Below are 46,634 nucleotides of genomic sequence, written 5' to 3'. Positions count from 1 at the left end.
GGCCGGGTCTGGTCCAACTTCTGGCACGGCGAATGGCACCCCTGGTTCACCATCGGCAACGCCACGTTCCCCGCGAACACCCCGATCGCAGCGCTGAGCCGCAACCCGAACATCATGGACCTGTTCGCGGTCGGGCACGACGGCGGTCTGTGGAGCACGTGGTGGGACGGGCAGTGGCACGACTGGTTCCGGATCGGCGACGCCACGCTGCCGTTGCGGACCCCGCTCGCGGCCCTCTCCCGCAACCCCGACCAGATGGACGTGTTCGGCGTCGCCGACGGTGGCATCCAGTCGACCTGGTGGCACGGCAGCTGGCAGCCCTGGTTCCGGATCCCGTTCTCTCTCATGGCGTTCAGCCGTTCCATCGAGAGCGGCGGCCTGGCGGCGCTCGGCGGCTGGGCGACCGTCGCGTTCCTCGACGACGGCTCGACCCGGTTCTACGGGCACGCCCGCAACAGCGGCATCGACTCGTACGGCGTCTCCTTGGGCATGCTGATCGGCCCCAGGGGCGGCGGCCCGGCGCTCGCCTTCCACCGGTACGCCGACGTCGGCTCGCACGAGGAGCACGACTGGGAGGAGTGGCTGCCGGTCAACCCGGCCGTCGCCGCCGCCCTCGGCAGCTATCTGGCCGGGTCGATGACGTCGCAGCTGGAGTACTCCAGCGGCCTCGCCGACGCCGTCCGAGACACCATCGCGTGGTCCACGACGATCGTCATCGGCTGGACCCCGGCCGGCCTGGCCATCGCCCCGATCATCATGCTCGGCGGCGGGCTGTACTCGTGGATCGACCAGGGCTCGATGCTGCCCGGCCTGATGGCGACCGGGTCGATGGTGTGGATGGCCGGGCCGACCGGGATGCTCGTCGCGTACCCCGTGCAGCAGTGGGTCGGCGACGCGACGACGTCCCGGGTGATGAGCAAGGAGGAGATCGCCTGGGCGAAGCACATCTTCGGCGACCGGCTGCCGACAGACCGGATCCGGATCACCAAGCTCATCGGCCACGACGACCGCGCCTTCTGCGGGCTGGTGCACAACAACACCATCACCATCAACATGGGCGAGGTCGGCTACGACGACCCGTTCTCGTTCCACGCGACCGGCCCCGGTGCGTCCCGCGAGTGGGGCGAGACGTTCGCCCACGAGCTCGTGCACGCCTGGCAACTGGAGCACTACTCGAACCCAACGGAGATCGCCCGGGTCCTCGCCGCGCAGTTGCAGGAGATCACGGGCGACCCATACGTGTACGGGGTCGGCGCGCCGTGGCACTCCTACAACCCGGAGGCCCAGGCCAACATCGTCAGCCACTGGTACCGCGACAACCTCAACCGCGGCGACGGCGGCTACGGCCTGACGTCCGACGCCGCCCTGGCCGACCTCCGTTTCCGGTATGTCCGCGACAACATCCGTACCGGCGCCACCTGACGTGTCTCAGCCGGCGGCGGTGACCGATCCCGCGGCGACCCCGCCGGCCGCACCACCCGAGAACCAGTCCCACCGAACCAACCTGACCCGCCCGGCGCGACTCGATCGCCGACGGGGGGACTCCGTCGCCCGCCCTCAACCGGCCGATGCCACCACCTGATGCTTGATCACGTTTCCGGATCTGCCGCGTTAGGCTCGCTTCGGAACGTGACGGCCGATCGGGTGTCCGACTCTTCGCAACTGCCGAATGCGCGCTATCGGCTTGCTCAGCAGCCCACCCTCGTGGGCATACCCTTGCTACGGGTCTGATCAGGTCCATTCCGCTTCGTGGCGACCAGAGCCGCGGTCGCCAAGCTGAGAGCGCCAGCAACTTGATGGCAATGAGGCTGCTCGGACTACTCGACGCCTTCACGCTTCGCCGCCAACAGCTGTCCGAAGCCGACTGGTGGACCCGGTACGGCGTGGGCCGCGATCCGCCACGAGATCCTCACCAAGTCCAGCCCGGCCGAGATCGCCAAAGCCACCGGACGCAAGACCGCCGACTGCCTGCTCGACCTCGTTGAGAAGCCATGGGAACAACCGTGACCAGCCCTGGTCTTGCCCTTGCCGTCAGCGCGCCAGATACCCGTGACCACCAGTACGTGCTACGCGCCCGCCAACTGCGCCCGGCAACACCAGCAGCGCGCGCCGATGCTGGACTTCACCACGATCCCCACCCGCTACCGGCAGGTGGCCAAGGAACTGTTCCCCGCTGCGGCCCGACGACGAGGACATGATCATCACGACGGGCCGTACATCGAGCTGAAGGAGAACCTCGGCGGGTTCTACATCATCGAGGCCCGCGACCTCGACGAGACGCTGGAGATCGCCAAGCGGTGCCCGACGGACACCGGCACCGAAGTACGGCCGATCCAAGAGTTCAACTGAGCCGACCGGCAGGAGCGTCATGACACCCGTCGAGGTCGCGGTCACGGAGGCGTACAGGCGGCACTGGGCGGGCGTCCTCGCCACCGTGGTGGGCCTCGAGGTGTGGCGGCCGTAGGCGGTCAGGTGCAGTTGGCAGAGATTGTCGACCCGGAGACCTACCCGGACGGGACCCAGACCAGCGCACAGTTGCGGACCGCGGCCGAATACGGGTCGCAGTCGGCCGCCGCGATGAAGGCGCGGGCCTGTTTTCGACCGTCCAGCGTGTTCAGTCGGCGGTGGTCACCTTCCACAGGTAGCCGTCCGGGTCGCTGAAGTAACCGAAGTACCCGCCCCACTGGGCGGCGGCCGCGGCCTTGACCACGGTGCCGCCGGCGGCCTCCGCCGCCCGCATGACCTCATCCACCGCGTCCCTCGAGTCGGTGATGTGGTGGAGCGAGACGCCGCGGAACCCGGACCCCTCCGCGCGGACGCCTGCGTCCTGCGCCGCTGCCTCCCACTCGTAGAGCGCCACCATGGACGACCCCTCACCCAGGCTGACCCGCACGAAACCGGGATAGTCCTGGTCGACCCCGCACCCGAGGCCGTCGACGTAGAACGCCTTCGCACGCTCCACGTCCTTGACACCAAGCATGATGACGTTCACCTGTAGCGACATGGCCGTCTCCCTGTCCGTACCGCCAGCCCCGTCACGCTACTTCGCTCGGTTACCCCGCCGCTTCTCGATTCCTGATCGGTTCCGAATCGAGTATCAGCCGGCCCAGGATGTTCATGCACGCCGTCCTCATCAACCCCTCACGGCTGCCGCAGTGCGTTCGTCTCAGGCGGCGAGCCGGTCAGCAGGCGTCGAGGTCGTTGCGCTGGCGGCGAGGCCGTAAACAGCCCGTGCTGGACCGCGCCCGATGGCGAGCGCTGCTCGCGATGCGCCGCTACCCGAGTGGAAGCCGGTGTTCTATCTGCTGGAGGCCGAAGGGTTCCAGTGCTGGCTGCTGAACGCGAAGCATGTCAAGAACGTCCCCGGCCGGCCGAAGACCGACAAGCTCGACGCGGTCTGGCTGGCCAAGGTGGTCGAGCGGGGTATGTGCCGGCCCAGCTTCGTGCCGCCCAAGCCGATCCGCCGGCTGCGGGACCTGACCCGTTACCGGCGCACTCTGGTCCGTGACCGCATTGTTTCAATGTCCGCAACAGGGAGTCAGCTAGCGCTATCTTTCGAAACAAGTCGTTGACATTGACGCCATGACGCGCTCTGATTTTCTTTCCAGTACAACGCGGTTGCGTCTTCCGAACCGTTCCCCGGGAAGTGGAAAGGATGAGCATGGCCTCCGTCCCCCGAGCGCTCCGGCGCGCGTTCCTGGTCCTCACCGCCCTCGCGGTCACGCTGCTCAGCTCCGCCGTCGCCGCCCGCCCGGCCCTGGCCGACCAGGCACCGTCCAACCCGAACACCGCCCCGTACGCCGCCGACTTGCTGGACTGGCTCTCCGAGCTGCCCCAGCGGATGCACACGAAGGTCGTCTCCGGCCAGTTCGTCAGCCCGAACTACGGCCGCCCCGAGTACGGCATGCCCACCGTCCAGGACGCGTGGGACTACCACGTCGAGGAGCTACACGACCTCACCGGCGAGTACGTCGGGCTGGTCGGCTTCGACCCGTCCAACCGGACCTACCAGGGCGGGACGGCGGCGGAGAACATGCCCGACTTCACCAACTTCCGCCAGCTCGCCAAGGGCTACAGCGACCAGGGCGGGATCATCCACCTGACCTGGCACGCTTCCAACCCGTTCAGCGGTGCGCACGCCTGGTCGACGATCCCATCCGGCCACACGCTCGCCGAGATCGCCACCACCGGCACCGCCGCCAACACCCAGTGGATGACCTGGCTGGACGCGATCGCCGACGGCTTGCAGTGGTTCGAGGACAACCAGGTGCCGGTCATCTGGCGGCCGTTCCACGAGCTCAACGGCGGCTGGTTCTGGTGGGGCGGCGGCAGCAACCCCGACTTCGTCACCGTGTGGCGGCACATGTACGACTACCTGACCGTCACCCGCGGGCTGGACAACCTGCTCTGGGCGTGGTCGCCCGACGTCGGCCCGGCGTTCGGCACCAAGGTGACCGCCCGCTACCCCGGCAACGGGTACGTCGACATCGTCGCGTTCGACCGGTACGGGGCCAGCTACACCAACCGCACCTACTACGACCACTTCCGCAGCGCCACGTACGGCAAGGTGCTCGGCTTCAGCGAGGTTGGGCTCGCCACCGGCACCGGCGGCAACAGCACGGCCGTGATCAACGAGATCAAGACGCACTTCCCGGACGCGGCGTTCTTTATGTTCTGGATGCGGATGAGCACAAACTTCAGCATCCGGGGCAACCCGGGGGCCGCCGACCTGATGAACGACTCGTGGACGCTCAACCTCGACGAGATCGGGGGGAGCGTGCCGCTACCGACCATTGTGGACGATGCCAGCGCCGCGTTCACGTACGGCGGCGCCTGGACGCACTCCGCCGACCCGCTCTACCACGCCGGCACCAAGTCGGTGTCGAACACGGCCGGCGCCTGGGCCGAGGCGACGTTCAGCGGCACGTCGTTCCGGCTGCACGCGCGCAAGCTCCCCTCCGGCGGCAAGTTCGACGTCTACGTCGACGGCGCGTTCGTCGCCTCGGCCGACACGTACGCGGTGGCGGACTACTCCCAGGCCGGAGTGTTCCAGCGCAGCGGTCTGGCCGCCGGCTCACACACCGTGCGGCTGGTGCTCAACGGGAAGAACGCGGCCTCGTCGGGCACCTGGGTCGGACTGGACTACCTGGCGTACCAGTAAGGGAAGCCGTTACGAGGCGGCGCCGGCGCGCGCCGCCTCGTACAGGCCTTTGAGGTAACCGATCGCGAAGAGGCGACCGAGGGTGGCGTACCCCGGGTGGTCATTGCTCTCGCCGTACATGGTCGGGGCGTGGTCGGTGCGGACCGGGCCGGAGAAGCCGATCTCCACGTAGGCGCGCATGGCGGCGTACATGTCGGTCTCTCCCTCGTCGTGGAACGTCTCCACGAAGTCCGTCGCCTCACCGCGGATGTCGCGGAAGTGCACGAACGCGATGCGGTCGGCGAAGCGGCGGATGGTGGCCGGGATGTCAGCGCCCATGGTGGCGAACGTGCCCTGGCAGAAGGTGAGCTGGTGGGCCGGGCTGTCGGAGATGGCCAGGGCGCGGGCGATGTTGTCGGGGCTGCGCATGATCCGGGCCACGCCGCGCAGGGACGGCACCGGCGGGTCGTCCGGGTGCAGCGCGAGGGTCACGCCGGCGCGTTCGGCGGCGGGCAGGATCGCGTCGAGGAAGTACCGGTAGTGCGCCCACATGTCGTCGTCGCTGATGCGGTGCGCCGCCGGGGCGGCCCGCTCGAACACGTCGAGGTTGAACCCGCTCACCGTCGCCCCGCCCCGGCCGGGCAGGTCGACGTGGGAGCGGGTCCAGCCGAAGACGGCCATGAAGTTGTAGCAGAGCACCGGGATGCCCAGCCGCCCCATCGCCTCGATCAGCGCGGTCAGTCGGGCCAGCTCGCGGTCGCGGTCGGGCAGCCCCTGCTTGACCGCCTCCATCGGCGGCACCGGCTCGATCACCGACAGGGTCAGCCCGTCCGCCGCGAGCTCGGCCCGCGCGCGTTCCAGGCCGGCGAGGTCGAGCACGCCGGCGTTGGTGTCGGCCTCAGGCAGCCGGTAGACGGCGTCGGTGACGCCGGCCTGGACGAACAGGCGACGCTCGGTCACCTGACCCGGGCGCAGGTACTCGGCGAACCGCATCAGAGCCGCCCATACCGCTGGTACACGGTGACCGGGTCCTCGCCGGAGGAGAACTCGCGCCGGGCGTCGTTCTCCTGCCGGATCAGGTCCTCGGTCTTCTCCAGGACGGTGACGACCAGCTCGCGCGGGACGATCACCACGCCGTCCAGGTCGCCGAAGACGAAGTCGCCCGGGCTGACCGGCACGATCGACGACAGTGCGCCGCGCAGCCCGACCGGGCCGCCCCACTCCAGGTAGCTCCACCGGCGAAACGCCTCGACCGGCGTCTGGTAACGGCAGAAGACCGGGAAGCCGGTGCGGATGAGGTACCCGGTGTCCCGGCAGCCGCCGTCGACCACCGCGCCGACGACCCCGCTGGCCCGGCCGACGACCGCGTTCATCTCGCCGTAGTGGGCGACCTGGGTGTCGAAGCTACAGTCCCGCACGTCAACCAGGGGTACGCCGGTGGCCCGCATGTCGTTGAACATGTGGATCCGCCGGGACCGCAGCTCCTCCTTGCCGACGTTGTCCGGCACCCCTTTGAGCGGGAACGCGGGGCCGGCGATCACCATGTCCTGGGCGACCGGCTTGAGGTCGGTCGCCAGGGCCTGGTGGGGCAGGCCGAACCCGTCGAGCACGTCGTAGACGGCGCCCGAGTACAGCTGGCGGTACCGCTCGATCAGCTCCTCGACGGGCAGCGGGTAGCGGTAGGGGTTAGCCATCGTGCGGTTCCTCCGTGTGCTTGTGCGTGACGGGTTCCAGGGGGAAATGGCAGGCGATCGTCCCGCTGGGCGGGAGCGGCAGCGGGTCCGGCGGTTCGGTCTCGCACCGCGGCTGGAGCCGTGGGCAGCGGGTGTGGAAGCGGCAGCCCGCCGGCGGCCTCGCCGGCGAGGGGATCTGGCCGGCGAGGATGATCCGCTCCCGGCTCCGCTCGACGTCGGGGTCGGCCACCGGTACGGCCGACAGCAGCGCCTCGGTGTACGGGTGGCGCGGGCTCGTGTACAGCTCCTCGACCCCGTTGTGCTCGACGATCCGGCCGAGGTACATGACCGCCACCGTGTCGGCGACCTGCCGGACGATCCCGAGGTCGTGGGAGACGAACAGGTACGCCAGCCCCGACTCCGCCTGTACCTCGCGGAGCAGGGCGACGATCTGCGCCTGTACGGAGACGTCGAGAGCGCTGACCGCCTCGTCGCAGACGACGAGGCGAGGATTCGGGGCGAGCGCGCGGGCGATCGCGATCCGCTGGCGTTGGCCGCCGGAGAACTCGTGCGGGTACCGGCGGGCGTCGCTCGCCCGCAGCCCGACGCGCTCCAGCACCTCGCTGACCCTGCGCCGGCGGGCCGCGGCGTCGCCGAGATGGAACGCGCGCAGCGGCTCCTCGATGCTGCGCCCGACCGACATGCGCGGGTCCAGGCTCGCGTACGGGTCCTGGAATACCACCTGCACGCTGCGGCGGAACTCGGCGATCCCGACGCCGGCGCCGACCGGGCGGCCGTCGAGCAGGACCGTGCCGCGGCTGTGGCGTTCCAACTGGAGCAGGGCGCGGGCGAGGCTGGACTTGCCGCAGCCGGACTCGCCGACCAGCGCGGTGGTACGGCCGGCGTCGAGGCGCAGCGACACGCCGTCGACCGCGCGGACCACCGAGCGCTCGCGCCGCCCCAGGCCGGCCCGGACCGGGTAGTGCACGGTCAGGTCCTCGCAGCGCAGCAGCTCGCTCATCGGGCCGCTACCTGGCGGTGGACGAGCCGGCGGGCCCGTACGTCGTCGATGTCGAGCAGGCAGGCGCGTAGGTGCCCGCGGTCCGGGGCGGTCAGCGCCGGCGACTCGGTACGGCAGCGGGCTTCGGCGAGCCGGCAGCGCGGCGCGAAGCGGCAGCCGGCGCCCCAGTCGCCGAGGCGCGGCGGCGCACCGGGGATCGGGGTCAGGGCGCCCCGGTCGGCGACGCTGCGCGGGCGGGAGTTGAGCAGCCCGTCGGTGTACGGCATCAGCGGGTCGTAGAACACGTCGCGGCTGGCGGCGGCCTCGACGATCCGGCCGGCGTACATCACCAGCACCCGGTCGGCCATCTGCGCCACCACGCCTAGGTCGTGGGTGACCAGCAGGAGCGCCAGCTCGTACTTGGCGCTCAGCTCGCGCAGCAGCTCCAGGATGCGGGCCTGGGTGGTGACGTCGAGGGCCGTGGTGGGTTCGTCAGCGATGAGCAGGCGGGGCCGGCAGGCCAGCGCCATCGCGATGAGCACCCGCTGTCGCATACCGCCGGAGAGCTGGTGCGGGTACTGGTCGAGCCGCCGCTCCGGCTCGGCGATCGCCACGTCGGTCAGCACTTCCAGCGCGCGGCGGCGGGCGTCGGCGCGGCTCACGTCCTGGTGCGCGCGGATCGCCTCGACGATCTGGTCGCCGATGCGGTGGGCGGGGTTGAGGCTCGTCGTCGGGTCCTGGAAGACCATCGCCACCGTGCCGCCCCGGGTCGCGCGCAGTTGCCGCGCCGGCATCCGCAGCGTGTCCACGCCGGCCACCCGGATGGCGCCGCGCGGATAGGCGAACGCCGGCTCCGGGTTGAGCCGCAGCACGGACATCGCGGTGACGCTCTTGCCGCTGCCCGACTCACCGACTAGGCACACCGTCTCCCCGGCGTCCACCCGGAGGCTGACGCCGTCGATCACGGGGACCGGGCCGTCCTCGGTGGTGACGGTGACGTGCAGGTCGTCGACTTCCAGCAGGGCCATCCGGACAAACTCCTCGGTTCGTTCAAGGGGCCGGGGCGCCGGCCGGAAGGAGGACCGGCCGGCGCCCGCGTACCAGGTCAGCTCGTGAGCCAGGCGCGGGTGAGGTTCCAGGCACCCGACTGGTCGCCGGTAACCCCGTGCAGCCGGGCGCTCGCCCCGGCCGGGTCGGTGTTCCAGTAGAAGAAGACGTAGTACGCCTTCTCCAGCAGGATCTGCTGGGCGCGGGCGAAGTCGGCCCGCCGCTTGGTCGGGTCGGCGCCGGCGTTGGCCGCGCCCACCGCGGCGAACAGGTCGGGATCGTTCACCCCTGCCCAGTTCTGCGCCGACTCCGCCAGGAAGCTGCCGTTGAACGCCAGCGACGGGTCGAGCCGCGGTACGCCGATCTGAAGCGTGGCGAGGTCGAAGTCGTGGGCGAGCACCGAGTTGATCCACTTCTCGCGCTCGTAGGTCTGGATGTTCACCGTCACGCCGACCTCCTTGAGCTGGGCCTGTACCAGCTGGGCGATCGTGTTGTCCGGCTCCCGGTTGATCACGCTGACGGTGACGGTGAGGTTGCTCCGGCCGGCGTCGGCCAGCAGCGAGCGGGCCTTCGCCGCGTCGGTCGCGGTCGGCTTGACCGCGTCGTCGTGGCAGATCTCGGTCTTGGTGCAGAGCGTCGCCGGGACGGTGCCCTGCCCGTTGGTGATCGCCGAGGAGATCGCATTCCGGTCGATCGCGTACGCGACGGCCTGGCGTACGCGCACGTCGTCGAAGGGCGGCCGGGTGGTGTTGAACGCCATCCACTTCTCCACGCCGCGCCCCTCGATGAGCTGGTACCCGTCGTCCGACGCGAGCGCCGCCGCCTGGCGGATCGGTACGGTGTCGATCAGCTGTACCCCGCCGGTCTTGAGGTCGGTCATCTTGACGTTCGCGTCCGGGATGACCCGGAACGTGATCGCGTCGAAGTACGGCAGCTGGCCGCCGTCGTCGGTCTTCTCCCAGTACGCGGGGTTGCGCTTGGCCTTGATGTCCGCGCCGTTGAGGAATCCGTCGAAGACGAACGGCCCAGTGCCGACCGGGTCGCGCTGAAGCGCGTCGGCGCCCTTGGCGGACGCGGTCGGGGAGACCATCATGCCCGCCTCGCCGGCGAGCCCGGCCAGGAAGGCGGCGGTGGGTTGCTTCAGCGTGACGGTGACCGTCTGGGGGTCGGTGGCGGTGACGGTGTCGATCGCCGCGAGGTCGACCGCGCGGGGCGAGTTGTTCGCCGGGTCGGTGACCCGCTCCAGGTTGAAGACGACCGCGTCCGCGTCGAATGGCGTGCCGTCGCTGAACGTCACCCCCTGCCGCAGCGTGAACGTGTACGTGCGGCCGTCGGGGGAGACGGTGTGCCGACTGGCCAGCACGTCGGCGACCTTGCCGCCCGGCTCGATCCGTACCAGCGTCTGGTAGAAGGCGTTGAAAACATTGCGGTCGAGGTCGGGCGCGTTTCCGAAGAGCGGGTCGAGGCTCTTCGGCGCGACCTGCAGCCCGACGGTGAGCGTGCCGCCGCGCACCGGCGCGCCGCCGCCGGCGTCCCCGCCGCTGTCCGATGTGGACGAGCAGGCGCCGGCAAGCATGACGAAGGCCGTCAGGCCGAGCGCGAGCGCGCGCCGGCCGCGGCGAAACGGACGGTTCATATCGTCTCCTATGGACGGACGGATGGAGCGGAGGACTCCGCGACAGGCGCGGCGCCGGGGCGTGCGGACGGGGAAAACAGCCGGCCCCACCTGAGCCGCCGCCGGACGACGGCACCGATGCGTACGTTGAGAGCGTCGTTGAGCCCGTCCCCCACGGCGTTGAGGCTGAACACCGCCAGGAAGATGGCCAGGCCGGGGAAGAAGCTGGGCCACCAGGCTTCGGTGATGTACTGCGAGCCGGTGGCGACCATCCCGCCCCAGGTCGGGGTCGGCGGCTGGGCGCCCAGGCCCAGGTACGACAGGGCGGACTCGGTGATGATGCCGACCGAGGCGCGCAGCGAGCCGTACACCAGCATGGTGCCGGCGATGCTGCGGGACACGTGGTTGACCAGGATGCTGAACGTCGAGCTGCCCGCCGCCCGGGCCGCCTCGATGAACTCCCGGTGCCGCAGCGCCAGCACCTCGCCGCGGGCCAGGCGGGCGAAACCGGGGATGTTGACCACGGCGATGGCGATCGCCGCGTTGCGGATGTTCGGCCCGAGGGCGGCCACGATGGCCAGCGCCAGCACCAAAATCGGGAACGCCAGCAGCGCGTCGGCGATCCGCATGACGAGCGCGTCGAACCAGCCGCCGAGGTATCCACTGAGGACACCGACAGCCGCGCCGACCAACAGGGCGACGGCCAGGGCGGCGCCGACGACGAGCAGCGAGACGCGGGCGCCGTACAGGGAGCGGCTGAGGATGTCGCGGCCGAGCTCGTCGGTGCCGAACAGGTGCGCACCGCTCGGCGGCTTGAGCACCTGGCCGACGTCGACCGCGTCCGGGCTGTACGGCGCGATCAGCGGGGCGAAGACGGCGACCACGACCAGCAGCGCGAGCACCACGGCCCCGGCGACCGCGAGCGGTGCGCTGCCGAACCGGCGCCCGATCAGCCGCAGATAGCTGTCCGCCCCGGTGGACCCGCGGCCGCTCACAGCGCCTCCAGGTTCGCTTGCTCGTGCGGCGCTGAAGGCGACGTCTTCCTCCGCCGGCCCGGAAATCCACCCCACGAAAACGCTCCGCTGCGCTCCACGTTTACGCGGGGGCCCCGGACCCCGACTTCGTCGGCGGGCCGGCTCCGTCCAGACGCCGCCGCGCCAACTCGCGCGCTCACAGCTGCACCCGCGGATCGAGGGCGGCGTAGAGCACGTCGGTCACCACGTTCACCGCCAGGACAGCGAGCACGATGACCAGGACGGCGCCCTGGATCACCGGGTAGTCCCGGGAGAAGATGCCGTTGACCAGCATTCGGCCCAGCCCCGGCAGGCCGAACACGGTCTCGGTGATGACGGCGCCGCCGAGCAGCGCGCCCGCCTGTAGGCCCACGACGGTGACGACCGGCATCAGGGCGTTGCGCAGGCCATGGCGCACCACCACCCGGCCGCGGCTCAGCCCCTTGGCTGTCGCGGTACGCATGTAATCCTCCGACATCACGTTGAGCAGCGCGGCTCGGGTCTGCCGCAGTACCAGGGCGAGCAGGCCGACCGCGACAGTGAGCGTGGGCAGCACCATGTGGGTCAGGTTGTCGACCGGGTCGGTCGTAAACGCCGTGTAGCCGCTGGCTGGGAACCAGGGCAGCCCCAGTGACAGGCCGAGAACCAGCAGCAAGCCGAGCCAGAACCAGGGCATCGAGACGCCGACCAGGGCGAGCCCGCTGACCGCGGTGTCGATCCAGCCGGCACGGCGGGTCGCGGTCAGCGCACCGGCCGGGAGCCCGATCAGCAGGGCGACGAGGATGGCGAGCAGGGCCAGCTCCGCGGTCACCGGCACCGCGATGGCCAGCATCTCCCGCACGCTCTGCCCGCTGGTCAGCGACGTGCCCAGGTCGCCGCGGAGGAGCCGGCCGCACCAGCTGACGTACCGGACGAAGACGTTGTCGTCGAGGCCGAGCTGCTCGCGGATCCGGTCGACCTGCTCCTGCGAGGCGCCCTCCCCCGCCACCGAACGGGCGGCGTCGCCGGGGAGCAGGCTCGTCACGGCGAACACGACGAAGCTCATGATCACGACGACCGGCACGGTCTGGAGGAGGCGGCGACCCACGAACCTCAGCACGGCGGCCACCCCGTGCCCTGCTGCCGATCCATCGTGTCCCCTCCCGCGAAGCGTGCTGTTGTGTTTAACGCAACGCTGTTGTGCAGGTTACAGAGAACATCGCAGGTGATCGGGCTGTCAAGCCCTTGTTGCGATCTTGTAACGCGGGGACGCCGAGCACGGCTCCGCCGCCCCTACGGGCGGGTGCCGCAGGGTCGTGTGTGACGCGCGGGTCAGGCCGCGCCGAGCTCCGCCGATATCGCCGCCGCCGCCTCGCGCACGAGATCGCCCGCCCAGCTCAGGTCGCCGTTCATCCGGTACGCCGGGCCGGAGACGCTCACCGCGCCGACCGGGCGGCCGCTGGCTTCGGTGATGGCCGCGCCGACGCGGCTCACCTCGTCTTGCCGGCTGACCGTGGCCCAGCCGCGCGCGACAGCGAACTCGACCGCCTCGGCGAGCCTGTCCAGGTCGTACACCAGGTGGTCGTGGCTGGCGTCGAGGCGGCTCTCGGCCAGGACCTGAGCGCGCGACGACTCGGGGAACGCCGCGAGGATGGCCCGCCCCATGGCGGTGACGTGCAGCGGCAGCACGTTGCCGACGGCCGAGCGCACCCGGACGGCCCGGTCGGGCTCCAGGTGGTCGATGTAGACCACGGTCGCACCGTCGAGCACCGCCAGGTGGACGGTCTCCCGGCTCCGCTCGCGGAGCCGCTCCAGGTGCGGACGCGCCGCGGAGCGCAGGTCGAGCCGGCCGATGAAGCCCTGCGAGAGGTTGAGCAGCTTGCCAGTGAGGACGTACCGCCGGTCGCCGGTGCGCTGCCGCACGTAGCCCCGGTCGCGGAGCGCGGCGACCAGCCGCCAGGCGGTGCCCTTGTCAAGGCCGCTGCCGCTGGCCAGCTCGGTGATGCTGACGCCGTCCGGCTCGCCGGCGATCAGCTCAAGCAGCGTCAGTCCGCGCGCAAGGGTCCGCACCGGGCTCGCGCCGGTCTCGGGCTCGACCTCGCTGTCGCGTACCGCCATGGATGACCGCCAATCGTCAGAGTGGATGTGCTAGTTGCACTCTACACAACCATCGCTTGTCCTGTGATACGCGATGGACTTATGCTGCGGCGGTCGGCTCCAGAATCGACGAAAGGCGCACCGGATGCCATACCCGTTCGCGGGCTCGCTGGCCGGCAAGGTCATTGTCGTCACCGGCGCGGCGAGCGGCATCGGCGCCGCGGTCGCCGCCGCCGGCGCCGAAAGCGGCGCCTGGGTAATCGGCGTGGACACCCGCGCCCACCCGCTCGTGAGCGTCGTCGGCGACATCACCGACCGCGACACCGTCGACCAGCTGACCAGCCACGTCGAGGGCGGTCCCGGCCGGGTCGACTGCTTCGTCAGCAACGCGGGCATCGACCCGCGGGCCGCCCTCGGCGACCTCGACCATGCACTGTGGAGCCGAGTCATGGACGTCAACGTCTGGGCCGGCGTCGAGATCCTACGGGCGCTGCTGCCGCACCTCGGCCCCGGAGCGTCCGTCGTCACCGTCTCCTCGATCCGGGCCCGGCTGGGCTTCACCGGCGACGCCGCGTACCACGCGTCCAAGGGGGCGATCGAGTCGCTCACCCGAGCCCTCGCCGTCGAACTCGCCCCGCGCGAGATACGCGTCAACGCCGTCGCGCCCGGCGCCATCCGCACCAGCATGAACGCGACCAGCCTCGACAAGCCCGAGATCGCCGGCCAACTCGCCGACCGCATCCCGCAGCGCCGCGTGGGGCGGCCAGAGGAGGTGGCCGCCGCGATCCTCTTCCTGGCAAGCGACGCTGCCAGCTACATCACCGGGACCGTCCTCCCCGTCGACGGTGGGTACCTCATCCAGGGGTGACCGGACCCACCTCGCGGTGATTGCGACCTGAAGACCAGATCAGGGTGCGGTGGCCGGTGGCCGGCCCCGCGGCCCCGCCGGTCGCCGGGCGCGTAGCCGCTGTCTGGCTCGCCGTGTGGGAAGCGCCCGGGCCGGGCCGCACCGGAATCGGCTCGCCGTGGCGGGGCGAGTCGTCGAAGCGGGCACCGGTTCGCCGTGGCGGGGCGCTGGTGCCGTCGGCGGGTCCAACGACCCGCGCAGCGCGCGAGCACGGACTCGCGGACCAGCACCCGGGTCGCCGCCGCGAGCGGTAGTAGCAACCACCAAGAGCGCACCCGCCGCTGCACCAGCATTGCGAACAGGCCCAGCGGCACGATCGCCCCGAGCAGGGGCAGCACCGCGAGATCCTGGGTCCTCGCGGAACCGTTGCTCGGGGTGCCAGTCAGTCACCCGGCCACCGTACCGCCGTCGACACGGCACTCCGCCCCACGAATCGATGACGGCTTTGGTTCTGCTCAACATGCATGTCCGGCACTGGGGTGCTGCTGTGAGGGCACGCAGGTGGATCGCTGTGTGGCAACGCTGGCGGCGCCCGGGGCGTCTTGGCCGCGGTGGTGTCCGGCAGGATGTCGTGGTGACCTCATCGCCTCCGGTTGCCGGTATCAAGCGTCCGAGTCCGGGTGCGGTGTTGGAGGCGGTGTTGGAGCGGATCACCTATGCGAATGAGGAGACCGGTTACACGATCGCCCGGGTCGCCACCGACCGTTCTGGCGCGGATCTGCTGACGGTGGTGGGGCCGCTGCTGGGGGCGCAGCCGGGTGAGAGCCTGCGGCTGACTGGCCGGTGGGGCTCGCATCCCCAGTACGGTCGCCAGTTCGAGGTGTTCTCGTATACGACGGTGTTGCCGGCCACCATCCAGGGCATCCAGCGGTACCTGGGTTCGGGGCTGATCAAGGGGATCGGGCCGAAGATGGCCGAGCGGATCGTGACGCATTTCGGCGTCGACACCCTGCGGGTCATCGAGCAGGAGCCGACCCGGCTGATCGAGGTACACGGACTGGGTAAGAAACGCACGCAGATGATCGCTGCCGCGTGGGAGGAACAGAAAGCGATCAAGGAGGTGATGGTCTTCCTGCAGGGCGTCGGGGTGTCCACCTCCCTGGCAGTGCGGATCTACAAGAAGTACGTCGACGCGTCGATATCGGTGGTGCGTAACGAGCCGTACCGGCTGGCGGCCGACGTGTGGGGCATCGGTTTCAAGACCGCCGACACCATCGCCCAGGCGGTCGGGATACCACACGACAGCCCGCAACGGGTCCAGGCCGGCATCCAGTACACCCTGTCCGAAGCGGCCGACAACGGACACTGCTACCTGCCCGAACCGAACCTGATCGCCGACGCCGCACAGATCCTGCAAGTGCCCACAGACCTGGTACGTACCTGCCTGGACGAGCTGGCCGCGGCCGAGGGCGTGGTCCGCGAGCCGGTCCCGAACCCCAGCAGCGAAGCCGGCACGATCCCGGCGGTCTACCTGGTGCCGTTCCACCGCGCCGAGACCGCCTTGGCCGGCAACCTGCTGCGGCTGCTCAACGCCAAGACCGACCGGATGGCGGCCTTCGACGGCGTGGACTGGGGCAAGGCCCTGGCTTGGCTGCGTACCCGCACCAGGACGGAGTTGGCCGACGAGCAGCAGCAGGCGGTGCGGCTGGCACTCACGTCCAAGGTCGCGGTGTTGACCGGTGGGCCCGGCTGCGGCAAGTCCTTCACCGTCAAGTCCATCATCACCCTCGCGGCAGCCAAGAAAGCGAAGATCGTGCTCGCGGCGCCCACCGGTCGGGCCGCCAAACGGTTGACCGAGTTGACCGGGCACCCCGCCGTCACCGTGCACCGCCTGCTGCAGCTACGCCCCGGCGGCGATGCGGCCTTCGACCGGGACAATCCGATCGACGCCGACCTGATCGTGATCGATGAATCCAGCATGCTCGACCTGATCCTGGCCAACAAGCTGGTCAAGGCGATCCCGCCTGGTGCGCACCTGCTGCTGGTCGGCGACGTGGACCAACTGCCGTCGGTCGGTGCCGGGGAGGTGCTACGCGACGTGCTCGCCGCCGCGACCATTCCCCGGGTACGGCTCACGCACATATTCCGGCAGGCTCAACAATCCGGCGTGGTCGTCAACGCCCACCGCATCAACGCCGGACAGCCACCGGTATTCGGCCAGCACCCGGACTTCTTCTTGTTCCCGGCCGACGAACCGCAGGCCGCCGCGGAATTGGTCGTGGATGTCGTCGCCCACCGGATACCGGGCCGGTTCGGCATCAAACCCCGCGACATCCAGGTCCTGACCCCGATGCACCGCGGCCCGGCCGGTGCCGGCAACCTCAACACCATGCTGCAGCAGGCCCTCGCCCCGTACCGGGACGGGGCACCGGAACGCCGCCACGGCGCCCGGGTATTCCGGGTCGGCGACAAAGTCATCCAAATCCGCAACAACTACGACAAGGGCGCCAACGGTGTGTTCAACGGCACCGTCGGAATCGTCACCGCTCTGTCCACCGTGGACCGGCAGCTGACCGTACGGACCGACGAAGACGAGGACCTCGACTACGACTTCGACGAACTCGACGAACTCCAACACGCATACGCCATCACCGTGCACCGCTCCCAGGGCAGCGAATACCCAGCCGTCGTCATCCCGATCACCATGAACTCCTACACAATGCTGCAACGCAACCTGATCTACACCGCCGTCACCCGAGCCAAACGCCTCGTCGTACTCGTCGGCAGCCGCAAAGCCCTAGCCATCGCAGTACGCACCGCCAGCGCTGGACGCCGCCACACAGCCCTCACCCACCGCCTCCACGATCGCGTTACCACCAGAGGTTCGTGACCCGGCGGCGATAGCGTTAGCCCGGGAAACATGTTGGTCAGGCGGGGCTTCAGATCGGCCATCCGGCGGTTTTGGAAACGCAGCTGCCAACGGACCTCTGGTGCTCCGAGTGGGCGACAGTAGGCCGCCGGGCCCGCGGACACGGTTTTCGGATGTCCGATCGTGGTTGTGGGGCGTCCGGATCACTCCCCGAACCGCCTGACCCTGGCCACGAAGGCCGGCTCGAATCACGAGCTGTTGCGGAAGCTTCTCGACGCCACGCCGTGTTCACCGACTCCCCGTACACCCTGGCCCAGGTCGAAGCCCACCACCGCGGCCACGCCGTCATCGAACAGGTCAACGCCGTACGCCTTCCGTCGCCGAAGAGCGACTCCCACCCACATGGATCTTGAGTCGGTACAGACCGCCGGGTCGCGTTGACGTCTGCCTCTTGGATCGTCCGAACAGGCCCCTCGAACCGTGCTCCGGTCACGCGGTATCCAGGCGGCGCCGGTACCGCTGCGGAGACTCGCCGACCACGCGTTTGAATGCCGTACTAAATGTGCTTTCGGATGCATAACCCAACTCGAACGCAAGAGTTGAGATCCGCACATCACTGTCGCGCAGTGAACGCCGCGCGAGCAACATGCGCCACTGGCTGAGGTAAGTCAGAGGGGGTGTGCCCGCCGTCTTGCGAAAACGCTCGGCGAATGACGTGCGCGACATGGCGGCAGCCCGGGCGAGGTCCTGTAGTCCCCATGGCTTCTCCGGGTGGTCGTGGATGAGATCGAGCGCAGGCCGCAGTTGTGCGTCTTTGAGGACGCTGAGCCATCCGGGAGGCAGGTCGGTACGGCTGACATAGGCACGCAGTACCTCCAGCAGCAGGAGCTGGCCGTGCTGCCGGATCGCGAACGCCGATCCCACCCGCCGTCCGGTGACTTCGTCGAGGAGACGGCGGAGAATGTCGTGCAGGGGCGCGGCATCGGCGGCGGCGCGTATGTGCGTCACGGGCTCCAAAGCGTTGAGCAACAGCGCCCGTCCGGCTGGGGCGATGTCGATACGCCCGCCGACGACGACGTCGTCGACCTGTCCATCGGCGGCGCGTAGCCGAGCCGAGGAGAAGTCCTCCTCGGGCAGGATCTCGCGCTGTGGGCTGTCACCAGTGCCTCCTTTGAGTTCTAGCCAGGACCTGCCATTCAGAACGGCTACGTCTCCTGGCCGGAGTAAGACGGGCGCGTCGACTCCGTCGGTGGTGAGCTGCGCCTGGCCGTACACCATGGCGATGAGCTTCAACGGGATGTGGACCTCGCCGCGGGTGAACCACCGGCCCCGTGCTGCGAACCCGCCGGACGCCACCCCGCAGACCTCAACGAGGTCGAGGACTTCGGACAGTCGATCAACGGACATGCTCGTACTCTGTCAAAAGAAACTAGGACGCACAACTATTCAGAGTCCGCCCCGCATGGCAGAACATGGAGGTATGACACAGAACATCGCGCACAGGCAACACCCGATCGGCTCAGGGTTCACCGCCTCGTCGACCGCGGACGAGGTCCTGGTCGGCCTCGACCTGTCCGGAACGAACATCGTCGTGACGGGGGGACACGCAGGGATCGGCTTCGAGACGACCCGCGCGCTCAGCCGTGCGGGTGCGTCGGTGACGGTCGGATCACGCGACCCCGAACGTGCTGCGGCAGCGCTGATCGGGATCGAGCGAGTAGAAATCGGCAGTCTCGACCTTCTTGACACCGCGTCGATCGATGCCTTCGCGGGCCGATACGCCGGATCCGGTCGGCCGTTGCACGTCCTGATCAACAATGCGGGCCTCCCGGCACCGCCGAATCTGGTCCGGGACGCCCGCGGCTACGAGGCGCAATTCGCGACGAATCATCTCGGACACTTCCAACTCACGCTCGCTCTGCTGCCTGCCCTGCGCGCCGCTCACGGCTCCCGCGTCGTCAACGTCACGTCGGGCGCGCACCGATTCTCTGACGTCCTGTGGGATGACCCGACTTTCCGAGCCACCGCCTACTCCCCTGGCCTCGCCTACGCACAATCCAAGACCGCCAACATCCTCTTCACCGTCGAACTCGATCGACGGTACGCGCCGGCCGGCATCCGCGCATACGCAGCCCATCCGGGCGTCGTAGTCGGCACCGGCTTGAACAGCGCCTCCGGCGAGGAAACACTCCGAGCCGAAGGACTGATCGACGAGAACGGCAAGCCCGTCATCGATCCCGAGCACGGGAAGAAGACACCGCAACAGGGAGCGAGCACCATCGTATTCGCCGCGACGAGCCCACTGCTCACCGAGATCGGAGGCGTGTATCTCAAAGACAACGACATCTCACCCCTGGACGATGAGCCCCGACCGATGTCCGCGCTTGAGCCTCCCTCCGAAGTCATCTCACACGCCATCGACCCACAGTCCGCACAACGCCTATGGGAACTGAGCGAAAGGCTGCTGAGCTCCCCTCTTGGATCAAACTAGTGTTTCGTGATTCTGTTGTCTTTACGTGAGCCGAATAGATTTCTAGGGCCTGGCGCAGGTGACTGATTGATTCGGCGGGCTTGTCGAGTGCGTGCAGGCATGACGCGATGCCGCGCAGAGCGTTCGCCTCTTCCAGGCTGTTCTGGGCTTCGTTGGCGGCGTGCAGGGCGGCATTGTGGTGCTCCAGCGCGGTAGGGGTTTGGCCCTGGTGCAGTAGCAGGACGCCGAGGGCGTTGTTGACCTCGGCGCTTCCGAGCCGGCTGCCGACGTCCTGGTAGATGTCGCGGGCTTCGGCCAAGGCGATAGCAGCGCCTTCCAGTTCGCCGGTCAGCTGCCTGGTTACGCCGAGCGCGGTGCAGCCCGGCCAACTGCGGCGCGCACACGGTCCACGTCGACGGGAACGTGCTGGAGACCTCCGCGCGGACGACGACGGCGGCGACGGATACATCTCGTAGATCGAGATCCTGCTCGGGACCTGGCCCGGGTGCTCTACGACGACACCCGGGATGGTGTCGAGTACATGTTCGGCGACCGGATCGCCGACCTCACCCAGGACACGGACGGCCAACTCCAGCGGCGGCGGTAACTCGTGGGACATCGGCGGCACATGGACGCTGGCGAGCACCAACCCAGCACCATTACTGGTCCGCGCAACGCGGACGGCTCGATCCCGTGTCCACCTTCCCGCGGCCCCGCCAACGGCGCCAACGCCGGTGCCCGCTCCTGACCCGACAGCTACCTGCCGGAGCGGCCGGCCGTTCCCACCAGAATCCAAGACGCCTCCCCCAGGCTTGGCCCGGGAGAAGGAGGTGATGACTGATGGCGAGAATCGTCGCACGGATCGGCTCCGCGGCGGCCGCGCTCGCGGCCGCCGCGATGGTGGCGGCGCTCGTGGCCGGGATCGAGGTCCGGGACCCGCCGCCGACCACGACGCCGGGCCTCGGGGTGCAGGAGTTTCCCGACCCGCCCCCAGAGAAGGACCGGGGATGACGGATGGGGGCGAGCCCGCGGGCTCGCCCCCATCTTCCCGCTCGTTCAGGCCGCCCGGGGCGGGTGCAGGTAGTGGTTTCCGCCCGGCACGGCGAAGTGGTGGAAGGACACGTTGACGCTGACCTCCCGCGCCTTCACCCAGTGCCACCAACCCGCCGGTATGAGCACCGCGTCGCCCGATTCGAGCACCGCCTCCAGCACCGTGGCGTCGGCGTAGAGGGGGTGCGACTCCAGATCGGGGTTGCCCGCGTCGACGTGGCTGTACGTGCCGCCCCGCGGATACACCAGGTGCCGCTGGTACGAAGGGACGAGCCGGATCAGCTTGCGCCCCACCACCTGGCACAGCAGGATGTTCATGTTGTCGTGGTGCAGCGGCGTCACCGTGCCGGCCGGCCCGAGCAGCAGGGTCAGGGTCTCGGGCAGCAGCCGCGGGTCGACGACGCCGGGGATCGCCCGCACGTCGGAGACCATGCCGCCCAGGCCGTTCTGCCAGTTCTCGTTGCGCGGCACCATGTAGTAGTCGTTGGTCTCGCCCCCCGACTCGACCATCGTCAGGTACTCGCCGAACGACATCCGGGCGCGGTGGGCGTCGTGCTGCCAGGCGTGCTCGGGGTTGGCGTCCCGCCCGGTCATCACCTCCACCTCGACCGCACCGAACCGCTGGCGCAGGTTCGCCGGGGTCCACTGCCGCGCGGGCCACTGGTCGGCCACACCGGCGAACACCGCCGGCCGGTTGGCGTAGTAGTACCCGAAGAACTCCTCCGGCCGTGCCCCGGTCACGCGGGGCAGCGTGTGCTGCCCGGCCTTGTCCCGCAGCTCGCTGTAGAGCTCGAGCAGCGACTCCGCCCATCCGTAGCGGCGGCCGATCCGCACCGCCGCCGCGACGTAGGGGTCGTCGAGCGCCCTAGCGACCTCGGCCTCGACGGCCTCCCCGGGCAGGCCAGCCTCGCGCAGCGCCTCGACGACCTGCTGCCGGGGTACGCCCAGCGCCAAGTTCTCCGCCGTCCAGGAGCGCCAGTGCGCGGGCACCTCGACCCGCGCACCGGCCTCGACAGTCGCCGTCAACGCTGAGCCGGCAACGGCAGCGGCCGCCGCGGGGACCGGGCGCTCAGGGTGATGCAGTCGACGTAGTTGTTCTTGACCTGGCTCTCCAACTCCAGGTTGTCCATCACGGTCGGTGCGGGCAGGGCGTGGCGAGAGCGTTCGACATTCGAGGTAGTCATGGGCTCACGCTGCCCCACCACACTTGGATTTCTCTGGGACGCTCACGCCTCCAGCAGGCGCATCAGCCCGTCCCGGGTCAGCTCCCGGCCACGCGCGCGCTGCGCCTCGAAGCGCTCCGGTGGCAGCGCGGCGCGTACCACCGCGGTGTTGGTCGGGCTGTCCACCGGGTCCATGCGCTCCGGAAAGTAACCGATCGGCTCGCCCCACGCCTCCACCAGCCCGAGCACCGCCGCCGTGCCATCGGCGCGGCCCGCGCGGGCCATCGCACCGGCGAGCGTGTGCAGCACGACAAGCAGGCTGGTCAGATCGTGCCGCGGGTCGGCGAGCCGCACCACGTCGAGCAGCTGCTCCATCGCCCGTTCGGGCTCACCGAGGTCGACACTGACCTTGCCGGCGATCCAGCCAGAGGAGATCTCCGCCCAGGCGTGACCCGACTCCCGAGCGAGCCGGCACGCCTCGTCAAGCTCGGCGCGGGCCCGCCGTGGATCACCGGAGGCCCGGCTCAGATGACCGCGTACCATCAGCGACTCCGCCCGCGCCCACGGCACCGGCCGGCTGGCGGCGAGCCGCACCGCCTCGTCCGCGAGCGGCAGGCCGGCGCCGAGGTCACCGGCGAGGCCGAGGAAGTAGGCCAGATAGGTAGTGCTGGTGGTGAGCGCCTCCGCGTCGCCTGCCTCGCGGGCGAACCGCCGCGACTCCCGCATCGCCGCGACCGCTTCGGCGTGCCGGCCGATCAGGTAGTTCAGCCCGCCGACGCCGAACAGTGCGCGGGACTTCGCCCGCCACAGCTCCGCCGAACGCCCTCCCCGGACGGCCGCGAGGCACCGCGACGTCCACCGCAGGCCCTCGCCGATCTGCCCGGTCCGGTACCAGAACCAGCTCAGCGCGCCACAGATGCTCGGCGAGGATCTTCCTGGCGCGGCGCAGCACCGCGAGCGCATCGGCGGCGCGGCCGGCCCGGTACAGCGCCATCGCCAGCAGCTCCCAGCCGCGTTCGCGCAGTGGGTGCTCGGTCACGAGCGCCTCGAGCTCGCCGATGACCATCTCCGCCCGCCCGAGATCGAGTAGGGCGGCGAGCCGAAGCTCGACCGCGGTCGAGCGCAGGGCGTCGAGCCGGGCCACCTCGGGCACCGCGAACGTCATCTCCGCGAGGTCCGCGTAGGCGGGGCCGCGCCACATGGCGAGCCCGTCGTCCAGCGCGGCGACGGCCTCGGCCGTGCGGCCCTGTTCCACGAGCCGCTGTGCCTGCGTCACCAGGAGGGTGAACCGCTCGGCGTCCACCTGGTCCGGTGCCACCCGCAGCGCGTACCCCTGGCCCTCCCGCACCAGAAGACCGCCGCTGAACCGGGGCGGCCGATCCGGTTCCAGTGCCCGCCGCAGCCCGGCGACATAGCCGTGCAGCGTCGTCCGGCTCGCGGGCCGCACGCCGTCGCTCCACACCAGCGCCTGCAACCGCTCCGCCGGAAGCACCCGGCCTCGCGCGACCAGCAGCGCGGCGAGCACCATCCGCTGCCGCCGCCCGCCAAGGTCGACCTGGTCACCGCCGCGCCGGGCGGCGAGCGGGCCCAGCACGGAAAGCCCAACGTGCGCCACGATGCATCCCCCAACCGATCCGGCCGGCTTCCCCCGGCGCGCACCGTCCCAGGTAGACGGTAGGTGGATCATGCGAGACCCGGACGGGCAACTACAGGACTGCGGCACTACCAGACGACGCGGGGTCCTTCGACGGTGAGGTTGAGGAGCCGTCGGGATGCGCGGATGCGTAGCCCGCGGTGGTCGTGGTCACGTCGGCTGCGGCGTCTGTTGGCCGGATGGCTGCTGCGACAGCCGTGGCCGCGCGCACGAAGGCGGCGACGGCTGGTGAGTGGCTGTCCTGCGGCCACGCGACGGCGAGGGTGGCTGGCTGGAGGTCGGTGACGCTCCGGTAGACGATGTCGGGCCGGGGGTGGCGTCGTGCGACCGAGGCGGGAGGGAACCAGATGATGCTGCCCAGCTCGATCAGGTTGAAGATCTGCGCCAGGTCCAGGCGTGGTCGCTGCTCGCCGTGCTGCGGGTGAGTGGTGGGGGCGGACTTGGGGCCGCCCTGGTCGGCGGCTGTTCCGTCGGGGAGCTTCTTGCCGGCGAGATCGGCTAGGCGTAGGCATGGGCGGGCGGCCAGCGGATCGGCCGCCGCTAGTGCGACCAGGCGGGGTTCGGTCAGCAGCGGTTCGACGTCTAGGTGATGGTCGTCGAAGGGAGCGTGCAGCAGCGCGATGTCGGCCTGGCCACCACGGAGGGCAGGTACCTGCTCGCCTCGTCCGCCCAGCACCAGTTCCACCGGCAGCGAGGCTTCCTCGCGTTGGTATGCGGCGAGTATCGGCGGTAGTAGTCCCGCGTCGTAGTCGGCTTTCATCGCCAGTCGGAGACCCGGTGCGGGCTGCCCGGCGTGCTGGGCCCGGCGGGCGGCCGCGGCGACGGCGTCGAGCGCGGTCTGCGCGTCGCGGAGCAGGACTTGCCCAGCGGGAGTGAGCGTGACCTGGCGGGTGGTGCGCTCCAGCAGCCGCACGCCCAGCTGGCGTTCCAGGTCCCGGATGGCCCGGGAAAGCGGTGGCTGCGCCATGCCCAGCCGCTGGGCCGCGCGTCCGAAGTGCAACTCCTCGGCGATGGCCACGAAGTACCGGAGTTGCCGGACCTCCAGATCGCTCATATCCCCAGGGTATCAATGGTGATCGGATCAGTCCTTCAGGTCCGCTGCCGCGCCCGGTTGACTGGCCAACATACGACCGGATCCTGCGGATCGGATTTACGTCCGGCACCAGGCGGTTCACGCGGGGCGCCGTCGACGTCGAACACCCTGAAGGAGACAACTGTGCCTGAGGAGCCACCGGTGTCAGTTCGGCGCCGGACCGTTCTCAAGACCGCAGCCGCAGCGGGGAGCGTCGCGGCGGTGGGGTCGGTGGCGCCGGCGCCCGCTGCGGCGCCAGCCGTGACGGTACCGGCCGGCGCGTCGGCGAAGGTCATCCTGTCGGTCAACGGTGCGCGGCACCAGGTCACGGTGGAGCCGCGGGTAACGCTGCTCGACGCGTTGCGTGACCGGATCGGACTGACCGGTACGAAGAAGGGCTGCGACCGCGGTGAGTGCGGTGCCTGCACGGTGCTGGTGGACGGCGAGCGGATCAAATCCTGCCTCACCCTGGCGGTCATGCGGCAAGGCAGCGAGATCACAACGGTTGAGGGGTTGGCGCGGGACGGCGAGCTGCATCCTGTGCAGGAGGCGTTCATCCGCCATGACGCGTTCCAATGCGGCGCGTGTACTCCCGGCCAGATCATGTCCGCGGTGGCTTGCATCGCGGAGGGGCATGCCGGGTCGGACGAGGAGATCCGGGAGTGGATGAGCGGGAACATCTGCCGCTGCGCGGCGTACCAGAACATCGTGGCGGCGGTCCGGGACGCGGGTAGGGAGATGCGCGGATGAGGGCCTTCGGGTATTCGACCGCCACCGATCCGGCTGCGGCGGTCCGGCTCGCCGCGGAGCCTGGCGCGACCTTCGTCGCGGGCGGTACCGATCTGCTGAATCTGATCCGGGACGGCGTCGAACGCCACGGCCACCTGGTCGACATCAACCGGCTGGATCTGTCCGCGGTGACCGTGGACGGCGCGGGCCTACATATCGGCGGGCTCGCCCGGATGCGGCAGGTGGCCGAAGACCGCCGGGTACGCGACGGATTTCCGGTGCTGGCACAGGCGCTGCTGGCCTCGGCCTCGCCGCAGGTGCGCAACATGGCGTCGATCGGCGGCAACCTGCTGCAACGCACCCGGTGTGGTTACTTCCGCGACGCCGGCTCGGCCTGCAACAAGCGGGTGCCGGGCAGCGGTTGTCCGGCACCCGACGGGCACAACCGGATGCACGCCATCCTGGGCGGGAGCGAGCATTGCATCGCGACGCACCCCTCCGATCTCGCGGTGGCCCTCGTCGCGTTGGGGGCGGTCGTGCAGGTGCTGGGCCCCGACGGTGCTCGTGAGGTGCCGATCGCGGACCTCTACCGGCGGCCGGGTGACACCCCGGATCGGGAGACCGTGCTGCGTCGCGAGGAGCTGATCACTCGGGTGGAGGTACCGAGCGGCCCGCTGGCGGCGCACTCACGGTACCTCAAGCTGCGGGACCGGGCCACCTTCGAGTTCGCGGTCGTCTCCGTGGCTGCGGCGCTGCGTGTGCGCGGCGGGCGGGTCGACGATGTGCGGTTGGCCTTCGGCGGTATCGGCACCACGCCGTGGCGCTCCCCGGAAGCGGAGGACGCGCTGCGCGGCCGCCGGCTGACCGTGGCGAGTCTGGCCGACGCCGGTCGTGCCCTGGTGCGCGACGCCGTCCCTCGGAACGGGAACGCTTTCAAGGTGGAGCTGGTGCAGCGGGCGCTCGCAGGCGTCCTGGGCGGATTGGGAGGCCTACGGTGAGCAGGCTGATGGGCCGGGATGTCGCCCGAGTCGACGGGCGGGCCAAGGTCACCGGCGCCGCCCGGTACACGGCGGACCAGCCTGTGGAGGGTGTACTGCACGGCTTTCTGGTGTTGAGCACGATCGCCCGTGGCGAGGTGACCGGCATCGACGTGGCCGAGGCGCGGGCCTGCCCCGGTGTGGTTGGGGTCTACACCCATCGGGAGATGCCCCGGCTGGACGTTTCGGAGAGCTTCTACCTCAAGGGTTACGCCCCGATGCAGGACACCAGGGTCCGCCACACCGGGGAGCCCGTGGCGATCGTGGTCGCGGCGACGTGGGAGCAGGCACGCGATGCGGCCGGCCGGGTCGGCGTCCGCTACCGCGCGGAGGCACCCACGGTGGCCATCGCCGACGCCCTCGACGAGGCGTACCTGCCGCCACCGTGGCAGGGCGAGCCGAACGAGATCAGCCGCGGAGACGCTGACGCCGGGCTCGCGGCGGCGGCCATCCGGGTAGACGTCTCCTGCACCGCTCCCACGCACCACCACAACCCCATCGAACCGCACGCCGCGACGGCGGTGTGGGACGGCGACCGGTTGACGCTGTTCGAAACCTCGCAGGGCGTTGTCGTGGGGCGGGAAACGGTGGCCGCCGCCTTCGGCCTGCCACCGGAGAACGTTCGCGTGATCTGCCCGTACCTCGGCGGCGGTTTCGGCTCGAAGATCACCTGGCCGCACACGCTGATCGCCGCCGCGGCCGCCCGGTTGGCCGGCCAGCCGGTGAAGCTGGTGCTGCCCCGGGCGCAGATGTACACGTTGACCGGCCACCGGTCCGAGTTTCACCAACGGGTGCGGCTCGGCGCCGGCCGGGATGGTCGGCTGACGGCGATCGTGCACACCACCACCGCACAGCAGAGCAGGACCGACGAGGCCATCTTCAACAGCAGCATCGCCAGCCACACCCTCTACGCCTGCCGGAACGTCCACATCCGCCAGGAGGCCGTCCGACTGGACATGCCCACGGCCTGCTGGATGCGCTCGCCGGACCTGGCGGCGCAGTTCGGGCTGGAGACCGCGCTGGACGAACTGAGCCACGAACTCGGAATGGACCCGGTGGAGGTGCGCCTGCGCAACCACGCCGAGGTCCACCAGCACACGGGCGAACCGTTCACCGGCAACCGTCTCGACGAGTGTTACCGGATGGGCGCCTCGGCGTTCGGCTGGCACCGGCGGTCGCGCCGCCCAGGCGTCACCAGGGACGGCGACGAGTACGTCGGCTGGGGGATGGCCACTGAGACGCACACCTTTGGGGCCTTCCCGGCGAGCGCCCGCGTCACGATCGGCACGGATGGCCGGGTGCAGGTGGGCGTGGCGACGCAGGATCTCGGCACGGGAACGTACACCGTGCTCTCCCAGGCCGCCGCGGACGCGCTCGGCGTACCGCTGGACAGCCTCACCACGACGATCGGTGACACCGCGCTGCCGCCAGCGGGCATATCCGCCGTGTCGTCGACGGTGCCCAGCGTGATCCCGTCGGTCGACCGCGCCGCGCGTGGCGCGCGCGACGCGGTGATCCGGCTGGCGGTCGCCGACCGCCGCTCACCGCTGCACGGCGTCCCGCCGCGACGGGTGCGGGTCACCGGGCGGGGCAGGCTCGCCGATGCCGAGAACCGGTCGCGGTCGGACACCTACGGCGACGTGGTCGGCCGTCACGGCCGTCCGGTGGAGGTGACCGCCAACGTGCCCAACCAGCCGGGCCACACCTACGGGGCCGTCTTCGTCGAGGTCCGGGTACACCGCCGGTACGGCAGGGTGCGGGTCACCCGGGTCGTCGGCGCCTACGACCCAGGTCGGGTGTTGAACCGGCGGACGCTGCGCAGCCAGGTGATCGGCGGTGTCACCTGGGGCATCGGGTACGCGCTGATGGAGCACACGATGACCGACCGGGCGACGGGTCGGGTGATCAACCCGAACTTGTCGACCTATCTGGTGCCCGTCTGCGCGGACGCCCCTCCGAGCATCGAGGCACTCTTCGTGGACAAACCGGATCCGGGCAGCACCGCCCTCGGCGCCAAGGGCTTCGGCGAGACGCCGATCACCGGCGTACCCGCCGCGATCGGCAACGCGATCTTCCACGCAACCGGCCGCCGCCTCCGGGACCTGCCCTTCACCCAGGACAAGCTGTTGCTGTAGGGCCTCGTCCTGGCGCTGTCCCGACCGGGCAGCGAGACGAGGGACGTCTTCGCGTGCTGACACATGACGCGAAGTTCGACGTGCCACTGCTGGAGCGGGCGCTGCGCCTGCCACTCGGCTACGTCGGCGCGATGGGCTCACGGCGTACCCACCTGGACCGGCTGAAGCGGCTGCGCGAGATCGGGCTTACCGAGATGGAGATCGACAAACTGCGCTCACCCATTGGCCTGGACCTGGGCGCACGTACCCCCGAGGAGACCGCGATCGCGGTCGTCGCGGAACTCGTCGCCAGCCGTCGCGGCGGTTGCCTGCCGCTCAGTACGCACGACGGGCCGATCCACCACGACCACTCGATCGGTGTTGTCGCGCGGCCCGCCCATGGCCAACCGCACCTGTCGCCGCCGCTGACCGCTCGTCCGACGTCGGTCATGCCGCGCCACCGCCATACGGCCACACATCCATAGAGACCACAAGGAGGACACGTGCCCACCCGGACCTCGCTGCTGGCGGCAGCGTTCGCCACCGCCGCCTCACTCTCGGCCTGCGCCACCACCAGCACCGACACCGCCGCACCGGCGCTACCGTCGAGCCGGCCCAATCCCGTCGTTGGCGGCCCCGGCCCAGCCGGCGCGACCGAGGCCGTCGTGGCGGCCGCCGACGCCTTCCTGGCCACCCTCTCCACCGAACAACGCAGCCAGACGCTCTACGACGTCACCGACCCGGCGCTGCGCCGGTGGACCTACTTCCCGAGCAGCGGCGACCGCAACGGACTGCCGTTCGGCGACCTGTCGGACGAACAGCGCGCCGCTGCCCTCGGCGTCGCCGAAGCAGTCCTCTCCAACGACGGCTACGCCCAACTGCGGGGCGTCATCGCCGCCGAGGACGCGCTCAGGGAACGCAACGGCAGCGACGACTCCGTCAGCTCCGACCGGTACTTCATCGCGCTTTTCGGCCAGCCCAGCGTTACGGACCGGTTCACCGTCCAGATCAACGGCCACCACCTCGCGGTCAACACCACCTACGAGAACAGTCGGGTCAGCCCTACGCCGGCTTTCACCGGCGTCGACCCGGTGGCCTTCGAGGTGGCCGGAAAGCGCGTCGAACCGATGCGGGACGAGGCTGACGCGGTCTCCGACCTGCTGGGCAGTCTGAACGACGACGACCGGACCGCCGCCCGTATCGATGGCGTCGACGATGTCCTTGTCGGCCCCGCCAACAACGGTGAATTCCCTCCACAGTCAGAGGGCGTTCTCCTCTCCGAACTCAGGCCAGAGCAGCGCGATCGGGTCACCACCGCCGTCCGGGCCTGGGTGGGCGACACTGACGAACGAGTCGCCGAGGTGCTGATGGATCAGTACCAGGCCGAGTATGACCGCACCCGCGTCGCCTGGGCCGGCTCCACGGATCCGGACGTCAAGGGCGCATACCTGCGCATCGACGGTCCCCGGCTTTGGATCGAGTTCTCCAACGTGGGCCGCTTCGACAACGGCGATCTCCACTACCACTCGATCTACCGTGACAAGCAGTTCGACTACGGCGCCTGAGCACGGCGAGTTCCGCCTCGCGGTGGCCCCGCTCCTGTGGCCAGCCGGCGCGTCCGTCCGCCGCTGCCGTGGGTCCTCGAAGTCGACCAGTTTGCGGCCGCACATCGCGGCGTACGAGTCGGTGACCCGGATCGGCATGGCGGTCCGCGGCTGCCGCTCGGCCAGGCCGGGCACGCGAACGCCTCCTCCAGTGCGACGTACCTCATGGCGTAGCCCCGGGTTCGGTCACCACGACGCGGGTGGTGACCGTCCTGCGGGCGAGCGCGGCCATGAGGGGCGCACCGCCGGAATCCGCCAGTGTGACGAGAAGCGAACCGCCGGCGTCGAGGCAGCAGGCGATCGGGAATTCCGGTGCGGTGTCGATGGCGGCGAGCAGCTCACCGTCGCGCAGATGCACGACCGAGTGTCCGAAGGTGGTCGCCACCCACACACCACCGTCAGTGGCCGGCCAGATGCCGTCTGGGCGAGCCGCCTCGCCGGCCAGCGCGGCCACGTCGGCATAGGGGCGGGGATCGGTCAGCAGCCCGTCCGCGCCGACCGCGAAGGCGGTCAGCCGCTGTCGTGCGGTCTCGGCGACGACGAGGGTGCGGCCGTCGTCGAGCAGGGCCATCCCGTTGGGGAACTCCACTCCTTCGGCGGCGACCGCCGCCGTCCCGTCGGGACGGACCAGGATCATCCGGCCGGGGGTGGGCTGCTCGCCCGCCGCGGCGTTGAAGGCGACATCGTCGACGTACAGGTTGCCCTGCGCGTCGCCGATCATGTCGCCGAGCGGACCGGTGACCAGACCGGACAGGTCGGCGTACGTCGTCCAGCCCTCGCCGTTCCAGACGCCGATCCGCCGGTCGTGCATGAGGGCGCCGACCAGGCGGCCGTCGGGAAGGAACCACAGGCCGTTAGGAACCGGGTCGGCGGACGACGGGGTCCATTCGCCGGATGCGTCGGTCCACAACCGGCCACCCTGCGTATCGGAGAGCCAGAGGCTTCCAGCGTGCCACCGCGGTCCCTCACCCCAGCGCATGCCGCGGGCGTACTCGCGAATCACGCCGGCACCGCGCTCAGCAGCACCTGCCCGGTCAGCCGGGCCGTGGCCTCGGCCAACTCGGCGGCGTCGGCCACCAGGGCGTACGCGTACCGGTCCGGTCGGATGATCGCGGCGCGGGCGCCGTTCGCGGCCAGCCAGGCGGTGATATCCGCCCCGCCGCCGGGCAGCAAGGCGGCCTCCAAACGGGTCCACTGCGCCCGGGTCTCGTCGCCGGCCGCGGCGATCACGTCAGGGGCGCCGGTCACCACGAACCGGTAGCCGGTGTGGTCGTCGCCGCGCCGCCCGTCCCCGGTCACCGGCTGCGGTGCCAGCTTCCCGGCCGCGCCCACCGGTTCGCCGACGCCAGCGCCGATCGGTGGCCGGAAGCGTTCGACCACCTGCGGGCCGTCCATCGCGGGCGGCCGGACGCCCTGGGCGAACGCCTCGATCAAGTTGGACTGGCGGGCGGATTCCACGATGTACGGGCGAACGTGGGCGGCACGCTCCGACTCGTAGGTGTCGAGCAGGTCGTCCGGTGCGCGGCCCCGCACGACCAGCGCCAGCTTCCAGGCCAGGTTCATCGCGTCGCGCAGCCCTGAGCACATGCCCTGGCCCAGCATCGGCGGCATCTCGTGCGCCGCGTCCCCGGCCAGCAGCAGGCGGCCCCGGCGCCAGCCGTGCACGAGGTGGGCATGCCACTGGTAGGCGTCGGTGCGGGTGATCCGGTAGCTGCCCGGCTCGAGCCAGCGCGCCAGCAGCGCGTAGACCCGATCGGGGCGTTCCGCCTCGGCCACGTCGGTGCCGGCCGGGAGCATGAACTCGAAGCGCAGCAGCGGCGGGAATATCGGCACGTAGGTGACCGGCTCGGCGGCGTCGCAGCGCACGAAGCCGGTGGTGCGTGGCAGCGTGTCCGGGTGCCGGAACGGATGCACGTCGATGATGAGCGAGGTCTGAGTGCCCTGCAGATCCTCGACCTCGGCGCGCATCGCGCGGCGCACGAACGAGCCGGCACCGTCGGCGCCGACCACGTATCCGGCGCGCAGGTCGCGGGCGTCGCCGGTGCGGCGCTCGCGGATGCTCACCCGTACCCCGTCGTCGTCCTGCTCCAGCGAAATGACCTCCCAGCCGAACCACAACGCGGTGCCGGGCTGTGCGGCCAGCGTGCCGCGCAGCCGAGACTCGAAGTCCGGCTGATGGAACTGGTAGTCGGTGAACCAGCCCTGGTCGGAGACCTGGTCGGGCATTGCCAGTTCGAGGAATGGGCGGTCGTCGCCGTCGGTCAGCACCCACCCGGACTGGCGCAGGAAATGCGGTTCCAGGTCGGCTGCGCCGAGGGTCTGGGCGGTCCGCATGGTCTCGTCGTCGAGGTGGGTGGCGCGCGGATGGTGGCAGACCACGCGGTTCGGGTCGACCACGGCGACGGTGACGCCCTCGGCGCTGAGCAGTCCGGCCAGGGCGAGTCCGATCGGTCCGGCGCCGACGACGAGCACGTCACAGGCGTCCGGGCGGGCGGTTGCGGGCATGGGGATCCTCCTGTGTCTTTCGATGAACAGGCGGCTCGGACGGAGGGGTGCTTCAGGCCCCGCTGTGCAGGCCCGCCATGAGGGCGGCCAGGTCCTGCGGATGGACGAAGGAGGGCGGGGGCGGCGGGTCCCAGGCGTAGAGGCTGCGGGCTTCGTCCCAGACCTCGGGCTTCCACAGCGCGTCGTCGATGACGCGGTGGCGGCCCGGTCGGGTGAGCCGACCACCACATGCCCGAGCTTGCGCGGCCGGACGGCGTCGGCGCGCAGGATGCCCGGCGCGCGACCGGTGCCCCGGTCCGGGCGGGCGGGACCGTTGTGCGGCGTCGCCTCGATCACCGGGGTCAGCAACCGGGCCGGAGTACGCGCCGCCCCGACGCCGGACGGGGTGCCGGTGAAGATGACATCGCCGGGATAGAGCGCAGTCACCGCCGAAAGCCGCTCGATCAGCTCGTCCACCCCGAAGATGAGCGCCGACGTCCGGGCCCCGGTCATCGAGGCTGGAGCCGCTGGCCGCGGGACCCACTCACCGTCCACAAAGTGGACATACGCCCGGAAGGGCCCTCTTCTCGCCCCTGCTCGGCCGTCAGTGCGCTGCTCTGTGCCATCTCAGCCCCTCGCTTCCGTCAAGCATTGGCTTGCCCTGTGGCATGAGTCACCTTAGGCTCACAGAATTGATAATGCAAGATATTGCCGAGAGTTGTCGACAAGCCCAATTCTGGAGGAGACCATGAGCGTCGCCATCACGGTGGCCCCGACCGGCCCCATCGCCACCAAGGCCGACAACCCCACGCTGCCCACCCAGCCCGAGGAGATCGCCGACGAGGTCCTGCGCGCGTATGAGGCGGGCGCGTCGGTGGCGCACATCCACCTGCGCGACGAGCACGACCGCCCGACCGCCGACATCGCGATCGCCCGCCGCACCATGGCCCTGATCGCGGAGCGCTGCGACATCCTGGTGCAGCTCTCCACCGGGGTGGGGCTCTCTGTGCCGTTCGAGGAGCGGGCGCGGCTCGTGGAGGTACGCCCGGCGATGGCGACGCTCAACCCGTGCACCATGTCGTTCGGCGACGAGGTATTCCTGAACCCGCCGAAGCAGGTCCGCGAGTTGGCCGCCCGGATGCGGGACCACGGGGTCAAGCCGGAGCTCGAGATCTACGACACCGGTCACCTCGAGGCGGCCCTCCGGCTGCGGGACGAGGGCTACCTGGTTGGCGCGCCGTTGCAGTTCTCGGTCGTCCTCGGCGTGCGCGGCGGCATGGCCGCCACGGCCGAAAACCTTGTCACGATGGTCCGCCGCATACCGGAGGATGCGGTCTGGCAGGTCATCGCTATCGGGCGGGCCAACCTGTCACTTACCGGGATCGGGCTGGCGCTCGGCGGCAACGCCCGCGCCGGGATGGAGGACACCCTCCACCTCAGCCGTGGCGTGCCGACGAAGGGAAACCTGCCCCTTGTCGAGCGGACCGTCCGGCTCGCCACTGACCTCGGGCACGCGGTCGCGGACGTCGCCGCGACACGCGTAGCCCTCGGCATTCCCGACTGAGCGCGGGCCGGCGCCACCCCGCGCCGGCACCATCACAGACGTAGGACGCGCCGCGCGTTCAGATGGGCGATCTTGGCGCGGTCTGTCTCGCTGAGGTTCGTCGCCTCGAACCCGCGCACCGCCTCCTCGGTCGCCTCGTACGGGTAGTCGACCGAGAACATGATCGCGTCGGCCCCGATCGCCAGCACCGCTCCCTCCAGTACGGCCGGCGAGAAGACACCGCTCGTGGTGATGACGATGTTGCTGCCGATGTACTCCGACGGCAAACGCTTGAGCGACCACACCGGGTCGATCACGCGGTACCGGGAGTCCAGCCGGGAGACCTGGAACGGCAGCATCTCCCCCATGTGTCCCAGGATCACCGTCGCGTTCGGGTGACGGTCGAACACGCCGCCGAAGAGCAGTCGCAACGCGTGGCCCGCGACCTCTACCCCGAAGCTCCACAGTGCACCGTGCAGCTCTGGGTGCCCGTCGAGGACATGCCAGTTGTCAGCGGTGACGAGGTTCGGGTGAATGTACAGCGGCACGTCGAGTGACTCCAGCTCCCCCCAGAAATCCTCGTAGACCGGCTCGTCCAGGTATCTGCCGTTGGTGTGGTCGTTGACAAGCGCCCCGCAGAAGCCGAGGTCGCGTATGCAGCGACGCAGCTCCCGTATCGCCGCCGTGGGAGCCTGCATCGGCAGCGCGGCGAAGCCACGGAAGCGGTCCGGGTGCTTGGCGATCTGGTCCGCGAGGTAGTCGTTGGCGCGGATGGCGTCCGCGACCGCCTTCTTCGCGTCGGTCTCGCCCTGGATGCCGGGGACGGTCAGCGACAGCACCTGGATGTCGATGCCGTGCGCGTCCATGTCGGGCAGGCGGTACTCGGTGAAGTCGACAAGCTGGCGCGCCCAGTCCTCTGTGTACGCGGTCTTGGTGCGGTGCCGGTTTCCGGCCCACGGGGGCCGCGCCGGATCGGCCGCCGGGACCGCGAACGCCTCTTCCAATGCTATATACGTCATCGACGTGAAGGTCCTTTTCTCAGGTGGAGTGCGTTCCGCACGAACAGGTCAGCGCGAACCGGACGAGGCCGTCGGTGCGCGGTCGAGCAGCCGGAGGGCGGTGTGCCGCCGCACGGCCGAGCGGGCCGCCTCGTCCGGAAAAGCCCCGGTCACCCCGTCGAAGAGCCTGTCGAGGCGGTCACCGTGGATGAACGGCGCGTCCGAGCCGAAGACGATCCGCTCCACGCCGGCGAATGCGGCCAGCGCGGCCAGAGCCGGCCGGCCGAGCAGCGCGGTGTCGAAGCAGCTCGCATCCAGCATGGCGGCGAGGCTGTCGCCCCCGTCGATGGTGCCTGGGGGCTCCGTCAGCCGGTCCACGACGAACGGCAGGGTGCCACCGCCGTGCGCGAAGACCCACCGGATGTCCGGAAACCGGGAGAACACATGGCGCTTCCCCAGCAACACGGCCACCCGCGTGGTGTCGAACGGATACTCCACCAGGTTGGGGCCGACGTGGTCGCGAAGCGGTGCGATACTCGGGGCCGTCGGATGTACGTGCACGAGCGCCGCCTCGCGGTTCAGCAGGTCCAGCAGCTCATCCCAGGCCGGCTCGCCGAAGTAGTGGCCGGCGTACTGGGTCAGGGCGGCGATGCCATCGATCCCGTCCCGGCGCAGCGCCGACTCCGTGTGGCGCAGCGCGTGGTCCAGGGACGGCAGCGGAAGCGGCGCCAGGACACCGAACCTCTCCGGCCGCGCGTCCCGCAGGGCTAGCAGCTCGTCGTGCATGGCGGAGGCGAAACCGACGACCGATTCGGTGTCCCCGACACCGAAACCGCGGGCGGCCGGTGACAGTAGCGCCCGCTCGATGCCCACCTCGTCCATCCATGCCACGGACGTGTCCGGGCCCCAGCCGGGTACGCCCGGCAACCCGGCCGCGCCGGAGGCCCCGCTGGCCCGGGCCCGGAGCCGCTCGCGGTACAGATCCGTGATCGCGTGGTGGTGGAAGTCGACCGCCCGCTCGTTGTCTACATCGCTCATTGGTCTCCCCTGCCTCACCGCTGGAGCGACCGCATCGGCGCGCCGTCGTGCGTCCCTCGCTCCGGCAACGACGAGTCGACGGCCACGGGCACGGCGCCGGTCCGGCGAATCAGCGTCAGGACGCGGGTGCGCAACTCGGCGAAACGCCGGTCGGCCTTGGTGGTGACCTGGTCCCTAGGGCGCGGCAACGGCACGCTCAGGGTCTCGATGACGGTGCTCGGCCGCGCGGAGAGGACGACCACGCGGTCGGCGAGGTAGACCGCCTCGTCGATGTCGTGCGTCACCAGCACCATGGTGATGCCGCTGGTGGCGTGGACACCGAGCACGAGGTCTTCCAGGTCTGCCCGGGTCTGGGCGTCGACGGACGCGAACGGCTCGTCCAGGAGCAGGATCTCCGGCTCGTACGCGAGGGCCCGGGCGATGGCGACGCGCTGCTGCATGCCGCCAGAGAGCTGCCACGGATACTGGCGACCGAACCCGTCCAGCCCGACCTGTTCCAGGGCCGAGCGCACGCGCCGGTCCCGCTCTGCGCGGCTGGAGACCTTGTTCTTCAGCGGCAGCCCGACGTTGCGCTCGACGGTCAGCCAGGGCATCAGCGAGCGGCCGTAGTCCTGGAAGACGCAGGCTACTCGCTTGGGCGGTCCGGAGATTTCCACGCCGTCCAGCTGGATGCTGCCCGAGGTGCTTTTCAGCAGACCACACATGCACTTGAGGAGCGTCGTCTTGCCGGCTCCCGACGGACCCACGATGCAGATGAATTCGCCGTCGGCGACGGTGAGGCTGATATCGCGGATCGCTTCGACCGCCGAGTCGCCCGCGCCGTAGCGCTTCGTCACATGGGACAAGGTAAGCATCAGTTACTCTCCGTTTGACCGGTGTGCCAGCGCAGAACGCGCCGCTGCAGAAGAAGAACGAGGCCGTTGGACGCGATCCCGAGGATGCCCAGCAGGAGCATGCCCGCCCACATCCCTGGCATGTCGAACATTTGCTTGGCTTCCAGCGTGACGTGGCCGATCCCGTTGATGGACGCGAAGATCTCAGTGACCACCATCATGATGAAGGACAGTTGAAGCGACACCCGCATGCCGGCGAAGATCTGCGGCGCCGAGGCGGGCAGCAGCACCGACGTAAGGCGCTGAAACCTGGTAAGGCGGAACACGCGGCAGACCTCCTCCAGCTGCGGATCCACCGAGCGCACCGCATCGATGGTGTTGAGCAGCACGGGAAACATGGCGATGAAGCCGATCACGAGGATCTTCCCCAGGTCGCCGATGCCGAAGATGATCACGCTGATCGGCACCAAAGTCGCCCCCGGCAGGGCACGTCCAAACTGGACAGCCGGGTTCAGGGCGCGGCCGAGGACGCGGATCCGGCCGAGCACGACGCCGAGCGCGATACCCCCGCTGACGCCAAGCCCGAATCCGGCGACCATCCGGCCGACGCTCGGGAAGATGTCGGACCGCACACCGTCGAACAGCCACGTGTTGCGGAAGGTGATGAGTATCTCGGACAGGGCCGGGTAGTACGGCGAGGCGCTTCCCGCCGACGTCACCCACCAGGCGAGGACCGCCAGGACAGGCAGGATGGTGGGAACGGCAAGTCTCACGGCTCGGATTCGCATCACGCGCTCACCGGCCGGTAGCCCGGGTGCCAGCGCAACAGACGGCGTTCCAATCGGGCGAAGACGAGGTTCAGGATGACGCCGAGGCAGCCGGCGATCACCAGGATCCCGTACATGGCGTCGTAGAGCCCGTTGTAGGAATCCCGGGCGAGGACCGCACCAAGTCCGGACACGCCACCGAGCAGTTCCATGACGATCGACGCCAGGAGCGCGATCGTCGAGGCGATGCGGACGCCGGTTGCTAGGAAGGGCAGTATGGACGGTGCTGCCACGTACCGCAGTTGCTGGGCCCGGCTCAGCCCGAAGACCCGCGCGGTGTCGCGAGCGATCGGGTCGATACTTTTGACCCCGTAGAACACCTGGAAGAGGATCGGCCAGAAGGCGCTGAGCGCGGCCAGGCTAATGGCCACCTCGGCGGTGGCGCCCAGCAGCAGGAGCATGAGCGGCAGATACACGACCGCCGGGATCGGCCGGACAAACTCGAACACCCCGCTCAAGAGGCTGTTGACTAACCCGTTGGCCCCGGTGGCGACGCCCAGGACGGTGCCGGCCACCAGCGCCAGGGACAGGGCGACCGCCCAATGGCTCAGGGTATGGCCGATCGCGGTCCAGAGTTCGGCGTTTGTCGAGTTTTGGCCGAGCCAGGCGAGCGCGCTGGAGATCGGCCGCACCTCCGGTGGCAGCACCGTTCGCGCCAGGACCTCCCAGACCCCGCACAGCAGCACGGTGGTGAGCGCCGGCAGCAGCGCGGCCTCGATGCGCCGCGGCACGTGCCGGGTCCGCACCCGTCGCTGCGGACCCGCAGCGAGTGGCCTGCCGGTGACCGGGGCGGGACTGACGATGGTACGAGCGTGGGTCATCGTCGCCACCTCAGCTCGCGAGCGAGATGCCAGGCGGCGGCGTGCTCAGGTCCGCCTCCGCCGCCTCGGACCAGACGACCTGGTCGATGGGGAGCGACGCGTCCAGATCGCCGTACCGGACCATCAGGTCCATGAACTTCTCCACCGAGCTCCGGCTGACGCCGCTGACGTACCACGGCAACGGCAGCTTCCGCACGACGTCGGCCGACGTCCGGGTGCTCTGCTCGATCACAACGCGGACCTCGTCCGGATGGGCGTTGGCGTACACAACCGCCTCCTCCCACGCCCGGAGGAAGGTCCGCATGGTGTCAGGATTCTCGGCGGTGAACGACTTGGCCGCCATGATCGTGCTACCGACGCTGTGCGGGCCGAGGGCGATGGCGGCCGGGTCGCCGAGACTCCGGTAACCCGCCTGCTGGAGCTGCGCGACGAACGGCTGCAGGGTGCTGACCGCATCGACCCGGCCCTGCTGTAGGGTCGCGACCTGGTTCGGCAGGTCGACGGCGAGCATCTGCACCTTGGCCGGGTCGCCGCCAGCCTTGGTCACCGCCTCCTTGACCTCCAGCGCCCAGAAGCCGGTCAGCGAGTTGACGCCGACGGTCCTCCCCTCCAGGTCCTTGAACGACCGGATGTCGCTGTCGGCGCGCACCATGGTGGCGAAGATGGAGCTGTCCGGGGACTCGTAGTCGGCGGCGACGGACGCGATGACGTGTACGCCGATGTTCTTGGAGACCGCGGCGGGCACCGCGGTCACGTCCGTGACGGACGCCTGGACCTGCCCGTTCAACAGCAGCGGTACGAGCGACGATCCGGCCGCGTTGGACGGCGGCATCTGCTTCAGGTCGATGCCGTGCTTGCGGAAGATGCCCTTCTGCATGCCGAGCACGAGCGGGGCCGTGTTCGCGTTGTTGGTGAACGACATCGTGATGGTCGTGGTGCCGTCGTCGTTGACGGCCGATCCGCCGTCGCCTCCGCCGCAGCCACTCAGTATGATTGCGGTGGCGACCGCCGGTCCGAGGCGGGCTCTTGTGATGGCAGCCATGAAGTCTCCTGTGAAGTGTGAGCGTCGTGGGGCACACGGAGTTTGGGTTAGCGGCGACGTGCCGCGCGCGGGGTTTGGGTTAGCGGCGACGTGCCGCGCGCGGTGTTTGGCGTTGGTACGCCGAGGTTGGACCGCTGGTCAGGCCGGCGAGTGGGCGCCCGTCATAAGGGCGGCGACGTCTTCCGGGCGCAGGAACGACGGGGGAGGCGGCGGACCCCAGTTGTAGAGGCCCTGGGCGCCGTCCCAGACCTGCGGCTTCCAGACCGCGTCGTCGACGATGCAGTCCATGTCCGAGTAGTACTCGGAGAAATTGCCCGCCGGATCCTTGAGATACCAAAAGAAGTTCGAACCAATGTGGTGCCGCCCCAGCCCCCAGACGTGCCGGGCGGGGTCTTTTTCCAGCATGGCGGTCGCACCGCGACCGACATCGTCGATGTCGTTCACCTGCCACGATGTGTGGTGCAGGAACGCGAGCGGGGCCTGCTGTACCAGTACGTTGTGGTGGTCCGTGGAGCAGCGCAGAAACGCGGCCAGCCCGGACACCGTGTCGCTTACCTTAAAGCCCAGCCCGCGCTGGAAGAACGTCTGCGAGAACTCCTGGTCGGTCGAGCCAAGCACGACGTGCCCGAGCTTCCGTGGCCGCACGGGCTCCTCGCGCAGGACACCGGGTGCCCGGCGCTCGGTGCGGGCGTTGACGCCCGGCGCGTTGTAGACGGGTGCCGGCGTGGGCTCCTGGCGGCACCGCTCCGCGATCTCGACCATCACCGTCACCGCCGTGCCCGGCTCGTGTGCCCGGACAGTGGTGGCGGTGCGCTCGGCGTCCACCCCGATTGACCGCAGGGTGCTCTCGACGCGGTCGAGGTCGTCGGAGTCGTCCGCGCCCACGCCCAGCCGCAGCAGCCGGCGGCGGTCGCTGTGCACCACCTTCAGCTGTTCACCGCCATCCGCCGTGGCCAGGACGTGTTCACGCGCCCGACCCGGGGCGCCGGCTGCACCGTTTCCGCCGTCGGGTCGGGGCGTCAGCCCGAACTCAACGTAGTACTGTGCCGTCTCCTCGACGTTGGGGACGCCGAGGACGATCTGGGTCAGTCGATGTATAGGCACAATCTTCCTTTCGGGCCAGATCAGGTGACAGAGCTCGGATAGCCGGGACCGGCTACGAGCTCGTTGCGCAGCTCACCGACACCGGCCAGGGAACTTGTCAGCCGCGATCCCGGGGTCAGGAACCGCTTCGGGTCCCGTGCCGCGCCGACCCCGGACGGGGTGCCGGTAAAGATGATGTCGCCGGGTAGCAGCGGGCAGACCACGGAAAGTCTTGCGATCAGCTCAGGAACGCTGAAGATCATGTCCCGCGTCCGGCCCCTTTGCAGGACCTCCCCATCGAGCTCGCAGCCGAGCTCGAGGTCGTCCGGGTTGTCGATCTCGTCGGCCGTCACGAGGGCCGGCCCGAGCGGCGCGAACCCGGGGTAGGACTTACCCAGCGAGAACTGGGGCACCGGCCCGGCCAGCTGCACGACCCGCTCGGACAGATCCTGGCCAACCATCAGCCCGGCCACGTGGTCCCAAGCGTCCTTCTCCGCGACCTGGTACGCGCGGCGGCCGATCGCCACGACTAGCTCGACCTCCCAGTCGACGTTAGGACTGGGCAGGACGACGCGGGCGCCCGGACCCGTGATCGACGTCGGAAACTTGGTGAACACCGGCGGGCTGTCCGGCCGCCCCATCTGCGACTCGTCGGCGTGCTCAGCGTAGTTGAGAGCGACGGCGAAGACCTGCCGCGGAGCGGGGGTCGGCGGACCCACCCGGGTCTCGTCGACCACCGCGTCGGCGACCGTGCTACGGCCCGCCGCCCAGTCACGGAACTCGTCCCAGCACTCGAGAAGTCGCTGCGGGTCGGATGGGAAACGGCCGTCGCTGGCGTTGGCGACGTCGAGCCCGCCTCCCGCGTCGTCCACGACCGTCGCTCGCCCGTCGACGTTGGCTACACGCACCGCGTCCTCCGATCGCTGGTTGGGGATGTGATGAGCCCGACACTAAATGTCGAAGATTCATTTGTCCACCAAGAATTAACTCTTGACTGGACTGTTATAGTTACGGACGTGGCAAAGCGTGGGTCCAGTGAGAGCCTCGTGGTTGACGTTTACGAGCTGCTTCGTGCCGATATCCACGACCGGCGACTCGCCCCGGGCGAGCGACTGCGTCCGGTCGACCTAGCGCGGCGCTTCGACGTCAGCGTGGGCGTCGTGCGTGAGGCACTCGGCCTGCTGGCCGCCAAGGGTCTCGTGCGCATGGAGCGCAACCGCGGCTTCCACGTCGTGACCCTGTCCCCGGCGGCCCTGGCCGCGCTCATCGAGGCGCGCAAGGTGAACGAGGGGGCAGCCCTGCACAAGTCGGTGACCCTGGGCGGCGTTGCCTGGGAGTCCGAAGTGCTCGCCGCGCACCATCAAATGGCCAGCGAGCCGATGTACCTGCCCGACGCTCCAAGCGTCCGCAACAAGGAGTGGGCCGCCCGGCACATCGCGTTCCACTACAAGCTCATCGAGGCCTGCAACAATTCGGTGCTCCTCGACATTTGCGTACGGCTCTCCGACGCGGCCGAGCTCTACCGCGCCTGGTCCGGCAATCGAGGTGAGACCACGCGAGACATCGCCGGCGAGCACCGCGCCCTGATGGAGGCGGCGCTGGCACACGACGCCGACCGCGCTGTCCGGCTGTTCGAGGAGCACATCGATCGCACGATGCAGATCGTCCTAGACCTCGACGGCGCCGCGATCCCGGCGGCTTATCCGCTGTCGCTGTCCGCCTCGCCGCAGCCGCACGTCGAGGTGATCTCGTGACGCGTACCCCATCACCGTCCGTCCCGACGGCCGTGGAGCCTACCCGGGTCCTCGTGGTGGGCGGGGGTCCGGCAGGGCTCGCCGCCGCCATCGAGTTGGGCCGGCGTGGGATCGACTGCCTGCTGGTCGAGCCGCGGGCTGCCGTCTCCCACCGGCGGCCGCGCGGGAAGACTACCCACGCCCGCACCATGGAGCACTTCCGCCGCTGGGGGATCGCCGACGAGCTCCGCGCGACCACCCCGACACCGTCCGAGGTCTTCCATGACGTCGCCTTCTGCTCCACGCTGCTCGGCCACGAGGTCCACCGTTTACCAAACGCCTTGGGCCTGTTCGCCGAGCGCCGCCCGGAGATGTCGGAGACCGGGCTGTTCGTCGGGCAGCCGCACGTCGAGGACCTGCTCCGGCGCACGGTCGCCGGGCTCGCACCGATCCGCACCTGGTACGGAGCCCGGACGACCGGTGCGTACGCGGAGACGCCGTCCGCCGTCGACGTCGAGGTCGCGGACACCGACGGCACCCTCCGATCGGTGCGCGCCAGCTACGTTGTCGTGGCCGACGGCCCGCGCAGCACCCTCCGCCAGGCGCTCGGCGTGCCACTGATCGCGGGCGCCGAAGGCCGGCAGAGCGTGAGCGTCCTCTTCCGGGCACCGGCGCTCTGGAGCCAGGTCCGGCACTCCCCCGCCGTCTTCTACTGGTGCGTGGGCGGCCGTGCGGCGGGCAACCTCTCGCCGTACGACACGGGTCGCGGCATCTGGGTCGCGAGCTGGCAGGCCCCGCCCGAGCCGACCGACCCAGCCGCGGTCGTCGACAGGCTGGTCGGCGAGCCGGTCGGCGCCGAGATCCTCAACGTCGACGAGTGGCAGTCCCAGCAGGCCACCGCCGAGCGCTACCGGAGCGGGCGGTTCTTCCTCGTCGGAGACGCGGCCCGACAGACGCCACCGTGGGGCGGCCACGGCTACAACACGTGCGTCCTCGACGCGGTCGACCTGGCATGGAAGCTCGCCGCAGTACTGGACGGCTGGGCGGCCGAGCGGCTGCTCGACACGTACGAGGCGGAGCGCCGTCCGGTGGCCGATTACGTGATCGAGACGTCGAGCCGCAACATGCGCGTGCTCAGCGACGACCTGGTCCGCGCGGGGGTCGACGACGACGGCCCGGAGGGTGCGGCGGTACGGGCGAAGCTGGCCAGCGACATCGACGCGGCCAAACGCTCGGAGTTCTACAGCCTGGGACTTGTGCTGGGATACAACTACGCCCACTCCCCAGCCGTGTGGGGCGAGCACAGTGGAGCAGACAGCCGGCAGCCTGAGGACGGCACCTCGTACGTCCCCTCGTTCGACGCCGGCCACCGGCTGCCGCACGCCTGGCTGCCCGACGGCCGTTCGCTCTTCGACCTGCTCGGCCCCGGCTTCACGCTCCTGGTTGACGAGCACGACGACGACGTCGAGCAGATCGTGCGGGCCGCCGCCGAGCGCGCTGTGCCGCTGACCGTCCTGACCTCGGCCCGGCTGCCGGAGCCGTACGCGCGACCGCGCCTCGTGCTGGTCCGCCCGGACCAGCACATTGCATGGAGCGGGCGGTCGCTCGACTCCCCCGCCGCCACCATCTTGGGTGTCGCCACTGGCCATTTGGTGGCCGGGCGGCCCCGATGAGGTCACTCGCGGCCACCCCGACAACGATTCTGCTGAAAGGCACCTGGCATCCGCCATCGCACGGCAACTGGTCAGGTGACGCGAGAGGGCTCTTGTGAGGCAGAGATAGAGGCGTCGTCGCGCTGAGCGTCCGATGTAGGGCTGGCTGCGAGCGCCGCGAAGGTGTATCCGACTTGCCGTACCGTGCCGATCATCGACTCGCGGTGTGGGCCGAGTTTGGCGCGTAGACGCCGAATATGTACGTCGACGGTACGGGTGCCACCCACGTAGTCGTAGCCCCACACCTCACGTAGCAGGTGGCTGCGGCTAAAGACCCGGCCAGGACGCTGTGCCAGATATTTGAGTAGTTCAAACTCCTTGAAGGTGAGCGGCAGTTGCTCACCGTGCAGCTTTGCCGTGTAGGTGCCGGTGTCGATGGTGAGGTCGGCAGCACGGATAAGGTCGCCTTCTGTCTTCTGTAGCGCCTTACGTCGGCTCACCGCCAACCGTAGCCGGGCGTCGATCTCAGCAGGTCCGGCGACATCGAGGACGACGTCGTCGACCAGCCACTCGGGTGACACGGCCACCAGGCCCGCTTCGTTCACCACAGCGATGAGTGGGACGTTGAGCCGTGCGGCGTGTGCCCGCCGACAGTTGGCCCGGGCGTCGGCAAGGTTGACACGCGCATCCACCACGATGACGTCCGGCGAAGGACGGCCAGAGGCAGTGAGGTAATCAACCGTTCCGCTGTAGACTGAATACGCCAGCAGCCCGAGCGGCGGAAGTACGTCAGTTTGTCCGTCCGTTAGCAGTAGAATTTTCACGCAATACCCGTCCGGTCCGATACGGCACCGACCCGGCCGAGGGTGGCGGGCCGCTTAGCACGTTAGCCGGGCACCCGGGAGCTTGCAGTGATCAATCGCACGCCTGGACTCCATCGCAGCCAGCACCCTCTGGACGCCGCAACCCTCCCAGGTCCGCGAGGTATTCGCCCACACCAAGGTTCTGCCAGTCTCCGATCTTCCAACAGGCACCGCCAGCAATCGCCAGCAAGCGCAAACGCTCCACCTGCGTGTACTCCCCAGCAACGGCAGCCACGACACCCTGGCCGTCCAGGTTGGACAGCAGCAGGCGGAAGCTGCGCGTCGGCAATCTGGACGACCCGACAAACGCCGGACGTCGAGCCCGTAAGAGTTCCTAACAACGTCGGATGACGTGGCGGTACGTGATGATGCAGGTCGCGAGGCTGAGGAAGGCTTCGTGGATGTCGTCGCGGCGTTCCCATCGGATGCGGAGTCGTTTCATGCCGTGGTACCAGGCGATCGTTCGTTCAACGACCCAGCGGTAGATGCCGAGACCGGAGCCGTGGGGTGTGCCGCGGCGGGCGATGCGTGGGCGGATGCCTTTGGCGCGGACGGCTCGGCGGTACTTGTCGTGGTCGTAGGCGCGGTCGGCGAACACCTCATCGGGGCGTTGGTGGGGTCGGCCGCGGCGGCCCGGCACGGGTGGGACCTTGTCGATCAGTGGCAGGAGTTGGGTGACGTCGTTGCGGTTGCCGCCGGTCAGGGACACGGCCAGGGGATGCCGGCGCCCTCGGTCAGGACGTGGTGCTTCGAGCCCGCTCGGGCGCGGTCGACCGGGCTCGGGCCGCTTTTGGGCCGCGTCTGGCGGCGCGGACGTGGGAGGAGTCGATGACGGCCCGGGACCAGTCCAGCTTTCCCGAGCCCTGTAGTTCGGCGAGGAGTAGTTCGTGCAGCTGCTGCCAGACTCCCGCACGGTTCCAGGCCTCGAGACGCCGTCAGCAGGTCATGCCGGACCCGAAGCCCAGCTCCTGCGGCAGGAACTCCCACTGGATACCGGTATGCAGCACGAACAGGATCCCGCACAACACCTGCCGATCCGGGATCCGGTTCCGTCCAGGACGCCGCGGATCGCGCGGCACAGGCTGGGCAGCAACGGCTCCATGCGCTGCCACAACCCGTCCGGCACGATCCGCGGCGGCTGCTCACCACGCCGCACAGCTCAGCATGCTAGATGACCGTCCACAGGGGACGCCAGACCCTATCGACAATCTTTGTTAGGAACTCTTAGAGCAGCCGAGACCGACCTGATCTTGGGGTAGCGGCAGACGTCACCGAGGTGAGTAGTACCTACCACCGGCCGAGTGAGGACGACCGCGGTCACCCAGGACAGGCGGCCCGCGTCGGGCGAGGCGACGATCGCGGCGAGTTCGGCCGCTGGGCGGAAACTCACGAGCACGACATCCGCAACCCACGCCCCGTTACGACGCCGACGGCAAAGCTTGCTGATACTGGCATCAACCGCTGCGTCCGAAACGGCGTCGGGCGTGTTTGACCTCGGCGTCACGGCACCTGGCCAGGCGGGCTCGCCCGACGGCGCCCACGAC

Annotated in this window: 41 protein-coding genes and 4 pseudogenes; 16 read left to right on the top strand and 29 right to left on the bottom strand. The window is 69.8% G+C overall.

The features are described from left to right. Together ACFFIA_RS32505 and ACFFIA_RS32500 are read left to right on the top strand one after the other, a co-directional pair. Positions 1-1,422, top strand: a pseudogene (locus ACFFIA_RS32505) (hypothetical protein); the annotation flags it as partial. A gap of 627 nt (positions 1,423-2,049) precedes the next feature. Further along, entirely contained in the window at positions 2,050-2,349 is a 300-nt protein-coding gene (locus ACFFIA_RS32500) for a YciI family protein (protein ID WP_377258324.1), read from the top strand. A gap of 265 nt (positions 2,350-2,614) precedes the next feature. Here ACFFIA_RS32500 and ACFFIA_RS32495 read toward each other — a convergent pair whose 3' ends face one another. Beyond that, a complete protein-coding gene (locus tag ACFFIA_RS32495; protein ID WP_377258321.1) occupies positions 2,615-3,004 on the bottom strand; it encodes a VOC family protein in 390 nt (129 codons plus the stop codon). Positions 3,005-3,248: 244 nt separating this feature from the next. Between ACFFIA_RS32495 and ACFFIA_RS32490 the strand changes: the two genes are divergently transcribed. Beyond that, positions 3,249-3,572: an IS110 family transposase gene (locus ACFFIA_RS32490; protein ID WP_377258318.1), complete on the top strand. Its 324-nt coding sequence runs from the start codon at positions 3,249-3,251 to the stop codon at positions 3,570-3,572. An 89-nt stretch (positions 3,573-3,661) separates the two neighbouring features. Further along, a complete protein-coding gene (locus tag ACFFIA_RS32485; protein ID WP_377258315.1) occupies positions 3,662-5,161 on the top strand; it encodes a glycosyl hydrolase in 1,500 nt (499 codons plus the stop codon). Between the two features lie 9 nt (positions 5,162-5,170). Here the strand turns inward: ACFFIA_RS32485 and ACFFIA_RS32480 are convergent, their stop codons facing one another. The 8 genes from ACFFIA_RS32480 to ACFFIA_RS32445 all read right to left on the bottom strand — a co-directional run bounded on the left by ACFFIA_RS32480 (position 5,171) and on the right by ACFFIA_RS32445 (position 13,585). Beyond that, positions 5,171-6,133, bottom strand: a complete 963-nt coding sequence (locus ACFFIA_RS32480) for a mannonate dehydratase (protein ID WP_377258312.1) — start codon at positions 6,131-6,133, stop codon at positions 5,171-5,173. Beyond that, positions 6,133-6,834 carry an RraA family protein gene (locus ACFFIA_RS32475; protein WP_377258309.1) on the bottom strand — a complete coding sequence of 234 codons (702 nt, stop codon included), beginning with the start codon at positions 6,832-6,834 and terminating at the stop codon, positions 6,133-6,135. The genes ACFFIA_RS32480 and ACFFIA_RS32475 overlap by 1 nt, the downstream gene beginning before the upstream one ends. Continuing rightward, positions 6,827-7,834, bottom strand: coding sequence for an ABC transporter ATP-binding protein (locus ACFFIA_RS32470; protein ID WP_377258306.1), 1,008 nt, complete (start codon positions 7,832-7,834; stop codon positions 6,827-6,829). Before ACFFIA_RS32470 ends, ACFFIA_RS32475 begins: the two co-directional genes overlap by 8 nt. Then, positions 7,831-8,841 carry an ABC transporter ATP-binding protein gene (locus ACFFIA_RS32465; RefSeq protein WP_377258303.1) on the bottom strand — a complete coding sequence of 337 codons (1,011 nt, stop codon included), beginning with the start codon at positions 8,839-8,841 and terminating at the stop codon, positions 7,831-7,833. Before ACFFIA_RS32465 ends, ACFFIA_RS32470 begins: the two co-directional genes overlap by 4 nt. Before the next feature lie 77 nt (positions 8,842-8,918). Continuing rightward, positions 8,919-10,496 carry an ABC transporter substrate-binding protein gene (locus ACFFIA_RS32460; RefSeq protein ID WP_377258300.1) on the bottom strand — a complete coding sequence of 526 codons (1,578 nt, stop codon included), beginning with the start codon at positions 10,494-10,496 and terminating at the stop codon, positions 8,919-8,921. 8 nt (positions 10,497-10,504) lie between these two features. Then, positions 10,505-11,470: an ABC transporter permease gene (locus tag ACFFIA_RS32455; protein ID WP_377258297.1), complete on the bottom strand. Its 966-nt coding sequence runs from the start codon at positions 11,468-11,470 to the stop codon at positions 10,505-10,507. Between the two features lie 175 nt (positions 11,471-11,645). After that, positions 11,646-12,587 carry an ABC transporter permease gene (locus ACFFIA_RS32450; protein ID WP_308717345.1) on the bottom strand — a complete coding sequence of 314 codons (942 nt, stop codon included), beginning with the start codon at positions 12,585-12,587 and terminating at the stop codon, positions 11,646-11,648. Positions 12,588-12,799: 212 nt separating this feature from the next. Next, positions 12,800-13,585 (bottom strand): IclR family transcriptional regulator, encoded by a 786-nt coding sequence (locus ACFFIA_RS32445; protein WP_377258293.1) that lies wholly within the window; start codon positions 13,583-13,585, stop codon positions 12,800-12,802. A 124-nt stretch (positions 13,586-13,709) separates the two neighbouring features. On the opposite strand from ACFFIA_RS32445, the gene ACFFIA_RS32440 reads away from it, so the two are divergent. Both ACFFIA_RS32440 and recD2 read left to right on the top strand, forming a co-directional pair. Further along, the gene (locus tag ACFFIA_RS32440) at positions 13,710-14,432 is read left to right on the top strand and encodes an SDR family NAD(P)-dependent oxidoreductase (RefSeq protein ID WP_377258290.1); all 723 of its coding nucleotides are present in this window, start codon (positions 13,710-13,712) and stop codon (positions 14,430-14,432) included. Between the two features lie 640 nt (positions 14,433-15,072). Then, positions 15,073-17,301, top strand: coding sequence for an SF1B family DNA helicase RecD2 (gene recD2, locus ACFFIA_RS32435; protein WP_377258339.1), 2,229 nt, complete (start codon positions 15,073-15,075; stop codon positions 17,299-17,301). A 468-nt stretch (positions 17,302-17,769) separates the two neighbouring features. Here the strand turns inward: recD2 and ACFFIA_RS32430 are convergent, their stop codons facing one another. Continuing rightward, complete coding sequence (locus ACFFIA_RS32430) at positions 17,770-18,687, bottom strand: AraC family transcriptional regulator (protein ID WP_377258287.1); 918 nt, start codon at positions 18,685-18,687, stop codon at positions 17,770-17,772. Between the two features lie 73 nt (positions 18,688-18,760). Here ACFFIA_RS32430 and ACFFIA_RS32425 point away from each other — a divergent pair, with 73 nt between their 5' ends. Continuing rightward, positions 18,761-19,771 (top strand): SDR family NAD(P)-dependent oxidoreductase, encoded by a 1,011-nt coding sequence (locus ACFFIA_RS32425; protein ID WP_377258284.1) that lies wholly within the window; start codon positions 18,761-18,763, stop codon positions 19,769-19,771. On the opposite strand, the gene ACFFIA_RS32420 is transcribed toward ACFFIA_RS32425, so the two are convergent. Continuing rightward, positions 19,683-20,219, bottom strand: coding sequence for a tetratricopeptide repeat protein (locus ACFFIA_RS32420; protein WP_377258336.1), 537 nt, complete (start codon positions 20,217-20,219; stop codon positions 19,683-19,685). The two genes, ACFFIA_RS32425 and ACFFIA_RS32420, sit on opposite strands and share 89 nt — an antisense overlap. Before the next feature lie 371 nt (positions 20,220-20,590). Here ACFFIA_RS32420 and ACFFIA_RS32415 point away from each other — a divergent pair, with 371 nt between their 5' ends. After that, positions 20,591-20,761 carry a hypothetical protein gene (locus ACFFIA_RS32415; RefSeq protein WP_377258281.1) on the top strand — a complete coding sequence of 57 codons (171 nt, stop codon included), beginning with the start codon at positions 20,591-20,593 and terminating at the stop codon, positions 20,759-20,761. A 45-nt stretch (positions 20,762-20,806) separates the two neighbouring features. On the opposite strand, the gene ACFFIA_RS32410 is transcribed toward ACFFIA_RS32415, so the two are convergent. From ACFFIA_RS32410 to ACFFIA_RS32390, 5 genes and pseudogenes are all read right to left on the bottom strand, one after another. Continuing rightward, complete coding sequence (locus tag ACFFIA_RS32410; RefSeq protein WP_377258278.1) at positions 20,807-21,826, bottom strand: cupin-like domain-containing protein; 1,020 nt, start codon at positions 21,824-21,826, stop codon at positions 20,807-20,809. Then, positions 21,823-21,984 (bottom strand): hypothetical protein, encoded by a 162-nt coding sequence (locus ACFFIA_RS32405; RefSeq protein ID WP_377258275.1) that lies wholly within the window; start codon positions 21,982-21,984, stop codon positions 21,823-21,825. The genes ACFFIA_RS32410 and ACFFIA_RS32405 overlap by 4 nt, the downstream gene beginning before the upstream one ends. Positions 21,985-22,026: 42 nt before the next feature. Then, positions 22,027-22,926, bottom strand: coding sequence for a hypothetical protein (locus ACFFIA_RS32400; protein WP_377258272.1), 900 nt, complete (start codon positions 22,924-22,926; stop codon positions 22,027-22,029). Beyond that, positions 22,889-23,491 (bottom strand): annotated as a pseudogene (locus ACFFIA_RS32395) (AfsR/SARP family transcriptional regulator); the annotation flags it as partial. The pseudogene ACFFIA_RS32395 and the gene ACFFIA_RS32400, both read right to left, overlap by 38 nt. Before the next feature lie 178 nt (positions 23,492-23,669). Then, positions 23,670-24,671 (bottom strand): LysR family transcriptional regulator, encoded by a 1,002-nt coding sequence (locus ACFFIA_RS32390; protein ID WP_377258270.1) that lies wholly within the window; start codon positions 24,669-24,671, stop codon positions 23,670-23,672. Positions 24,672-24,950: 279 nt separating this feature from the next. Between ACFFIA_RS32390 and ACFFIA_RS32385 the strand changes: the two genes are divergently transcribed. From ACFFIA_RS32385 to ACFFIA_RS32365, 5 genes are read left to right on the top strand one after another with little or no spacing between them, the layout of a single operon-like run. Beyond that, positions 24,951-25,439 carry a (2Fe-2S)-binding protein gene (locus ACFFIA_RS32385; protein ID WP_377258333.1) on the top strand — a complete coding sequence of 163 codons (489 nt, stop codon included), beginning with the start codon at positions 24,951-24,953 and terminating at the stop codon, positions 25,437-25,439. Then, positions 25,436-26,416 (top strand): FAD binding domain-containing protein, encoded by a 981-nt coding sequence (locus ACFFIA_RS32380; RefSeq protein ID WP_377258267.1) that lies wholly within the window; start codon positions 25,436-25,438, stop codon positions 26,414-26,416. Before ACFFIA_RS32385 ends, ACFFIA_RS32380 begins: the two co-directional genes overlap by 4 nt. Beyond that, positions 26,413-28,590: a xanthine dehydrogenase family protein molybdopterin-binding subunit gene (locus ACFFIA_RS32375; protein ID WP_377258264.1), complete on the top strand. Its 2,178-nt coding sequence runs from the start codon at positions 26,413-26,415 to the stop codon at positions 28,588-28,590. Before ACFFIA_RS32380 ends, ACFFIA_RS32375 begins: the two co-directional genes overlap by 4 nt. Positions 28,591-28,643: 53 nt before the next feature. Next, positions 28,644-29,054 carry an XdhC family protein gene (locus ACFFIA_RS32370; RefSeq protein WP_377258261.1) on the top strand — a complete coding sequence of 137 codons (411 nt, stop codon included), beginning with the start codon at positions 28,644-28,646 and terminating at the stop codon, positions 29,052-29,054. An 18-nt stretch (positions 29,055-29,072) separates the two neighbouring features. Beyond that, on the top strand, positions 29,073-30,134 hold the full coding sequence (locus ACFFIA_RS32365; protein ID WP_377258258.1) for a DUF3500 domain-containing protein: 1,062 nt from the start codon (positions 29,073-29,075) through the stop codon (positions 30,132-30,134). A 202-nt stretch (positions 30,135-30,336) separates the two neighbouring features. Here ACFFIA_RS32365 and ACFFIA_RS32360 read toward each other — a convergent pair whose 3' ends face one another. The 3 genes and pseudogenes from ACFFIA_RS32360 to ACFFIA_RS32350 form a co-directional block, all read right to left on the bottom strand. Then, positions 30,337-31,152 carry an SMP-30/gluconolactonase/LRE family protein gene (locus ACFFIA_RS32360; protein WP_377258330.1) on the bottom strand — a complete coding sequence of 272 codons (816 nt, stop codon included), beginning with the start codon at positions 31,150-31,152 and terminating at the stop codon, positions 30,337-30,339. Positions 31,153-31,172: 20 nt separating this feature from the next. Further along, complete coding sequence (locus ACFFIA_RS32355) at positions 31,173-32,678, bottom strand: bifunctional 3-(3-hydroxy-phenyl)propionate/3-hydroxycinnamic acid hydroxylase (RefSeq protein ID WP_377258327.1); 1,506 nt, start codon at positions 32,676-32,678, stop codon at positions 31,173-31,175. 351 nt (positions 32,679-33,029) lie between these two features. After that, positions 33,030-33,170, bottom strand: a pseudogene (locus ACFFIA_RS32350) (fumarylacetoacetate hydrolase family protein); the annotation flags it as partial. A 235-nt stretch (positions 33,171-33,405) separates the two neighbouring features. On the opposite strand from ACFFIA_RS32350, the gene ACFFIA_RS32345 reads away from it, so the two are divergent. Beyond that, on the top strand, positions 33,406-34,221 hold the full coding sequence (locus ACFFIA_RS32345) for a beta-keto acid cleavage family enzyme (protein WP_377258255.1): 816 nt from the start codon (positions 33,406-33,408) through the stop codon (positions 34,219-34,221). Positions 34,222-34,253: 32 nt separating this feature from the next. Here ACFFIA_RS32345 and ACFFIA_RS32340 read toward each other — a convergent pair whose 3' ends face one another. The 8 genes from ACFFIA_RS32340 to ACFFIA_RS32305 all read right to left on the bottom strand — a co-directional run bounded on the left by ACFFIA_RS32340 (position 34,254) and on the right by ACFFIA_RS32305 (position 41,750). Continuing rightward, positions 34,254-35,219, bottom strand: a complete 966-nt coding sequence (locus tag ACFFIA_RS32340; RefSeq protein ID WP_377258253.1) for an amidohydrolase family protein — start codon at positions 35,217-35,219, stop codon at positions 34,254-34,256. 48 nt (positions 35,220-35,267) lie between these two features. Further along, the gene (locus ACFFIA_RS32335) at positions 35,268-36,236 is read right to left on the bottom strand and encodes an amidohydrolase family protein (protein WP_377258250.1); all 969 of its coding nucleotides are present in this window, start codon (positions 36,234-36,236) and stop codon (positions 35,268-35,270) included. A gap of 14 nt (positions 36,237-36,250) precedes the next feature. Further along, positions 36,251-37,072, bottom strand: a complete 822-nt coding sequence (locus ACFFIA_RS32330; protein WP_377258247.1) for an ABC transporter ATP-binding protein — start codon at positions 37,070-37,072, stop codon at positions 36,251-36,253. 17 nt (positions 37,073-37,089) lie between these two features. After that, entirely contained in the window at positions 37,090-37,842 is a 753-nt protein-coding gene (locus tag ACFFIA_RS32325) for an ABC transporter permease (RefSeq protein WP_377258244.1), read from the bottom strand. A 14-nt stretch (positions 37,843-37,856) separates the two neighbouring features. Then, a complete protein-coding gene (locus ACFFIA_RS32320) occupies positions 37,857-38,717 on the bottom strand; it encodes an ABC transporter permease (protein WP_377258241.1) in 861 nt (286 codons plus the stop codon). Between the two features lie 10 nt (positions 38,718-38,727). Further along, positions 38,728-39,759, bottom strand: a complete 1,032-nt coding sequence (locus ACFFIA_RS32315; RefSeq protein ID WP_377258238.1) for an ABC transporter substrate-binding protein — start codon at positions 39,757-39,759, stop codon at positions 38,728-38,730. Between the two features lie 138 nt (positions 39,760-39,897). Continuing rightward, entirely contained in the window at positions 39,898-40,863 is a 966-nt protein-coding gene (locus ACFFIA_RS32310; RefSeq protein ID WP_377258236.1) for a VOC family protein, read from the bottom strand. A gap of 20 nt (positions 40,864-40,883) precedes the next feature. Further along, positions 40,884-41,750, bottom strand: coding sequence for a fumarylacetoacetate hydrolase family protein (locus ACFFIA_RS32305; protein WP_377258233.1), 867 nt, complete (start codon positions 41,748-41,750; stop codon positions 40,884-40,886). A 138-nt stretch (positions 41,751-41,888) separates the two neighbouring features. Here ACFFIA_RS32305 and ACFFIA_RS32300 point away from each other — a divergent pair, with 138 nt between their 5' ends. Continuing rightward, on the top strand, positions 41,889-42,596 hold the full coding sequence (locus ACFFIA_RS32300) for a GntR family transcriptional regulator (RefSeq protein ID WP_377258230.1): 708 nt from the start codon (positions 41,889-41,891) through the stop codon (positions 42,594-42,596). Continuing rightward, positions 42,593-44,248, top strand: coding sequence for an FAD-dependent monooxygenase (locus tag ACFFIA_RS32295; RefSeq protein WP_377258227.1), 1,656 nt, complete (start codon positions 42,593-42,595; stop codon positions 44,246-44,248). The genes ACFFIA_RS32300 and ACFFIA_RS32295 overlap by 4 nt, the downstream gene beginning before the upstream one ends. A gap of 71 nt (positions 44,249-44,319) precedes the next feature. Here the strand turns inward: ACFFIA_RS32295 and ACFFIA_RS32290 are convergent, their stop codons facing one another. Next, positions 44,320-45,051, bottom strand: coding sequence for a winged helix-turn-helix transcriptional regulator (locus ACFFIA_RS32290; RefSeq protein WP_377258224.1), 732 nt, complete (start codon positions 45,049-45,051; stop codon positions 44,320-44,322). Positions 45,052-45,424: 373 nt separating this feature from the next. Continuing rightward, positions 45,425-46,192 (bottom strand): annotated as a pseudogene (locus ACFFIA_RS32285) (IS5 family transposase). Between the last annotated feature and the right edge of the window lie 442 nt (positions 46,193-46,634).

Origin of the sequence: Phytohabitans kaempferiae, from assembly GCF_042433955.1 — a bacterium.
Classification (GTDB): Bacteria; Actinomycetota; Actinomycetes; order Mycobacteriales; family Micromonosporaceae; genus Phytohabitans; species Phytohabitans kaempferiae.
Note: the sequence above shows the minus strand (reverse complement) of the source record. Positions and strands in the feature narration are given on the sequence as shown.

What these genes read in the sequence shown, in the direction of transcription:
- ACFFIA_RS32465 (WP_377258303.1), bottom strand. Translation starts at nt 8,841, where the DNA reads ATGGCCCTGCTGGAAGTCGACGACCTGCACGTCACCGTCACCACCGAG.
- ACFFIA_RS32475 (WP_377258309.1), bottom strand. Translation starts at nt 6,834, where the DNA reads ATGGCTAACCCCTACCGCTACCCGCTGCCCGTCGAGGAGCTGATCGAG.
- ACFFIA_RS32360 (WP_377258330.1), bottom strand. Translation starts at nt 31,152, where the DNA reads ATGCGCTGGGGTGAGGGACCGCGGTGGCACGCTGGAAGCCTCTGGCTC.
- ACFFIA_RS32415 (WP_377258281.1), top strand. Translation starts at nt 20,591, where the DNA reads ATGGCGAGAATCGTCGCACGGATCGGCTCCGCGGCGGCCGCGCTCGCG.
- ACFFIA_RS32485 (WP_377258315.1), top strand. Translation starts at nt 3,662, where the DNA reads ATGGCCTCCGTCCCCCGAGCGCTCCGGCGCGCGTTCCTGGTCCTCACC.
- ACFFIA_RS32405 (WP_377258275.1), bottom strand. Translation starts at nt 21,984, where the DNA reads ATGACTACCTCGAATGTCGAACGCTCTCGCCACGCCCTGCCCGCACCG.
- ACFFIA_RS32495 (WP_377258321.1), bottom strand. Translation starts at nt 3,004, where the DNA reads ATGTCGCTACAGGTGAACGTCATCATGCTTGGTGTCAAGGACGTGGAG.
- ACFFIA_RS32440 (WP_377258290.1), top strand. Translation starts at nt 13,710, where the DNA reads ATGCCATACCCGTTCGCGGGCTCGCTGGCCGGCAAGGTCATTGTCGTC.
- ACFFIA_RS32340 (WP_377258253.1), bottom strand. Translation starts at nt 35,219, where the DNA reads ATGACGTATATAGCATTGGAAGAGGCGTTCGCGGTCCCGGCGGCCGAT.
- ACFFIA_RS32470 (WP_377258306.1), bottom strand. Translation starts at nt 7,834, where the DNA reads ATGAGCGAGCTGCTGCGCTGCGAGGACCTGACCGTGCACTACCCGGTC.
- ACFFIA_RS32425 (WP_377258284.1), top strand. Translation starts at nt 18,761, where the DNA reads ATGACACAGAACATCGCGCACAGGCAACACCCGATCGGCTCAGGGTTC.
- ACFFIA_RS32345 (WP_377258255.1), top strand. Translation starts at nt 33,406, where the DNA reads ATGAGCGTCGCCATCACGGTGGCCCCGACCGGCCCCATCGCCACCAAG.
- ACFFIA_RS32490 (WP_377258318.1), top strand. Translation starts at nt 3,249, where the DNA reads ATGGCGAGCGCTGCTCGCGATGCGCCGCTACCCGAGTGGAAGCCGGTG.
- ACFFIA_RS32445 (WP_377258293.1), bottom strand. Translation starts at nt 13,585, where the DNA reads ATGGCGGTACGCGACAGCGAGGTCGAGCCCGAGACCGGCGCGAGCCCG.
- ACFFIA_RS32390 (WP_377258270.1), bottom strand. Translation starts at nt 24,671, where the DNA reads ATGAGCGATCTGGAGGTCCGGCAACTCCGGTACTTCGTGGCCATCGCC.
- ACFFIA_RS32315 (WP_377258238.1), bottom strand. Translation starts at nt 39,759, where the DNA reads ATGGCTGCCATCACAAGAGCCCGCCTCGGACCGGCGGTCGCCACCGCA.
- ACFFIA_RS32460 (WP_377258300.1), bottom strand. Translation starts at nt 10,496, where the DNA reads ATGAACCGTCCGTTTCGCCGCGGCCGGCGCGCGCTCGCGCTCGGCCTG.
- ACFFIA_RS32380 (WP_377258267.1), top strand. Translation starts at nt 25,436, where the DNA reads ATGAGGGCCTTCGGGTATTCGACCGCCACCGATCCGGCTGCGGCGGTC.
- ACFFIA_RS32355 (WP_377258327.1), bottom strand. Translation starts at nt 32,678, where the DNA reads ATGCCCGCAACCGCCCGCCCGGACGCCTGTGACGTGCTCGTCGTCGGC.
- ACFFIA_RS32335 (WP_377258250.1), bottom strand. Translation starts at nt 36,236, where the DNA reads ATGAGCGATGTAGACAACGAGCGGGCGGTCGACTTCCACCACCACGCG.
- ACFFIA_RS32420 (WP_377258336.1), bottom strand. Translation starts at nt 20,219, where the DNA reads ATGTATCCGTCGCCGCCGTCGTCGTCCGCGCGGAGGTCTCCAGCACGT.
- ACFFIA_RS32320 (WP_377258241.1), bottom strand. Translation starts at nt 38,717, where the DNA reads ATGACCCACGCTCGTACCATCGTCAGTCCCGCCCCGGTCACCGGCAGG.
- ACFFIA_RS32400 (WP_377258272.1), bottom strand. Translation starts at nt 22,926, where the DNA reads ATGCGCTCGCGGTGCTGCGCCGCGCCAGGAAGATCCTCGCCGAGCATC.
- ACFFIA_RS32480 (WP_377258312.1), bottom strand. Translation starts at nt 6,133, where the DNA reads ATGCGGTTCGCCGAGTACCTGCGCCCGGGTCAGGTGACCGAGCGTCGC.
- ACFFIA_RS32430 (WP_377258287.1), bottom strand. Translation starts at nt 18,687, where the DNA reads ATGTCCGTTGATCGACTGTCCGAAGTCCTCGACCTCGTTGAGGTCTGC.